Below are 57,671 nucleotides of genomic sequence, written 5' to 3'. Positions count from 1 at the left end.
TTGAAATTGCCACAGGTCGTCCAAAACGCATGTCACCAAGTTTTACCCATGCCTACCAACCCATTCCAGCTGATTTGAATCCGATGGATTTTTCAATTTCCTATGCTGCTATGGAATGAATGAAGGTGTTGCGTGAACCATGAAGCCTTTAAATGAAACTCATTATTTTGGATACTTTGAAAAGCTGTTCTGTTATAATCGGCAACAATTTTGTTAAACCGCTTTGGCCTATTGCTTTTTTAAAGTATCAGGCGTTCTATTTTCTCAAGGTAACCCATGGCGCAAGCTAAAAAATCCGTAGATATCAAAAATATACGAAATTTCTCGATTATTGCTCACATTGACCACGGTAAGTCAACACTGGCTGACCGTTTCATTCAAATGTGTGGCGGCTTACAGGATCGTGAGATGCAGGCTCAGGTGCTAGACTCCATGGAGCTTGAGCGTGAACGTGGGATTACCATTAAGGCTGCGTCGGTCACGTTGTACTATACGCATCCGAATGGTCAGGAATATCAACTCAACTTTATTGATACGCCAGGGCACGTTGACTTTTCTTATGAAGTGTCACGTTCCTTGGCTGCATGTGAAGGTGCATTGCTAGTCGTGGATGCGGCACAGGGAGTTGAGGCTCAATCTGTTGCAAACTGTTATACCGCAATTGAGCAAGGCTTGGAAGTATTGCCCATCCTGAACAAGATTGATTTACCTCAGGCTGAACCTGAGCGTGTCATCCATGAGATTGAAGAAATTATCGGGATTGAGGCAACAGATGCGCCAACCTGTTCTGCAAAAACAGGTTTAGGGGTTGAGGGCGTTTTAGAGCGTCTGGTCGATGTGATTCCAGCACCAGAAGGTGACCGTGATGCGCCGTTGCAGGCGTTGATCATTGACTCATGGTTTGACAACTATTTGGGTGTTGTCTCGCTTGTCCGCATTAAACAGGGTCGTATCCGTAAGGGCGACAAGATGCTGGTGAAATCAACTGGACAAACGCATCCTGTGACATCGGTAGGTGTGTTTAATCCAAAACATACTGAAACTGATTTGCTTGAGGCAGGTGAGGTTGGTTTTGTCATTGCGGGTATCAAGGATATTTTTGGTGCACCAGTCGGTGATACCATCACGCTTTCATCTACTCCCGATGTTGCAATACTTCCAGGCTTTAAGAAAGTGAAGCCACAGGTGTATGCTGGGCTTTTCCCAATTGATGCCAGTGATTTCGAGCCATTCCGTGAGGCTCTGCAAAAACTCCAGATTAATGATTCAGCTTTATTCTTTGAACCAGAAAGCTCTGATGCTTTAGGTTTTGGTTTCCGTTGCGGCTTCTTGGGGATGCTGCATATGGAAATTGTGCAGGAACGTTTGGAACGTGAATATGATCTTGACCTGATTAGTTCTGCGCCAACTGTAATTTATGAAGCATTGACCAAGAAAGGCGACATTATTTATATCGATAGCCCATCGAAAATGCCAGATGGTTCAACAGTTGAAGACTTACGTGAGCCGATTGCAGAATGTCATATTCTTGTGCCACAGGAATATCTGGGCAATGTCATGACCTTGTGTATTGAGCGTCGTGGTGTGCAAAAAGATATGAAATTCCTGGGTAATCAGGTATCCATCACCTTTGAAATTCCAATGGCTGAGGTGGTTATGGATTTCTTTGACAAGTTGAAATCATGTTCTCGTGGCTTTGCTTCACTGGATTATAACTTTGTCCGTTTTGAGAGTTCATCTCTGGTTAAGGTTGACGTGTTAATTAATAGCGAAAAGGTGGATGCCTTGGCGATGATTTGTCACCGTCAGGATGCCCGCCATCGTGGTATCGCACTGGTTGAGAAGATGAAAGACCTGATTCCCCGCCAAATGTATGATGTGGCGATTCAGGCAGCTATTGGTGCGCAAATCATTGCACGTTCTACCGTTAAAGCCATGCGTAAGAACGTTTTGGCAAAATGTTATGGTGGTGACGTGTCTCGTAAGAAGAAACTGCTTTCGAAACAAAAAGAAGGTAAGAAACGCATGAAACAGGTGGGAAGTGTCGAAATTCCACAGGAAGCGTTCTTGGCTGTATTAAAAGTTGATCGATAGAAAAAGACTTAGGAATCGCTCATGGATTTTGATTTTAATTTGATTCTCGTTCCAGTCACACTGATATTTTTTATCGTGTGGTTGCTTGACAAGTTTGTACTGAAACAACGTGCAAATAAGGGACGTGATCAGGAAAACTTTGTGATCACATGGGCGTATGATTTCTGGCCAGTATTGGCTGTGGTGTTGGTGCTACGTTCTTTCCTCTATGAGCCATTTAATATCCCATCTGACTCTATGGTGCCTACCTTGGAAACAGGTGACTTTATTTTGGTGAATAAGTTTGATTACGGTGTACGTTTGCCGATTATAAATACCAAAATAATTAATATTGGTGAACCAAAGCGCGGTGAAGTCATCGTGTTCCGTTATCCACCACAGCCTACTATTAGTTATATCAAGCGTGTAGTGGGTTTGCCTGGTGACCATATTCAGTTTAAAGATGGGCAGCTAATCATTAATGGTCAGCAAATTGCAAAAGTTGCTACTGAGGTTAAACGTGAAAAGGATCAACTTGAAACGCCAACCGTATATTATTTTAAAGAGACTTTAGGTGAGCATCAGCATCTGATCCGTTATCTGGATGGGCGTAATCCTTTGGCTGAACAGTTCCAGTTTGCTCAGTTAAAGGGCGCTGAAGCATTAGTGCCATTTGTGGCAAAAGCCAATGATGTGTTTATTAAAAGTAATGGACGGGATTGGGAAGTGACTGTACCACAAGGCCAGTATTTTGCGATGGGGGATAACCGTGACCAAAGCGCTGATAGCCGTTTTTGGGGTTTTGTCCCAGAAGCCAATTTAACAGGGCGTGCTTTTTATGTATGGATGCATAAAGAACCTGGTTTCAATCTTCCAAGTTTCAGCCGAAATGGTAAGATTGACTAATAAATAAAACGTATAGGACATACTACAGATGCGTAAATCTCAACAAGGCGCTTCGTATATTGCAATTTTATTTGGGGTGGTTCTATTTGCGATTGCTGTAAAGGCATCAATCGCAATCTGGCCAGCATATTGGGATGATCGAATTATAGATTCTCAAATTGAAGGTCTATTAAAGGATAGTCCTGAGAATATTACACCAACTAAGTTCGCAGCTCAGATGGATCAGCGTCTGGATATGAATGGGGTTCGGGATCTTCGTTTCAAGGATGTTGCACAGGTTACTTATAAAGATGATTTAATTGTTAAGAAAAAGTATGAAGTGCGTAAGCCTTTCATGCTGAATATTAGTTTAGTGATGACCTTTGAGAAGACTTTTGACCAAAAATCTGCCAAACAAGCTCAATGATGCACGTCTGCAAGGGCGAATTGGTCACCAGTTTAAACACCTTGATTTGTTAAAACTGGCATTGACCCATCGTTCTGTGAGTCAAAAGCACAATTATGAACGCCTGGAATTTCTAGGCGATTCATTATTAGGGATGATTGTTGCCAATTATCTTTACCATACCTACCCACTTGAAAATGAAGGTCGCTTAACGCGGATGCGTGCGACTTTGGTTCGACAGGAAGCATTGGGGAAAATTGCAAATGACTTACAATTGAGTCGGTCATTAATTTTAAGCACAGGCGAGTTAAAATCGGGTGGACATCACCGAGAGTCAATTCTGGCTGATACAGTTGAAGCAATTATTGGTGCCATTTATTTGGACAGCAATGATCTCAACCTGTTGGAACGCATTGTGCTAAAATGGTATGAGCCTTATCTGGATTATATTGAACCGACAGATCAACTGAAAGACCCGAAATCACGTTTGCAAGAGTATTTACAAGCACGTAAAAAACCTCTCCCAGTTTACGAGGTTGTAGATATTCAGGGTGATGCCCCTAATCAACATTTCAAAGTGGAATGTGATGTAGCGGGACTGCCAAAAATTATAGGCGAGGGCTCAAGTCGTCGTTTTGCCGAACAAACGGCAGCGGCAGAGATTTTAAAATTATTGGAGCAATAACCTGATGTCTCATTCAGAAGAAAATAAGCCAGAAGCAACTGAACAGCAAGATGGCAATAATGTAGTTGATCAATTTTTTAGTTCTCAGGGAACGACTATTCCCTCAGATTTCAAAAGCGGTTTTGTGGCTATTGTTGGTCGTCCAAATGTAGGAAAATCGACTTTGATGAACCACATCTTGGGTCAAAAACTATCTATTACTTCACGTAAGCCACAAACCACACGCCACAAGATTGTGGGTATTGACTCGCGTGAGAAGTCACAGGCGGTATTTGTAGATACTCCTGGGATGCATAAAAAAGAAGTACGTGCCATCAATAAGATGATGAATCGTGCGGCACACTCTGCTTTGCGTGATGTGAATCTGGTTTTATTTGTGGTGGATGCACAAAAGTGGACGCAAAACGATGAATTGGTTTTGGAAAAACTTAAAAATGCCGATATGCCAGTGATTCTAGTGATCAATAAACTTGATACATTTGAAAATAAAAATGAGGCTTTACCACTGATTCGAGAGCGTGCCAAGCTCATGAATTTTGCTGAAATTGTTCCGGTTTCAGCATTGCGTGGTGCAAATCTCGATCATTTGCGAGATACCATCGAGAAGTATCTGCCATATCAACCACCATTGTATTCATTAGATCAAATTACTGATCGTTCTGAGCGTTTCCTTGCGAGTGAGATCATTCGTGAGAAAATTATGCGTCAGTTAGGTGAAGAGCTGCCATATGATTTAACGGTTCAAATTGAATCATTTAAAACTGAAGAAGCAGCCGTAAATGAAAAAACAGGTCGTTTAAAGCCGCCATGTACGTATATTGATGCGACCATTTTTGTGGAACGCCAAGGCCAAAAAGCGATTGTGATTGGTGATAAAGGTGCGAAGCTGAAAAGCATTGGCATGGATGCACGTACAGATATGGAAAAAATGTTTGAGCAAAAAATTATGCTAACGCTTTGGGTGAAAGTCAAAGGTGGTTGGTCTGATGATGAGCGTGCGTTAAAAAGCTTGGGTTATAGCGATATTTAACAGGTTTTAAGACAATGGAAACAGGTATGAAAATAACAATCCGTGTACTCGCAATCGTAACATGCATCTTCATGTTGCAAGGCTGTGTTCATAAGCTTGTGACCGTACCTGTTAAAGTTGATTATAAGACCACCAAAGGTGTTGTTAAGGGGACTGCTGCTGTGGCTGGTGCAGTTATTCCTGATGGCGATGATGAAGAAAAGGATGAGAAAAAGAAGGACTAGTCTCGCTTTATGATGCGTAATGAAGTCCTGCATGGCTATTTGATTCATCATCGTAAATATCGTGAAAAAAGCCATATTGTGCATTTATTTACACAAGAATATGGGCGGGTGGATGGGATTCTAAGACAGACCCCACCGCCGCAATATCAGCCAATTCGTCTGCAAGCCACTGGCAAATCTGAACTCAAAAACTTTACAAAACTGGAAATTCTGAATCAACCTGTGTTTTTTCATGGTGACGCATTTTTTGCTGGTTTCTATTTAAATGAGATCGTGTTGCGTTTATGTCCGCTTGAAGAGGCGATGCCACAGACATTTGAACAATACCAACTGACCTTATTGCAATTACAGCAATTGGCATCGCATAAACAAGCCTCTTTATTCCTGCGACAGATTTTACGCCAGTTTGAACATGTATTATTGCAGGAGTTGGGCTATGCGATTGATTTTTCAGTAGATGCAAACCAGCAGGAAATTTCGCCATTCCAACAGTATCAATTTCAGCTCAATGATGGCTTTCTGCCAGTTTCACGAGCCTCACGTTCAACACTTGAGGGTGCATTGATTACATCCATGCAAAGTTATGAAGATGGTCAGGATTTTTCTCACGAACAGTTGCAATTATTGGGTAAACTATACCGTCAAATGATTAGCTCCTTGTTGGGTGATCGACCGCTGAAAAGCCGTCAACTTTGGATTCAAAGTACACAAACTTGATATTCCTGATGTATTGAAAATAATGATTCAGGGCTAAACCGATAGGATATTTTTATGGCTGCAATCTTAGGTGTAAACATTGATCATGTTGCGACATTAAGACAAGCACGTGGTACAACTTACCCTGATCCTGTTCAGGCTGCTTTGGTTTGTGAGCAAGCGGGTGCAGAGGGGATTACCCTCCATTTGCGCGAAGATCGCCGCCATATACAGGATGATGATGTTCGCCGTATGCGTCCGTTATTAAAAACACGTATGAATCTTGAATTGGCAGTGACGGATGAAATGGTTGCGTTTGCCAAGGAAATCCAGCCTCAGCATGTCTGTTTTGTTCCTGAACGTCGTCAGGAAGTGACTACAGAGGGTGGCCTGGATGTTGTAGGTCATTTTGAAAAAGTGAAGGCGGCAACTGAAGCACTGAAAGCGATTGGCAGTGATGTATCTTTGTTTATCGATGCTGATCTTGCACAGATTGATGCGGCGGTTGCCTGTGGCGCACCAACCATTGAAATCCATACGGGTGCTTATGCTGATGCCGAGACAGATGAGCAGCAACAAGCTGAATTAACTCGTATTATCAAAGGTGCTGAATATGCAGCGGCAAAAGGTTTGGTTGTGAATGCTGGGCATGGTTTAAACTTAAATAATGTTGCTGCTATTGCTGCAATTCCACAAATTAATGAGCTTAATATTGGTCATTCGATTATTGCCGATAGTATATTCGTTGGTCTGGCTCAAGCCGTAAAAGAGATGAAAGCAGCGATTCAGGCTGCTGCGAGATAAATCGATGAGTAGTGTAAATTATGATGAGTTAATGCAACCTGTCATTGCATTCTTAGGTTGTTCCACTCCTCAGGCATGGTTGGATGAGGCCATTAATAATCTGGACATCTTAATGCAAGATCATGCCAATTGTGAAAAGAAAGCGGCAAGTACAGCCATGAACCTGATGTTTCGCTATAGCTTTTTTACCGACTTACAAGTGAAATTGGCGCAATTGGTACGTGAAGAAATGCTGCATTATGAGCAGGTTTTGGAGTTCATGAACAAACGTGGTCAAGAGTGGAAGGGATTGAGTGCAGGGCGCTATGCAGGTGGATTACGTAAAGAAATCCGTACTTATGAACCTGAAGCATTGATTGATGTCATGATTATTGGCGCATTTGTGGAAGCACGCTCGTGTGAACGTTTTTATGCGCTGGCACCTGTTGTAGACGATGAGCTGGGGCGTTACTATCGTTACTTGCTTAAATCGGAATCTCGTCATTTTGAGGATTATCTGGCACTGGCCTTGGATGTTGCAAAAACTGCCAAACTGAAAGATCCAGAAGAAAATATTCAGCAGCGGATTGAACATATCCGTGAAGTGGAAAAGAATCTAATTTTAACGCCAGATGATACGTTCCGTTTCCATAGCGGTGTGCCTAGTCGCTAAACACACCATTTTTGCATAAATCAATTAAACACGAGGTGTTGTAGACTACTTAGGGTTCTGATCAGCATTTAAAAATTTATAAATATTTTCAAATGGAATGTGGTCGCTAGCATCAGAACCGTAATATGTTTCAATAATATAACCTTGCTCATCAATTAAAAAATCTGCTGGCATAATATCACTTGGATTTTGTAGATTCTTTTTTAAACCCTCAGCCCCAATTATTTTGATGCCTAAAACCCATGAGACGAAATGTCGAAAAACGCTATAAGTAGAGCGTGCCATTGATCGTTCAATACCATAAGCTTGATAGGCGATATTTTCAGGATCGGCGACGATCGTAAAAGGGCGAGGGCGTTTTCTTACAAATTCATTGACTTCTTCACGTGTTGATGAAAAAATGCAATGATTTCTAAGCCTTGATCCGAAAGTTTTTTATAATGTTGTGTTAATTGGAAAATTCTAAAATTACAAAAAGGACAGTTTGTATCACGAAAAAATGCAAGTAAAGTGCGTTTACCTGAGTCTAGTCGAACTACTCTGCCATGGCTATCTATAAGTTGAAATTTTGGTGCAGTTTCTGGCGATATAAGACGCATTATGATAAGACCATATATTTTAAAAGGTATGCATTGTGCTTAATATAAAAAAGCCCTGATTATTGATCAGGGCTTTTTAGAATTTTGGCTCTCCCACCTGGGCTCGAACCAGGGACCTGCGGATTAACAGTCCGTCGCTCTACCGACTGAGCTATGGGAGAATCTGGAGTGAATTTTAGGGGGCAAGACGTTTATAGTCAAGTAAAATCAGTGTAAATAATAAACTGTTAAGTGCTTAAAATCGCTATATTAACGTACAACCTGATTGCATTGGGCTAATTGGGACGAATGCGCTGTCCAGCTTGCTCCCACTGAATTTTTATAATAGCTAATCTTGCCAATACGCAAAACCAGATTTTGACAGGAGTCCAGAGACAGGTCATTGCCCCAGGGCCCAGACATGCTACAAACTTTACCATTACACTTCCAGACCACATTTGGCCCATTTTCAATAGGGACAGTCACAGTACCCTTATAAGTCGAGCCTGCATACCATGTTGTTTGTGCAGCCATGACTGGACTGCATAAGAATAATAAACTGAGAAGTAGTTTCTTCATTATGGTTTTCCTTAATATGACCATCGTTTTTTATTATAGGGTTGAAAAGGACGCAAGGCTAAAACATATACGAGATGCAACATAAAAAATAAATAGAGTTACAACAGGGATGACAATAAATTAAAGCATTGACAATAAAAAAACCCTGATCAAATCAGGGCTTTTTAGAATTTTGGCTCTCCCACCTGGGCTCGAACCAGGGACCTGCGGATTAACAGTCCGTCGCTCTACCGACTGAGCTATGGGAGAATCTGATGCGCATTTTAGGCATGAAAAACGTATGCGTCAATAAGAATATTAAATAAAATGAATTGTTTGCTTGATAAATATGCTTTTTAGGTTTTACGCATAAAAAAACTGCCCGAAGTGGGTAGTTTTTATTCAAGAAATAAAAATTATTTCTCAACACCTGCTGGTTGACCAGCAAGTTTTGCATTTGCATAGTCCCAGTTCACTAGGCTTTCTAGGAAAGTTGCGATGTATTTTGGACGTAAGTTACGGAAGTCGATGTAGTAAGCATGTTCCCAAACGTCAATGGTTAATACCGCAATTTGACCGTGAGCAAGCGGGGTGTCTGCATTTGAAGTTTTGGTAATTGATAATTTACCATTGATTTCATCGGCAACCAACCAAGCCCAACCTGAACCGAATTGAGTCGTTGCAGCAGCAGTGAATTCTTCTGCAAATTTTTCATAGCTACCGAAAGCTTCTTCGATTTTAGCTGCGATTGCGCCAGTTGGTTTACCACCACCGTTTGGCTTCATGCTGTTCCAGTAGAATGTGTGGTTCCATACTTGTGCAGCATTGTTAAAGATACCTGCTTTAGAAGCGTCACCAGCAGATGCTTTGATGATTTCTTCTAAAGTTTTACCTTCAAGGTCAGTGCCTTTGATTAGGTTGTTTAAGTTAACAACATAAGTATTGTGATGTTTATCGTGATGGTATTCTAAAGTTTCGCGAGTAATGTGCGGAGCTAAGTCATCATAGCCATATGGAAGTGCAGGTAAAGTAATGGTTGTCATGTTCCAATCCTTGCATTTGCTGGGTTTTACATTAAGTGGCTCTATTGTAAATGATTCTACAGAGAATAGTGCAGTCTTTTAAAGAACTATACACAATAACGACTTAATTTAAATGTATAACCTGAGCTTCAAGTAAAGCAAAGCTTGATTTGAAACCACAGACAATGTTATGGAAAAATATGTTGAACAGAATCGAATTATGCCATTGGGTTAAATCGGGTTGTTTAATTCAAAATATTCAGCTTCTATGGAAAACTGCTTGGTAATGGCCTGAGCCAAACGCTGTACACCATAACGTTCTGTTGCATGATGCCCACATGCAAAATAATGAACACCTAATTCTTTAGCCTGATAAAACGTACGCTCACTCACTTCACCTGAAATATAGGCATCACAGTTCTCCTGAGCTGCCTTATCAATAAAGTCCTGTGCTCCGCCTGTACAAAAGCCAACTTTCTGAATCAGGGCTTTATCACATGCCAGATGTAATACACTAAAATCAAAGACCGCCTGTAGTCTTTCCTTAAATTGTTCAGGGCTCAGGGCTTGATCCAGATAGCCAATATTGCCAATCGGATGTTTTTCGGTTGGGTCCAGCGCTTCCAAATCTTGTAAGCCGATTAACTCCGCAATGGCTGCATTATTTCCCAGCACAGGATGGGCATCCAAGGGCAGGTGATAGGCGATCAGTGAAATGTTGTTTTGAATGAGTTTTTTAATGCGATTGCCACGCATCCCTGTGATTGGGTAGGGTTCACCTTTCCAGAAATAGCCATGATGAACCAGCAAGGCATCCGCCTGTTGAGCAATTGCCGCATCAATGGCATCTTCAGAGGCTGTGACGGCACAAACAATTTTATTGACTTTGGACTTGCCCTCAATTTGTAGCCCATTCGGTGCATAGTCCTTAAACTCATTTGCTTTTAATGTCTGATTACACCACTGCACAATGTCATGCAAATTTGCCATGCGATTCCTCAAATGTTTTACATCAATACAAGTATCCATAAAACCATATTTTTGAATGTAACTAAAGCTAGACAAAACTTTTGTAACTTTTGCATTGATTTTAGGCAATTTACTTTACAATAGTGGAAAATTCCTGTTCTTCAATATATTAACTCCATTGTTCGCCTAGAGGATAATAAACGTGCGCCGTGCATTTATATGGTTACCTTGGGTATTACTCATTCTTGTTATCATTAGTTTCCTAAGCTGGCAAAAATTGCATCAGCCGAAGCCAACAGTCGCTGCCGATGGCGTTAAAATGCCTGCCGAAAAAGTGGAGCCACTGATTGATACAACCCGAACGGGTGGCGTGGTTTCCTATAGTGCTGCGGTAAAGGTTGCAACGCCAGCCGTGGTAAATATTTTTACCACGCAGAAAGTGAAGCAGATGAATCATCCATTGTTGAATGATCCTGTGTTCCGTGAGTTTTTTGGCAACCAGATTCCTCAGCAGCCTCAAAATGAAAATAGTCTGGGTTCGGGCGTTATTGTTCGTGCAGATGGCTATATTTTAACCAATAACCATGTGATTGCTCAGGCTGAACATATTGTAGTGGCGTTGCATGATGGTCGCCGTGCTGAAGCTAAGGTGATCGGAACTGACCCTGATACTGATTTGGCTGTCATTAAGATTGAACTGGACAAACTGCCTGTTCTGCCATTTAAACTGAGTGGTAATGAGGTTGGGGATGTCGTGCTGGCGATTGGTAATCCATTTGGAGTGGGTCAGACTGTCACGCAGGGGATTATTTCCGCCACAGGTCGTTCAGATCTTGGTATTAATACTTACGAAGACTTTATTCAAACAGATGCTGCAATTAATCCAGGTAACTCAGGCGGTGCATTAATTGATGTCGCTGGTAACTTGATCGGTGTAAATACCGCTATTTTCTCGCAATCAGGTGGATCACTTGGAATTGGTTTTGCGATTCCCGCAAATGTATGCCAACAAGTTCTAAATTCAATTTTGAAAGATGGACGTGTTGTGCGTGGTTGGTTAGGTATTAGCTTAATTCCGAACACTGTTGAGCAAGATGTATTAGCAGCCAAATCTGTAGGTGTTGTTGTTGCCGATGTTTTACGTGGTGGACCTGCGGATGAAGCAGGGGTGAAGCGTAATGATAAAATTATTCAAGTGAATAATGAGCAGATTACATCTGCATCTCACTTAATTAATTATGTAGCATTACAAGCACCTGAAAGCATCATTAATGTGATCGTTGAGCGTGATGGAAAACAACAAACGCTGCAAGTGAAAGTTGGTGAGCGAAAAGTTCAACAAAATGCTCAGTCACAGTACATACCATTACCAAAACGTTAATCAAAGAAAAAAGCTTGCTGACGGTCAATCAGCAAGCTTTTTAGTTTTTTAAGCTTTTTTATTTTTCATTTAACCAGTCAATTTTTATATTTTGATGACAGTTTTTTGATGCTTTGATGACATTTCATCGCAACTTAACCTTTTCAATTTCTGCACCTTGGTTAATAAAGTGAATCAAATGAAATGATTAAGTGCATTCAATTCCACTGGATTAAAGTGGATGGTTGTTGATCAATATTTATAATCGACCTGTAACCATAATTTTTGTGTATCAACACCAAAATCATTTGCTTGATAGTCTGAATATTTTGCTAGAGCAGATAAACCTTTGATTGGTAGGGTATGGCTATAAGAAATTGAATATTCTTGACCGTAATCAATATTCTTTTCCTCGCTTCGATATTGATGCAATTCCGTACCCAGTTTCCCTTTGCTGAAAATATTAAAGTTAGATGTGATGTATAAGTCTTTCAAACCATTGGCAGGCGTCGTTAAGAACATATCCGTCCAACCATTAAATTTATGTTTGGTTGCTAATGGTGTTTGGAATGCAATTTTTCCATCATCACTACCAAGAACTTCATAACCAATCGAAATGTCCCCAATAGTTGTTGATTGACTCGATATATTGTAACCCAGCTCAAGAGCATAGTAGTCAGCATCATAATCGGTTGGTTGGTCTGCATATTCTGTTTGATTTGCATATTCTGCTGAATATTTGAAGTCATTTTTCTTACCTGTCACTCTCAAACCATAGGTTTGATTTGACCATGCAGCAAGATCTTCAAAGTCCATCAAATAACCATAAACCACAGCATTTAAAAGAGGGTTGTAATTCATTTTGGCTTGAATCAAATGAATTTTACTTTCTTGTTTACTCGCTTGGGCTTGAATGAACTTAGGCTCAGGTTCTTCACTACCAAAAATTGTATTGACTTGATCAATATATGAATAAAATAATCCAAATTCTTTGCAAGGTTTATAGTTCAAACTTACAGCGTCAAAGGTTTGATCATTCTGTCTCCAAGCAACTGCACCTACAAAACGTTGATTATCTAAATTAATTGTTTGACGACCTACGGTTAAATCAAAATTAGGGTTGTAAACATATTTTAAATACGCTTGATTGAGTTGCAAGTTTTCAGCATCAGGAACAGTGCTGTATTGAGTTTGACTATTTCGAGTGCTATTAAATTCATCATTAATCTCGACTGTACCTTCACCTTGAACGAATGCACTTAGACCGTACCATGAACCCGTTTGGATTGCAGGACGAATACGTAATGTCCATGCATCTGCATTTTTGAGCGTATTATCTTGATCAACAAGCTCGTAACGTAAGCGAGTATCTAAGCTAAGTTTTGTTTGAGAGAAAAAATCATCTGATGCTGAAGTAAGGGTAGATAAACATGCAAGCGTGATTAATGAATACGAAAATTTATTCATCGCAGTATCCTTAATAAAGTATTTGAATTTGGAGAGAGGGAGGATGAGAAAGCCTCATCCTCTAAAAGTACGCATTTAGGTTGTTAAATTACGCTCAAGCAAAGCTTGTTCATATAATTCTTTTTCTTTGTCTTTGTGTTCAACTGAGAAGCGAATGAGAACGACAGTGAATGCAGCTACAGTCACAAGGCATCCCAAAATCATCAAACAAGTTTGAACATCAAGTAAGCCTTTTAATAAGAAACCTGCTGCGACTGCACCCACATTTCCGCCTGCACCAATAATACCTGCTACGCCACCAAGTGCATTACGATCAATAAATGGTACTAAGGCATATGTCGCACCGCATGACATGTGTGTAAATAATGCAAACACAGTCATCGTGATGATCGCCAAACCAATTGTATTCATTTGAGAGAATAAAATGAGGAATAAGCCTTCAAGTAAAATCAGGATGAATAAAACTTTTGTACGACCATCTAATCCTTTAGTAAGTGCCACTTTATCCGATACGATACCACCAAGTGCGCGAGCGAATAGTGCGAGAAGACCAAAGATACCCGCAGTTAAACCTGCTTCTTTTAAACCCATGTTGAAGTGGTCAACGTAGTACATTGCTGCAATGTTATGAATGAAGATTTCGATACCGAAACATGCTGCATAAGAGACAAATAGGATCCAAACGCGGTAGTTACGTGCTGCCTGCATTAAAATCGCCATTCCACCTTTTTTACCGCTACCAACTTCGACACCGTTCGCACGTAATTCTTTGAAATCACCTTGTGGACAGTCTTGAGTGAGTTTCCAATAAAGTACACCGACAATCACCATCATAATGCCAGGTACAAGCAGTGCAATTCTCCAGCCCATTGCTTGTTCTACACCAAACATCACAATTGCACCGAGAATTAACGGCATGATTGCTTGTGTTGCACCACCACCTGCATTTCCCCAACCCGCAGATGCTGCATTTGCTGTACCGACAACGTTAGGCGCAAACATAACGCTGGTATGGTATTGAGTGATAACGAAGCTCGCACCAATTGCACCAATTAAAAGGCGGAAGAAGAGGAACGACTCATAGGTATTTGCTGCTGCAACACCGAATACTGGGATACTCCCCAAGATTAATAATGCAGTGTATGTTTTACGAGGTCCGTACTTATCGCAAAGTGGACCAACGATTAGGCGAATCAGAATAGTGATGGCAACAGCCGCAATATTGATATTTGCAATCTGATCTTTGGTTAAATTAAATTCCCCTTTAATAACTGGCATTAATGGCGCACATGCAAACCATGCGAAGAAACACACGAAAAATGCAAGCCATGTCATATGGAAGGCGCGCATCGCAGGAGTGGAAAAGCTGAATAATTTTATTTCAGTCGCTTTTTTTGCATCTAAATTCATATTTGAAGACATAGCCTTCTCCTGAACTGAACGTTATTAATTTTTTGCTTCGCAATATTTGCGAGAGCACATCGAACAGAACGGACATCGTTGGCCGTCAACAAAAAATTTTGTGAATCTACGTTGATTCATCATGAAGGATATATAGCAAGTGTCATGCCAGAAATTATTTTCAACTAAATGAATAATTTAAAGTTCTAATTAATAAAATTTTTATAATTAAAATCTATTGTGTTTTTTGTTTAAGTAAAAAATAGCGCAATCTTATGTATGAGTTATGTTTAATTCTATTATCAGAAATTGCACTGTAATGGCTTTTTTTGTGTGCGCAATTATTCTTCATAATGTTTTAAAACATGGCGAAAATAAAAAAGCAGCCGAAGCTGCTCTTATACGTAACTCATCTTAGAATCGATAACCGACTCCGACATAAGTGATAAGTGGGTCAATATCAATTTTGGTATTAGCTCGAATAAGCTCTTTACCTGTATTTTTATCAGTTACGTAAATTTTGGCTTCATTATTCATTTTTGAATATGAAACAGAACCAACAGCAAACCAATTTGGATTAAAGTCATACGTTGCTCCTAAAGTTACGATGGGGGCGAAAGTATCTGTTGCTTCGAGTTTAACAATAGGATCGGCTGAGGATGTTTTTCCATCCAATGCTGCACCCGCTTGTCCATCGTGAATATTTTGGATCATGTGACCTGCTTTGATGAGATCAGACTCAATACCAGAATTCATTTTTAAGTCATTAAAATATGCATACATCACGCCTGCACCGACATAAGGGCGAAATTTATTTACTCCAGATTTTCCAAACTGATAGTGCAGTTCAACGGCAGGTAACCACGCGCGCGCTGTTGCTGCTTTATCACCTTGTGTCAGATCACTGATATGAATATCTTGCTTTAAGTCGATTGACCCAAGTGATGTATTGGCTGAACCAGATAATGGAGCATAAATATTTCCTTTGCCTTGTATATTAACTTTGGGCGGAATTCCTGCTTTAATTTCCAGTGATAAATTATCAGTGAAATGGTAATTGGCCATAATACCTAAGGTATCGACATCATCAGCTTCTAGTCCAGTACCTTGAGCCTGCCAATTAGATAAACCATTAATCGTTGCAGTTCCTGTTAGTAATGAGGGAAGAGTATCGGTAGGTAAAATTTTGATGGCGTCGTATAAAAGTGGGTTTGAACTACGATCTGCGGCATCCAATACAGATTGTTTAGATACAGAACCTACCTTAGATGACGTTCCTTCAGCTACGCTGGTATTGATATTGACTGGATTGGCACTTCCTTGAGGCATAGCATGTAACCAACCTGCTGAAATGAAAATCGTTTAAAACCATCACCATCTTTTAAACTAAAATAAGATGATTCAGCAAAACCAACAGTCGGTAATAGGCTAGCAACTCCTAAACTTAGGGAAAGGTAAAGTTTGTGTTTTTTCATCAGAAGGACTCCATGTCCGATTTATTGAAACTTTTTATTCTCAAAAGACAGCGTTTTTTACTAAATAGTTTGTTTAGTTAAAATTTATAATTGTTATTCTTATGAATGTTTTTTGTTTAATTCAATTAACTAATAAATTTTTCTAAGCATAAAAAAAGCTACCGAAGTAGCTTAAATGAAACAAAGAAATCGCTTACATGAAGCGAGATAAATCTTCTTCTGGACGAGCGGTAAGGACTTCAATACCAGTTTGAGTTACTAAAATAGTATGTTCATATTGTGCGGACAACTTATGATCTTTTGTGACAACAGTCCATTTATCACCTAATAATTTTGTTTGCCAAACGCCAGCGTTCACCATTGGTTCAATAGTAAAGGTCATGCCAGCTTCTAAACGCATTCCTGTACCTTTTTGGCCGTAGTGTAGAACTTGTGGTTCATCATGGAATACATTTCCAATACCATGACCACAATATTCTCGAACTACGCTAAAACGCTCAGACTCAACATATTGTTGAATAGCATGTCCGATATCACCTAAATAAGAACCATCACGTACAGTCGCCATACCACGATACATGGCTTCTTGTGCAACCTGACACAAACGGTTTGCCAAAATAGAGGTCTCACCACCTACGATATACATCATATTGGTATCGCCGTGATAACCGTCTTTGATTACTGTGACATCGATATTTAGAATATCGCCGTTTTTTAAAATTTTATTTTCAGATGGAATACCATGACAAACGACATGGTTAACAGATGTGCAAATTGAATGTTGAAATGCAGGTCGACCTGGAGCTGCACCATAACCTACACAAGCAGGAATAGCATCTTGTACATTTTCAATATGATTGCGACAGATTGTATCGAGTTCTAAAGTACTCACTCCCGCTTTAATGTGCGGTTTAATCATGTCTAGAACTTCAGCCGCCAATTTGCCTGCAACACGCATCTTTTCAATTTCTTCAGGTGTTTTGATTAATCGACGAGGGGCTGTATAAGTTGTATTCATGATCTCTAAAAACTTTTGGAAATTTGTTTGTGGCTATGGTATAAATAGCCGCCCATTTTATCAAATGCTTTTTCGTGAATAAATTTCACGGGCTTTGTGCGATGGGGCAATAAAATCCGCACATATATCGACACATTACTCTGGGTGCCCGTTAGGGTGGAGGATGCGGATATATGGAGGCCTAACCCAAACTTTAAGGTAAAGAAAATGGCAGATTACAACGTAAGCATGCGCGACCTTCTTCAAGCAGGCGCGCACTTCGGTCACCAAACTCGTTTCTGGAACCCAAAAATGCGTCAATACATTTTTGGTGCGCGTAACAAAATTCACATCATCAACCTTGAGCACACTGTTCCTGCGTTAAATGATGCTTTGAACTTTGTTAACAACCTTGCTAGCAAAAAGAATAAAGTATTGTTTGTTGGTACGAAACGTGCTGCTTCTAACATCATCCGTGAACAAGCACAACGTGCTGGTCAACCATATGTTGATCACCGTTGGTTAGGTGGTATGTTGACGAACTGGAAAACACTTCGCCAATCTATCAACCGTTTAAAAGATCTTCAAACTCAATCTCAAGATGGTACTTTTGCCAAGCTTACTAAACGTGAAGCTTTAGAGCGTACTCGTGAGATGGAAAAACTTGAACGTGCTTTAGGCGGCGTTAAAAACATGGGTGGTTTACCTGACGCATTATTTGTAATCGACGTTGATCACGAAGCGATTGCAATCAAAGAAGCGAAAAACCTGGGTATTCCTGTAATCGGTATCGTTGATACAAACTCTAACCCAGACAACGTAGACTACGTTATTCCTGGTAACGACGATGCGATCCGTGCAGTAACTTTATATGCTTCTGCTATGGCTGATGCGATTCTTGCTGGTAAAGAATATGCTCAATCACAAGCAAATGCACAAGCGAAAGGCGACGACGCTGCTAAAGACGCTTCTGAGGCTTAATGCGTTTTGACGCAAGCTTGTCATTTTTGCGACATGTAATGGTGGCAGATTAAAGCGTCGAGATTGCAAACGGCCCAGAGATTCTTTGGGCCGTTTTTGTTGAACAGATTTATTTTCTACCGATTTTAGGAGAACAACATGACTGCAGTTACTGCGAGCATGGTAAAAGAATTACGTGACCGTACTGGTCTTGCAATGATGGAATGCAAAAAAGCATTAACAGAAGCAGGCGGTGACATCGAACTTGCAATTGATAACCTTCGTAAATCAGGTCAGGCAAAAGCTGCTAAAAAAGCAGGTAACATTGCTGCCGATGGTGCGATTACAATTATTCAAGACGCTAACAAAGCGATTCTTGTTGAAGTTAACTGTCAAACTGACTTCGTTGCAAAAGACGAAAACTTCAAAAACTTCTCTGATAAAGTTGCTGCTGCTGCACTTGCTGCAAATGAAACTGATGCTGCAAAAATTGCTGAACTTAAGCTTGAAGACGGTGCGACTGTGGAAGAAGCTCGTGTTGCGCTTGTTCAAAAAATCGGTGAAAACATCCAGGTTCGTCGTGCTCAAATCGTTGAAGGCGAAAACTTGGCTGTTTACAAGCACGGTTTAAAAATCGGTGTGGTTGTATCTTACACAGGTGATGCTGACACTGGTAAAGGTATTGCAATGCACGTTGCTGCGTTCAACCCAGTTGCTGTAAATGCAGAAGCTGTTCCAGCTGACTTAATCGCGAAAGAGAAAGAAATTGCTGAAGCGAAAGCGTTGGAATCTGGTAAGCCAGCCAACATCGTTGAGAAAATGGTAAGTGGTTCAGTTGACAAATACTTGAACGAAGTTGCACTTGACCGCCAAATGTATGTAATCGACAACGACAAGAAAGTTGCTGATGTATTGAAAGCAACGGGTACCAATGTCGCTCAATTCGTTCGTTTCGAAGTGGGTGAAGGTATTGAGAAGAAAGCTGAAATGAGCTTTGCAGAAGAAGTTGCTGCTGCTCAGGCAGAAGCTGCGAAGTAATTCGTATCTTTTCAAAAAACCCAGTCTTGTGACTGGGTTTTTTTATTGGTTCTTTTTACATGCTCAAACTATGGCTCATCGTGTTGCTGTTTGAACTGTGCCAGTGCCTCAATTCGGTATTTAATCAGCATTTCACCAATTTCAGGCCCTGTAATGTGTTCGGGTAAATCCTGTGCCCGAATATTCCGTACAATTTGCATTGCATCCAGAATATATTGGGCCTGTGGATAAGGGCGATCTTCCAGACCTAGGCGGCCTTTTGCGTCACATTCACATGCCTGTACAAATGCCTCAACCTTTTCTGGTTTCCGTAGAACATCCAAACGTTGTAATAAACGCCATAAAGTACCTGGTTTTAAACTCTTGGCCTGATGGCACTTTAAATGTTCTTTACAGACGGTCAGGGCTAGACTCTTGAGCTGAGAGGGAACCTTTAAGCGGTCACACACCTCGGTTACGGGTTGCAAACCACGTTCCTCATGCATGATATGCCGTGGTAATTCCTCAGTTGGGGTCAGCGCTTTCCCTAAATCATGCACCAAGACAGCAAAACGTACATCTAGTCCATAGTTGGACTGACAAGCTTGTTTTAGGGCCATGAGGGTGTGAACCCCACAATCCACTTCTGGATGGTATTCAGGGCGCTGTGGTACACCAAATAAGGCATCGATTTCTGGGAACAGAACTTTTAGCGCATCACAATTTCTTAATGTTTGAAAATAGATATATGCATGATCCTCCATCAATGCACGAGAAGTTTCTTTCCAGACACGTTCAGGAGTCAATGCATCAAGCTCACCTGATTTCGCAATTTCACTCATTAGTTGCAGCGTTTCATCTGCGATTTTAAAACCGTAGTTGGCATAGCGTGCAGCAAATCGGGCAACCCGAAGCACACGCAAAGGGTCTTCGGTAAATGCATCTGAAACATGGCGTAGGATTTTCTGGTCAAGATCTTTTTGACCACCATAGGGATCATAAACTTGTCCAGTTTCATCCATTGCCATTGCATTAATCGTTAAATCACGACGAATTAAATCTTCTTCTAATTTAACAGTGCTATCAGTAAAAAATTGGAATCCGTGATAGCCAATGCCTGATTTTCTTTCAGTACGTGCTAGTGCATATTCTTCTTTTGTTTTTGGATGAAGAAATACAGGGAAGTCCTTTCCAACGCGTTGGTAACCTTCAGATAATAATTGTTCAGGTGTTGCTCCAACCACAACATAATCTTTTTCGTGATAGGGGTGACCGAGTAAGTGATCTCGAACTGCACCGCCTACTAAATAAACTTGCATAAAAAACCTCTATTCTTCACACAATCATGCTACAGAATAGAGGTTTTCTCAAGCACTAAGCATAGCTTTTAATGTTAAAAGCTATGCTTAAACTATATCAGTTTTGGCTTTGCTGAATTTCAGCAACAGTTAAAGCTGTCATATTCACTAGACGGCGGGTAGTTGCTGTCGGTGTTAAAATATGAACTGGCTTTGCTGCGCCTAATAAGATTGGACCAATCGTTACATTATTACCAGATGTTGCTTTTAACAAATTGAATGAAATATTTGCAGAATCTAAATTCGGCATAATCAACAAGTTTGCTGAACCTTTAAAGCGTGAATTTGGGAATGCAAAATGACGAATAGTATCATCTAATGCAGCATCACCATGCATTTCACCTTCAACTTCAAGTTCTGGAGCTTGTTCAGAAAGTAAACGATAAACTTCACGCATTTTCTGAGCACTTGGATCAACTTGATCGCTTCCAAAACTTGAGTGAGAAAGTAAAGCGACACGAGGAGTCATACCAAAACGACGCACTTCTTCGGCTGCTAAAATAGTCATCTCTGCAAGTTGTTCAGCAGTTGGATTGGTATTTACATAAGTATCGGCAATAAACAAGTTACGATCTTCAAGCATTAATGCGTTGAGTGTAAACAAAGTACTACGACCTTCTTTTAAACCGATCACGTTTTTAACGAAATCTAAATGGATATCGTAGCTCGCATAAGTGCCACATAGCATGCCATCAGCTTTGCCAAACTTAACTAGCAATGCGGCGATTAAGGTTGAACGACGACGTGCTTCACGTTGCGCATATTCCACAGTTACGCCTTTACGTTGCATCGTATTGTAGTAGTCTTTCCAGAAATCATCATATAAAGGATTGTTTTCTTGATCGACGATTTCAATATTGACATCGCGCTGTAAGCGTAAACCGAGTTTTCTGATATTGTCTTCAATAACAGCCGTACGACCAACAAGGATTGGTTTAGCTAGACCTTCATCTACAACAATTTGAACCGCACGCAATACACGTTGATCTTCACCCTCGGCATATGCAATACGCTTAGGATCAGTTTTCGCTTGTGAGAAAATCGGTTTCATTAAAAATGCTGAGTTATATACAAACTCAGAAAGTCTTTGACGATATACAGAAAAATCTTCAATTGGACGTGTCGCAACACCTGAATCCATCGCAGCTTTAGCTACTGCTGGCGCAATCTCAAGAATCAAGCGTTGGTCCAGAGGGCGAGGAATCAAGTAATCACGACCGAATGATGCAGATTTTTCACCGTAAGTCGCAGCATCTGCTTCAATATGTGCCATACGTGCAATCGCATGTACACAAGCAATTTTCATATCTTCATTAATGGTAGTTGCACCGACATCGAGCGCACCACGGAAAATATATGGGAAACAAAGTGCATTGTTTACTTGGTTTGGATAGTCTGAACGACCAGTTGCCATAATTACATCAGGACGAACTTCGTGCGCATGTTCAGGCAAGATTTCTGGGTCTGGGTTTGCAAGTGCAAAAATAATTGGGTTTTCAGCCATTTCCTTAACCATTTCTTTGGTTAAGATTCCTGCCGCCGAAAGACCCAAGAACATATCTGCGCCAGCCATTACTTCATGTAATTGAGTGGCAGAAATATCTTGAACATAACGTTTTTTCGATTCATCAAGTCCTTCACGTGAAGTTGTTAGAAGACCACGAGAATCAGCCACAATAATATTCGATTTATTTACGCCTAATGCACAAAGTAAATCTAAACATGACAATGCGGCAGCACCAGCACCTGATGCAACGATTTTAATTTCATCAATTTTCTTGTTCACGATCTGCAAGGCATTCAACAATGCTGAGCCTACAATAATACTGGTACCATGTTGATCATCATGGAACACAGGAATCTTCATGCGTTCACGAAGTTTCTTCTCAATATAGAAACATTCAGGTGCCTTGATGTCTTCCAGGTTGATACCACCAAAGGTTGGTTCTAGTGCGGCAACGATATCCACGATCTTGTCTGGATCGTTTTCAGCAATTTCAATATCAAATACATCAACCCCAGCGAACTTCTTGAACAGTACGCCTTTACCTTCCATTACAGGTTTGGAGGCAAGGGGACCAATGTTCCCTAAACCAAGTACGGCTGTACCATTACTCACGACGGCGACCAGATTGCCACGGGCTGTATATTTAGCGGCGGCAGAAGGGTCACGTTCAATTTCCAGACATGGAGCTGCGACACCAGGAGAATATGCAAGCGCTAAATCTCGTTGGTTAACGAGCTGCTTGCTAGGTGTCACACTGATTTTTCCAGGTGTAGGAAATTCATGGTAATACAAAGCGGCTTGTTTTAAAGATTGATCGTCCATCTGAGTCTCGATTGTTTCGATAGTTGTTTCAATACAACAACCAGTCATAGCTAGGACTGATTATGATATTAATATAAGTGCACAAGAATATAGCACTAGTTCATGGTTTAGCCCAGTCAAAAAAGCTTATTTTCACTGAACGATGAGGCTTATTGACAATTGATAATGATGGCAAAATCAACATGCAAAAAGTCTAAAATCATTTTAAATGGAATATCTTGCGGTTGACAGTTGGGTATGCTGTTGCAGATATTCAGTTGCATGTACGGCAGTTAATGGTTTGGCAAACAGGTAACCCTGCAATATGTCACAGTTTTGGCGTTTTAGGTAATCACGCTGTTGTTCGGTCTCAACCCCTTCCGCCACAACTTTTAAACCAATGGTTTTGCCCATGGCTATCATGGCATTAACAATCGCATCGTGTTTGGCATCACCAATTTTTGAAATAAATGCCCGATCAATTTTTAAGATGTCAATTGGATATTCGGTAAGGTAGGCCAGAGATGAATAGCCAGTACCGAAATCATCCAATGCAATAGAAATGTCGCGTTCTTTAATGGCTTTTAACACCATTTTCACAGTATCAGTATTTTCCAAAAATGCCGATTCGGTAATTTCTAATACAAGATTACGGCCAATAATGGCGTAGGTTTCGAGTATTTCATCGAGATCGCTCAGCAATTGACCACGTTGAATTTGCTGCGCCACAATATTTACCGCAATATTAATATGATTGAAACCAAGTTTTTGCCATGCTTGTAATTGTTTTGCCGCTTCATACAACACAAAACGCCCAATATCTGAAATCAAACTGGTGCTTTCTGCCAAAGGAATAAAAATATTCGGCATGATTAAGCCTTTACTTGGGTGATTCCAGCGAATTAAGGCTTCAAAACCAACAACTTTACCATCAAGCGCATTCATTTTAGGTTGATAATAGACAACCAGTTCATTGTTCTGAATCGCTTTTCTTAGATCGAGTTCCAGGTCAGTGTGTCTTGCCACAAAGTTGGTGCGTTCACTCGAATAATAACGAATGGTGTTGCCACCCAAACGTTTGGCTTCTGTTAGTGCCTGTTCGGCATGGGTATTGAGGTTGTCAACCTGACGGCCGTGCTCTGGGTAAATGGCGACACCGATGGAGATGCTGACCACATATTCCTGTTCCGCAATATAGAATGGCTTGCTAAATGCTTCGACAATATTGTTGCACAGTTGGTGTATCTGTGGATGGAGTGGTGACATCTCGTAAATAATGGCGAAATCATCCGCGCTTAAATGGGCCACCAAAAGTGCGTCAATATTACTAATCCTTAAACGTTGTGCAGCCTGTTTAAGCAGCTCATTTCCTGCTTGATTGCTTAGTAGTTCATTCAAGGCACGGAATCTGTCGATATTCAATCGAATTACCGCAAGATGCTGAATGGATGCCTCATTGACCAGATATTGATGTAATTGCTGATGGTAATAGAAACGATTTGGTAAATCCGTCAGGGTGTCGTAGTTGGTGAGGTAGGAAAGACGCTGTTCCTGATGTTTACGCTCAGTCTGGTCAGACACAATACCAATATAGTTAATGACCCGATCAGTCTCATCTTTCACCGCATTGATATGTATCCATAAAAAACACGATTTTTCAGAAAGATAGGTTTCCTGAAATTCCCCTTCATATTCCTGTTCTTCATAGAGCGTGTCTAGAATCGAAAGGTGGAAATTATGGTGATGCTGTTTATCTTGTTTGGTAATTTCAAAAAGTTCTTTGTTTATAATAATTTGCTTATCAAGTCCAGTCAGTTGTTCGTATTTTGGGTTGACCTCGATATAGCAGAAATTTTCATCCAGAATAAAAATGCCTTCAGAAGCGTGTTCAAAAACGCTGGCAGCCAGTTTTAAACGTTCCTGATGCTTTTTCTCCTGATTAATGTCACGGTGTATGCCCACCATGCGCAACGGCGTTCCATCTTTTGGATTTCTTAGAATGACTTGGCCAACATCATGAATCCAAACCCATTCACCACTCGGTCGTTTAATGCGGAAAGTTTCTTCGTAACGTTTAGTTTGGCCATATAGATGTTTATAAAGTGTGTTTTTAACACGTTCAAGATCATCAGGATGTACGATTTTATGGAGCAACGAATAGTGATTCTCAGAACCACGCGTAACTTCTTTACGATGAGAATTGGTAATCCCAACAGTGTTATTTTCTAAATTCCATTCCCAGGGACGAATACCCGCAGTTTCATGGGCAAAAGCCAAGTTCTGGCGGTGTTCTTCCAGACTTTCATTCATCTGGGTAAGATCGAAAGTACGCTCACGGACCTTTTGTTCGAGTAAATGATTATTGAACTGCAGTTGTGCTTCTATGTCCCTGGATTTGTTGACTACACACTGCAATTGTTGGCAGAGTTCCTCTGTCCATTGGTTGTGTTGTTCCGCTACATCAATCAGTTGCTTGTTCTTGTCCAGAACCTGTGACAGGCGCTGGTGAATTTTAAAGGTAGCCTGTGCACATAGTAGGGTTGCAAAAAAAGACAGGTAATAGGCAATGTAAAACAGGGTATGTTCTTGATCTCTATGTATAATCTGGGAAATCACCAAGGGGCTGATGCTTGGAATGAAGAACAGGAAGAAGTAACGGATATGCTGGGTTAAAAAAGTCAGCGCAATAATATGTGAAGAGGTGAGCAGCAGGGCTGTCAAGCTTAGGATGTGTGATGTGGAAAGATTCGGGACATCCTTAATCAATAGGTCATTGATCACAAGGGTGCTGATCCCCAGCAATAAACCCGTGAAAAAGCAGATCACCTGAAAGGTAATGTTGGTTTTTCCAGCAAAGCGACTTGATGAGTAATATCTTAATGAAAAGTGGCAGATTGCGTAAAAAGTGAGTAATAGCGTAAGGGTAAGGGTCATCCATGTGGTAAAGATATTCGCACTAAAAGAATAGAAAGAAGCAAATAACAGATAGTCCAGAAGTGCAATAATAAATACACTTAAAACGAATAGGCGTACGTGGTTAGGATAGTTGATCTGATCCGTATAAATAAACTGCGGAATTTTTTTTTCTTGAACCCCTGACATATAAAGAATAATCCTTTTCATTTTTATCTGTGTTGGGCCTACATACGTTGCTGTATATCAACATCATCGTATTTTATTTTAAATTACCGCTAAAGCCATTGGAAAGCAATCCAAAACCATTATTTGGCTGAAAAGTGATAATTTAAAATGGATAAGGCGACAACTGGAGCGGTTTCAGTCCTTAAAACACGGTCTCCAATGCACCAGCTTTGAAAATGGTTCTGGTTTGCAGTTTCAATTTCTGCTTCACTCAAACCGCCTTCTGGACCAATCAGTAGCGCTAAATCAGGTTCACTATTCAGCAGTACATTGTTCTGGTCTTTATTTGGCGCCAAAACTAAACGGGCCTGTGGCAGTTCCGAGCTGACCCACTCTGTTAAGGCAATGGGAGCAAGGATTTCTGGAACAATGTTCATGCCACATTGTTCACATGCTGCAATCGCCACAGACTGCCAATGATCAATCTTCTTTTGGTCACGGTCATATTTCAGGCGCATTTCGCAACGCTCGCTGGTCAACAGTTGAATAGTGGTCACACCAAGTTCAGTGGCTTTCTGAATCGCATAATCCATACGATCCCCCTTGCTCATCACCTGGCCTAAAACCACTTTAAAGGGTGGTGTCCGATCAGCTGGCTCAAAATGATCAACTGACACAAACGCATTTTTCTTGTTGATTTCAGTGAGCGTCACGCGATATTCACCACCTTTTCCATTGAAGAAGATGGCCTGTTCCTGTTCTTTTGCACGGAGCACACGCACCCAATGATGAAACACCGATTCCGTCAATTCAATAGTATTGCCAGTGTTTAATTCGGCTTCGATGTAAAAACGGTTCATGTCTGGGGAATGCTCATGCAAATTAGTTTAAGCCAAGGTCAACAACGAGTTGTCGAGTTGGTTCGGTTTGGTTCATTGAATAGAAATGCAGTGTTGGCGCACCACCCGCAATTAAACGTTCACAAAGCTTCACAATCACTTCATGGCCGAATGCTTTAATACTTTCGCTATCATCACCATAAGCAGCAAGTTGCTTGCGAATCCAACGTGGAATTTCTGCACCAGTTCCATCCGCAAAGCGAATTAAATTACTTGCATTGGTAATTGGCATGATGCCTGGCGCAACGGGAATATTGATACCTTCTTTTTCCAATCTTTCTATAAAATAGAAGTAAGCATCTGGATTAAAGAAAAATTGAGTAATCCCTGCATTCGCACCTGCATTCACTTTTTCTACAAAGCGCTTAATATCAGCATCAAAGCTATCAGCCTGCGGATGCATTTCTGGATAAGCAGCAACTTCAATATGGAAATGGTTGCCTGAATGTTCACGGATAAACCGAACAAGATCTTGAGCGTATGGTAATTCACCTAAGCCAACTTGACCTGAAGGTAAGTCACCACGCAATGCTACGATGCGGTCAATCCCTTGTGATTTATATAAATCTAAGAGCTCAGCAATACGAGCTTTATCATCACCAATACAAGAAAGGTGAGGGGCTACGGGCGTACCTTTGCCATTAAAATCATGAATAGTTGCTAAAGTACGTTCACGAGTAGAACCACCAGCACCATAAGTAATTGAGAAAAACTCTGGGTTTAATCGCTGTAGTTCTTGGTGAACGATATGTAACTTTTCAGCGCCAGCATCAGTTTTTGGCGGGAAAAATTCAAAAGAAATAGGAATACGTTTCGTCATTTCAAATCCTTTTTTTAATCGCTTAGACATTATTTTAGAAAAAAGGGCAGCCCGTAAACGTCTGCCCTGATTTTCTTAGTATTTATAAGCGTCAGATTTGAATGGACCTTCTACAGGAACACCGAGGTAATCTGCTTGTACTTGAGTCAATTGGGTTAATACACCACCAAAACCAAGCACCATTGCAGCAGCAACTTCTTCATCTAATTTCTTGGGAATCAGTTCTACTCGGATTTTCTCAGCTTTTTGATCTTCAGGAAGATCGGCAAATTTTTCAGCGAACAAGTGCATTTGACCCAATACCTGATTAGCAAAAGAACCATCCATAATACGTGATGGGTGACCTGTTGCGTTACCAAGATTCACTAAACGCCCTTCAGAAAGAAGGATTAAGTAATCATTTTCATTTTCTGAACGATACACTTGGTGAACTTGAGGTTTGACTTCAACCCATTTGTAACCACGGAGGTAAGCTGTGTCAATTTCAGTATCAAAGTGACCGATGTTACACACTACCGCACCTGCTTTTAATGAATCAAGCATTGCTGAATCACAAACGTGGTAGTTACCCGTTGTCGTTACGATAAGGTCAGTGTTTTGAAGAAGGTCAAGATTGATGTCTTCTTTCTTACCTGTTTGAACGCCATTTTTGTATGGAGATACAACTTCGTAACCATCCATACATGCTTGCATTGCACAGATCGGATCTACTTCAGTTACACGTACAATCATACCTTCTTGACGAAGTGATTGTGCAGAACCTTTACCTACGTCACCGTAACCGATTACAAGTGCACGACGACCAGATAACAACATATCTGTACCGCGTTTGATCGCATCATTTAGAGAATGGCGGCAACCATATTTGTTGTCGTTTTTAGATTTCGTTACCGAATCATTTACGTTGATTGCAGGAACTTTTAAAGTACCATCACGTAACATTTCATACAGACGTTGAACACCTGTTGTTGTTTCTTCAGTTACACCGTGGATTTTTGCAATCACTTCAGGGTATTTTTCGTGAACAAGTAGTGTTAAATCACCGCCATCATCAAGAATCATGTTGGCATCCCAAGGTGTGCCATTTACATTGATTTGTTGTTCAAGACACCACATGTATTCTTCTTCAGTTTCGCCTTTCCAAGCAAACACAGGAATACCCGCAGCGGCGATAGCAGCAGCAGCATGATCTTGAGTAGAAAAGATGTTACATGATGTCCAACGAACTTCAGCACCTAACTCAACTAGGGTTTCAATGAGAACCGCAGTCTGGATGGTCATGTGGATACAACCGAGAATTTTTGCACCAGCAAGTGGTTTTGACGCTGAATAACGCTTACGTAAACCAATCAAAGCTGGCATTTCTGCTTCAGCAAGTTTGATTTCTTTACGGCCGTAGTCAGCAAGGGAAATATCAGCGACTTTATAATCTGTAAATGAAGCAGTAACCGCGTTCATCAGGATCTCCTAGAAAAATAGTATGGATCATTCTGTTCGCGGATGCCGTTGTTGGTTAAAACGAGTGTTCAACCGATCGTCGAGCCTGGCAAATTGATCTTTAGCGCCAATCAATTGTCGCAGCATCCCTCGACTAGGACATTATGATACTTGGAAATTATAATTGTTCCAACGTTATTTTGATGACAGTTGGTTAGAAAGCGAGAAATCAGCAATAAGATGAAAACTAAAAAACAGGTCAGTTTTTCATATCATAGGATTTCATGTCCATATGAAATCCTTGTTTATGTAAAGATAAGATCATGATTATGCTTTTAAGTGGTCTTCGAATTCTTCGCCCAGTTGCATTGCTAAAGCATTACCCGATAGGTCACCTGTGACCAAGCCATATTCTTTTTTAAAGCTAAAGGTAAATCCACGATTATCTGCCAGATTCTTAACGGAATATCCCAGTTTTTCCAGCCAAATACGAAAGGCCAATAAATTTTTTGCTTTAACAACTCTATTTTTCATACCAGAACTCCTTGTGAACGTGAGTTTATTAATAAGGGTCGCCGAAAATTTTTTAAAGGGGGAGTACAAACATTTATTTTTCTGCATATAAATTATGTAAAATTAGCGTAATTTTTATGAGGAAAATTTTATCTGTCTTTTTTTAATTGATTGTATTTGTTATTAAAAGTATTTTTTACGTGCTTCGATAAGATAATTTTCTGTAAAAATCCATTTAATTCTAAATGTAAAAAATGATTTCATTTTTCACTTTTTAAAGACTAAATTTTAGCCTTTAAAAAGTAGAACTTTAAAATTAGAACTGATCTTTAAGCGCTCTGATCCGTGCGAAATCTTCGGCACTTTCTGTGCGCAAGAAAGGATTGGTTTCAAGCTCTAATTCAATTGTACTTGGTAGAGTAATTTGTTCTGCATCTCTCAATGCTTTTACTTCTTTTATGCGTTCTTGTAGTGCAACATTATGAGGTTCAATTGTTAATGCAAACTCTGCATTTGCAAGCGTATATTCATGGGTGCAGTAAACCTTGGTTTGGATTGGCAGGGCAGCAAGCCGATTCAGTGAATGATACATCTGCTCAGCTGTACCCTCAAACAGGCGACCGCAACCCATTGCAAACAGGGTGTCACCACAGAACAGGGTATCAATTTCTTCAATAAAATAAACAATATGACCGAGGGTATGACCAGGTGTGGCAATAATCTCAACTTTTAAATCATTAAAGTGAAAATGGTCATTATGTTGCAGTGGATTCGATATAAACGAAATTTTACTGAGTTCATCACGTGGACCGAAAACTGGTAAATTTTGCTCAGCCAATAGAGCTTGTACGCCATCAGTATGATCGCGATGCCAATGTGTTAACCAGATTTGCTTCAACTCAAGTTGGTGTTGTTCGCAAAATGCAGTCACCAAATCTGCGTCAGTGGGGTCAATCACAACAACTTCTTGTGTCGTGGTATCTTCCAATAACCAAATATAGTTTTTTAAGGCATTTTTTACGTCAATTGCATGAATCTTATAATGCATAGCCGAGTCCTAAATATTTGTTTCATGCTGGGTTGATGATAAAGACCATCACCTGTGTCTAGTGTAAGTGGAAATATTAAAGAGTGCAAAAATAGTGTGTTATGTAACTGACGGTTTAGGCTAAATTCTGACACCTTTAAGACCAGAAAATCTTTAGAGTTGACAAGTGTAGTATTTTAAATAAATATGGTATAAAAGTTTTATAAGTTAATGATTTATATTCATCTTTAAATATATGGAATAAATGTGAAAATAATTTAAAAAGATTACTTAACAACATAAGGAAAGGGTAATTTCTCAGGATGAAATACAAATAAATCATAACAATAAGAGAGGAAGTTATGTCTGATTTGGTTGATCACGAAGTGGTGGTGATTTTTAAAAAATATTTGCAGCCCTTGTCTGCCAAACTCACTGAAATGCTGAATGAGCACTTTAGTCATCAAACTGAACGCCGTGGTTGTGGTTATACTCAGGCAACACGTTTGATTGCTGAGTTTGTCTCACAACCCCGTGATGCGCTTGGTTTTCAGGATTTGCGAATCTTTGATGATTATGAGACCAAGGGGTTGAGAAATATTTTAAACCAGAGCTCTTGCTATGGCTTGGAACTTGCCACTTGGCGTAATCTGGATATTCATGCCGATGTGCAGCAGTGTCTGCAACGCCTAAATCCAGAAGAGACATTTGCCCAGAATTTAAGGCAGGAAGTGGATTTTCAGGCCAAATTAAGAAATATCCATCAATATGCTGAACTTGAGGAAAGTATTCTGATTTGCCAGTTGCTTGCTGATATTATTTTGCCGCAGGATGCACGGACGATTGAGATGATTGAATGCCATGCGCTGGAAGAAAAACCCAAAGTGGGGTCCTGCCCAATGGCAGAGAAATTCTTTCTACGGATCGCACATCATCGTTTATTGAGACAGGGTGAAATTAATATTTTTGTAGATGAAAACCACCAGCCAATTATGATGGAAAAGCTGAATATGGGGGACAATCATTCCTGTATTAGTTTGCTACCATTGATGATGAATGGGGTGCGTTTACCCGCAGGTAGCCTGTTTTCTGCAAACTATGACATTGAACAACTGGAAAAACATAAAAATAAACAATATAAAGGCTATGTGATTCCCATCTCTGAAATGAATGGTTTCTGGTTTTTGCGTCTAACCACTTTGGCAGTGTCACCTAAAAACCGTGCCCGTGCATTTAACTCTCACTTTAAACAACAGGTGGATAATGGATTATTTCGACCTGATACGACTGAATTGAGCCAACTTATTGAAATTGCTAAAGATCAAATTTACGTAGGACATCCATGCTAAAAGCCTGTTACTCTCCGCGCTATTATGCCCGAACGCATACCAATAGCATGGAAAAGCTCACCGCGGTGGCGGATGTGTTGTGTAAGCATAAAATGGTTGAACTGATTGATCCAGGTTTGATTGATGTTGAAATCCTAAAGAAACTCCATAATCCGCAATATGTTGAGGCCTTTCTGGCAGGCGAGTCTGCATTTGCAACCATACAGGGCTTTAAACCATGGAATGAACAATTGCGGGATGCAATTTTATCAGTACAGGCAGGGCAGTTGGTTGGTGCTGATATTGCGTTTAAAGAGGGTATTGCCGCGAATATCGCACAGGGCTTTCATCATGCCAGTTATGAGTCTGGTGCGGCGTATTGTACCTTTAATGGTTTGGCTTTGGTTGCAAAGCAATATCCTGAAAAACGAATCTTTGTACTGGACTGTGATCAGCATGGTGGAGATGGCACTGCGATATTTACTAATAGACTCACCAATCTGGTCAATTTTGGAATTTTTGGGATTCGTTTTGGTTGTAAGGCAGGTGAGCGCAGCCTGACCCGTTATATTCACCCCAAGCAGGGCAATTTTGATTTATATCGGGAGTCCATTTTTGAGGCGTTTCAATATGCTTCACGTTGGGAGGCCGATATGATTATTTATCAGGCGGGGATGGATTGTCATCAACATGATAAATATGGCTCGAAGTGGTTGACCACAGAGCTGTTGTTTGAACGTGACCGTTTGGTGTTTGATATGGCAAGGAAAATGAAAATTCCCATACTATTTGTGTTGGCGGGTGGCTATCAGGTACTTGAAGATCTGGTGCCTTTGCATGTAAATACGTTTAAGGCGGCAAATGAGGTTTATTTTCCTTAAGAAAACCGTTTCATTCTACATAAAAAAACAGCCCTTGTTTTTAAGAGCTATTTTTTAACAGTATTCATCAATTAGCGTAATTTTGCCAACCAATCTCCCAGCATTTGAACCAACTGCACAAGCAGCAGAAGTACGATGACGGTGAGGATAACCACACTGGTATCAAAACGCTGATAACCATAAGAAATAGCTAAATCACCGATACCACCTGCGCCAACAGCGCCCGCCATTGCTGTGGCACCAATTAGGGTAATCGTTCCTGTGGTTAGGTTCAGGATCAGTGAGCTGCGCGCTTCAGGGATAATAAACTTAAAGATGATTTGCCAAGGGGTTGCACCCATTGCCTGAGCTGATTCAATAATTCCTTCATTCACTTCAAGCAGAGAAGTTTCAATTAGACGGCCTAGGTATGGACCCACATAGATGGTTAAAGGCACAATTGCAGCCCATGTCCCAATGGATGTTCCCACCAGTAGTTTGGTTAGTGGAATCACCGCGATCAATAAAATGATAAATGGGAGTGAACGCAGGGCATTGACAATAGGATTCAGGAAATAGTAAATCGCCCGATTTTGTAGAATGCCACCTGTACGGGTAACCACCAGCGTAATGCCCTGAATCAATCCCCAGATACAGCCAAACAGTAATGAGAAGAAAACCATTTGGAATGTTTCTTGCAAAGCTGTAACAAACTGGTCGATTGTTAAAGCACTTTTCCAAAAAGGAGCTGTGACTTCAGTGAGCCATTGTACAATAAAATCTCTCATTGGCTGACTCCAGACTGTTCAACTTTAACGCCATGCTGCTCCAGAAATTGGATTGCTTGCCGAATAAGACTTTCATCACCGAGCAGTTGAATAAACATTTGCCCAATCACGGTACCATTGATTTCAGTCATATTGGCAAAGAGAATATTTAAACTGATATCAAACTGTTTGATGACTGCCTGAATTACCGTTTCCTGTGCAGATGTACCCAGAAACTGCAAACTATAAATACTATTGTGATGTCTGTGTTCAAGGTTGTTTAAGATATTTACTGGCAACTGTTGCTGTAATACCGTTTGAATAAAAGTTTTTGTGGTGGGGTGTTGAGGCTGACTGAAAATATCTAAAGTTGTACCAGTTTCAATCACTTTGCCCGCTTCCATGACCGCAACATAATCGCAAACAGATTCAATTACATCCATTTCATGGGTGACCATCACAATGGTGATGTTTTGTTCCTGATTGATCTTCTTTAACAGTGCCAATACAGATTGGGTGGTTTGCGGATCAAGTGCGGAGGTTGCTTCGTCACACAGCAGAATTTTGGGGTGATTGGCAAGCGCACGCGCAATCCCTACACGCTGTTTTTGTCCACCTGAAAGTTCGTCAGGGTAGGCATCTTTTTTATGTTTGAGATCAATAAAATCTAGCAGTTCAGCTAAACGTTTCTCTCGTTCCGCCTTGCTGTGACCAAGTAGCCTAAGTGGCATTTCAATGTTTTCAGACACCGTTTTGGTTTGTAATAAATTGAAGTGCTGAAAAATCATGCCAATATTTGCACGTTCTTGACGAAGAGTGCGTGCATCCATTGCAGTAAAATCTTTTTGATTGATGATGACCTGCCCTTCGGATGGGCGTTCAAGCAAGTTAATCAGTCGGATTAAGGTACTTTTACCTGCACCACTATAGCCAATAATGCCAAAGATACTTCCCGCTGGAATCTCTAAATTGATTTGATCCAGCGCGTTGATCGTTTGACCTTTTAGCTGATAGCGTTTTGAAATATTTTTAAATTGGATCATGTTCGTCAATACTAGGCAAAAAAGAAAAACAGGCAAAATTATTTTGCCTGTTTTATTGAGACGATTATATTACGGATTTGCTTCTGTGAGATAGCTTGTTGGCTTATTTACGTCAACTTTAGTGCCCGCAAAGTGTTCCTGTACATATTGCTTGACTGCTTCGGTATGATAAAGCGCGCCGACTTTTTGCAATACTGGATCATCTTTACGAGATTCAGCCGTTGCTAAAACATTGACATTCAATTTAGTGCTTTGATCAATTGGTTCGTAATAGATTGCATCTTTAAGAACGTTCAAACCACCTTCCATCGCAAGGGTGTTACCTAACAAGATTGCATCAACCTCGTCTTTTACACGTACAGCAGTTGCCATCTGAATCGGCTTGATTACAATTTTCTTGCTGTTTTCAATGATGTCGGCAGGCGTACCTTTCACTGGGTCAAAGTCAGGTTTTAACTTGATCAAGCCAGCGCTTTGTAAAAGTAATAATGCACGGGATTCATTGGCACCATCATTTGGAATGGCAATGGTTGCACCCTGGGCAAACTCTTCAACTTTCTTCACCTTGTTTGAATAAATCCCCATAGGTTCTAAATAAGTGGTTGAAACAGGCGCGATCTTGTCTTTGTTGGCTGCGTTGAAAGCAACCAGATAAGCATAAGACTGGAATGCGTTGAGATCAACTTCCTTATTGGCAACCGCGGTGTTCATTGCCACATAATCCGTGAAGTTTTTCACTTCCAGTTTAATACCTGCAGCCTTGGTTTCTGGCAGGCTGGCAATATGGCGCCAAATATCAGCGTCTGAACCTGTAGATGCGATAACAACAGTCTGGAGGCCCGCAGCATCATTTTTTTGTTCACTCGATGCGGTATCTGGCTGTTTACTGCATGCTGCAAGTAGTAGCACAGATACACTTAAAAAAAGGCTAATCAGCTTTTTCATGTATAAATCCTAATCGGAACAATGCCGAGAACATTATGATTTCTCAAGCATCAATCATTGCAATGGGTTTGTATGTTGCAAATTGGCATCCTCATTCAACAATCATATGAATTGTTTTTAATTTCTAATCCAGAAGACTGTTTGCAACAACACAAGAAATAGATGAATATTCAAATTCCAGTTGGTCTATCCCGTGTCTGGAAAATCTCTATCCAATTATTCCTTAAATTAAATTGGGAGCTGAATACAATAGAATATTGATGTTTTATTTTATTAAATGATTGAAAATAATCATGAATAATCTAAAACAACAATTGAGCTGTATTCAAGATTTTAGCAATCATAGCAATAATTTACCAACTGATACAGGGGCGGTATTTGTGTTTGGATATATAAGCATATGATTATTTGAGGGAAATTTTGTTGAAAGTAAATATAAACTGATGATAGTTTTATAAATTTTTTTAAATGTGGGGTTGAGTGATTTACGGGAAAATAAATATATGTTTTTCTGAATTTTATATTTAAGTAATGAATATAGAAGTTTGATTTATTGCCTATTAAAGAATAAAAAAGCTTTCCAAGGAAAGCTTTTTTATCAATTAGATTGGCTTATTCTGCCTTTTCACGCGCAATGGCACGGTAACCAATATCGCTACGGTATTGCATACCCGTAAATGTCACTTGACCACACACTTCTAAAGCATTGATCTGGGCTTCAAGTACTGTATCACCTAACGCTGTTACACAAAGAACGCGACCTCCAGCCGTTATGATATGGCCATCTTCAGTGGTAGCTGTACCTGCATGGAAGATCTTAGTATCTTCAGGAGATTGTCCGATACCAGAAATCACATCGCCTTTACGGACTGTATCAGGGTATCCTTCAGCTGCAAGTACAATACCGATGGATTTACGTTCATCCCACTCAGCTTCTTTTGGAAGATTGCCCGCAATACCTGCTTCAACCAAATCTACTAAAGATGATTTTAAACGCATCATAATCGGTTGTGTTTCTGGATCACCGAAACGACAGTTGAATTCAATAACGCGTGGTTGACCTTGTTCATCAATCATTAAGCCAGCATATAAGAAACCTGTGTAAACATGACCATCAGCTGCCATACCATCAACGGTAGGGCGCATGACTTCATTCATTACACGTTCAAATACTTCTGGTGTAACAACTGGAGCAGGAGAGTAAGCACCCATACCACCAGTATTTGGCCCTTGGTCACCTTCAAAAATACGTTTATGGTCTTGTGAAGTTGCCATCGGTAAAATGTTGTTGCCATCAATCATGCAAATGAAGCTAGCTTCTTCACCATCAAGGAATTGTTCAATGACAACACGTGAACCAGCATCACCAAACTTGTTGCCTGCAAGCATATCGTCTATTGCAGCAAAAGCTTCTTCGTTGGTCATTGCAACGATTACACCTTTACCTGCCGCTAAGCCATCGGCCTTGATCACGATTGGTGCGCCATGCTGTTCGATATAAGCTTTTGCAGCGTTCACTTCGGTAAAGACGTCATAAAATGCGGTTGGGATGTCATGGCGCTTCAGGAAATGTTTAGCGAATGCTTTAGAACCTTCAAGCTGTGCAGCGTACTGAGTCGGTCCCCAGATTTTTAAACCTGCTTCACGTGCTGCATCAACCACGCCATTTACTAAAGGTGCTTCAGGACCAACAATCACCAATGCCACATCATTTGCCTTTGCAAATTCGATAATGGCAGGATTATTTAAAATATCGATATCAACGTTTTGACACTTATCTTCGGTTGCTGTGCCTGCATTACCCGGCGCAACAAAAACTTGTGTTACTTTTGCATCTTGTGCGATTTTCCATGCAAGTGCATGTTCACGGCCACCGCTGCCCAAAACTAAAATATTCATTTTAAAGTTATTCCCTTTTTCAGTATTTAAGAATATACCTGTTAAAAATAAAAAAGTCCCTCTTTGAGCAAGAGGGACTTCAGGGATATATTAATGACGGAAGTGACGCATACCCGTAAACACCATTGCAATACCTGCCTCGTCAGCAGCGGCGATAGTTTCTTCGTCACGCATTGAACCACCTGGCTGGATAATACATTTAATGCCAGCTTTAGCCGCATTATCAATACCATCACGGAATGGGAAGAATGCATCAGATGCCATGACCGCACCTTCAACCACTAAGCCAGCATGTTCAGCTTTGATCGCAGCAATACGAGCAGAGTTCACGCGGCTCATCTGACCTGCACCTACACCAATGGTTTGACGGTTTTTGGCATAAACAATTGCGTTTGATTTCACATATTTTGCAACTTTCCATGCAAAGATGAGATCATCAATTTCCTGTTCAGTTGGCGCGCGTTTAGTCACAACCTTAAGGTCATCTTTGGTGATCATGCCCAAGTCTTGATCTTGCACCAGTAAACCGCCGTTCACGCGTTTATAGTCAAGTTGAGCGGTACGTGCATCAATGGCTGGAAGTTCACCACACACCATGACACGAACATTCTTTTTCGCACCAGTAACTTCAAGTACACCGTCAGCAATGCTTGGTGCAATAATCACTTCAACGAATTGGCGATCTACAATTGCCTGAGCCGTTGCAACATCAAGCTCACGGTTGAATGCAATGATGCCACCAAACGCAGATTCAGGATCAGTTGCATAAGCAAGATCATAAGCCGCATGGATACCATCTAATGAAACTGCAACGCCACATGGGTTTGCATGTTTAACGATGACACAAGCAGGTTTTGCAAATGATTTAACACACTCAAGTGCCGCATCTGTATCTGCAATATTGTTATAAGACAATTCTTTGCCTTGTAATTGTTTGGCAGTTGAAACTGATGCTTCTTTAGCATTTGCTTCAACATAGAATGCTGCATTTTGATGAGGGTTCTCACCATAACGCAAATCTTGAGCTTTATTGAGTTGGGTGTTGAACGTGCGAGGGAATAAATCTGCTTCACCTTCAGCCTTGCCAACACGTGCTCCTAAATAAGATGCAATCATGCCATCATATTGTGCTGTGTGCTCAAACGCTTTTACCGCTAAGTCGAAACGAGTCGCGTAAGAAAGTGCACCATTATCTTTTAATTCAGCAACGACTAAATCATAGTCAGAAGCATTTACAATAATACCCACAGAAGCATGGTTCTTCGCTGCTGCACGCACCATTGTTGGACCGCCGATATCGATATTTTCAATCGCATCTGCAAGAGAGCAGTTTGGTTTAGCAACTGTAGCTGCAAATGGATAAAGGTTTACTACGACAAGATCAATTGCATCGATATTGTGTTCTTGCATCACAGCTTCGTCTAGACCGCGACGCGCCAAGATACCACCATGAATTTTTGGATGTAGTGTCTTAACACGACCATCCATCATTTCAGGAAAACCTGTATGTTCAGAAACTTCTACTACAGCGATATTGTTGTCTTTAAGCAACTTATAAGTACCGCCCGTAGATAAGATTTCTACCCCTAATCCAGCAAGGTTTTGAGCAAATTCAACGATTCCAGTTTTGTCGGAAACAGAGATTAAAGCACGTTTGATAGTCATGATTTTAGTCAACAGTTTGAAGTCTACAGATTAAAACAAAGGCAAAAAAAATGCCCACGAGAACGTGAGCATTTTATCAATTATTCACTCATTAAACCGTGAGCTTTTAACTTTTTACGTAAAGTTCCGCGGTTAAGGCCTAAAATCTCAGCAGCGCGCGTTTGATTGCCACGAGTGTATTCTAAGACCACAGATAAAAGAGGTTTCTCCATTTCTGCTAAAACCATGTCATAAACTTGAGATGGTTGCTCACCTTGCAATTGTGCAAAATAATGACGAACTGCGCGATCTACGTGGATGCGAAGAGCGACATCAGATTGAGCCGTAAAAATAGGAGATTTGCTATTCATGCGTGTTAATCCGAAAAATCAAAATATCACTTGGATAAAGTGATAGGTAAATGTGGTCTAAATTACTGAGTCCTGTTTTAGATCCTAAAACAATCACTCTAAAACAAAGGGACTATTAGCTTGCCACAAATCCTCGATTTGTGTAAAAAATAAGCGCAACAATGGTTAAATATTTGTTACAGCCTATTTTTAAAAACAAAAAAACCAACAGTGCGCTTAGCAGATAAAAGCACAGTTTGTTTAACGATTTTATTGTCTATAAATAACGAGGAGTATGTAGGTCAAAGCATTCGTGGCGCGTATCATACCACTGTCAGCGAAAAAGTGAGCAAATTAACTGCACTTTTTTTTATTTTTTTGTCATTTTTTTATGCGTTTAGGGCTGTACAATTTCTAAACTATAGTCATCGAAGCTATTTTTACTTTTTGGAATGCTAAATTCAAACTTAAAAGGGCTATTTGATGGGATGCGTTGAATGGTTTTTAAACTGTCAACCAGATAATCCTGTGGCTTGAGTGTAATGTCTGTTGTCACTTCTCCCTGGTCTTTCAGAACCACCTTGATGGAAGGGAGCAATATACTGTTCTCGTTGCGGTTGATCAGCACCCCTGAGAACTGGGTTTCATTCTTGCTGGTTTGTTTAAGTTTAACCTTTTCAAAACTGAGATATTTATATTGGTCATTTGGGGTTTTGCAGGTCAGCATGCCGCAGGCATAGTTAAACATTTTGTTTAAGGCAGGGCTATCGTGCATCAATTTTGGGTTGAACCATAAAATCTGGAACGCAAACACCACAATCAGCGCGATATTGCCAATTCCCCAGAGTGTGTAATAAAGCCACCCATGTTGTTTGGTACTATGATCATCATGATTATTAAGTAAAATATCTTCAGACAAATTCAAATTAGGCAAGGCGCTCACTGGCTCTGTATTGAAATAATTTAGGTTATTAAGATAGGTGAGCAGATCAATATTGGAGTTTTCAATTTTCTGGTCAAAAATACTTAAAATCTGCATTTGCTTTTCTGCAAATGAACTGTCTGGCTGAATCGACGAAAATAGTGAGCGGTTACTGGGTATTGGTACCACTTCGCTTGTCTCGGATTCCAGTAAATTCGTCAGTGCGTTAAAGTTAATCACGCATTTTGGACAACAAACCATACCCTGTGCAACACTGAGTTGTGAAAGGGTCACTTTGTACGCGGTTGAACACTTAGGGCAGCGGGTTTGTTTTTCACTCATGAGTAACAATATTCTCAAATTGTTGTTTTACGTTTTCCAGAAATGCGGCACCAGTTTTCTTCACGCTTTTCGATCTCTAATATATCAAAAAACTCAGAGTAAACACTAGAAACATCAGCAACTTGCTCTTCGATTACACCAGCAAGTGCGAACTCACCCTCATTTTTAAGCAAAGTTGCGAATTCAGGCGCCAGTGCCATGAGCGGTGCAGCCAGAATATTCGCAACCAGGACGTCTGCCTGTTGTGGTTTGAATTCCTGATCAAACTCTTCTGGTAGACCTACATAAAGTCGATCAAGTACACCATTCAGTTCAGCGTTTTGTTTGGTGGCTAACACCGCCTGAGGATCAATATCGGTTGCATAAACCTTTTTTGCACCCAGTAGCAATGCAGCAACCCCTAAAATGCCTGAGCCACAGCCATAGTCGATTACAACTTTATCTTTTACATCGGTTTTGCCCAACCACTGTAAGCATAAAAAGGTACTGGCGTGGTTGCCTGTACCAAACGCTAAACCTGGGTCCAGCTTAATGTTAGTGGCATCCGCTTCAGGTGGTTCCAGCCATTCAGGCACAATCCAGTATTTCTCACCAATCTGAATTGGTTCGTAGTAATCCATCCAGGCACGTTCCCAGACCTGATTTTCTAGATATTCATGGCGCATTGGCACATCTGGAAGTTGGGCCCTGAGAAAAGCCTCCAAGGTATCCACATCAATTGGATCATCTTCTTCCTGTTGATAAATACCCGTTACAATAACTTTATTCCAGAGAGGAGTTTCTCCTGGTAAAGGCTCAAGCAATGACTGATCTTCTGCATCATCCAGCGTTACGCTGACCGCTCCCAGAGAGAGTAACAGGGTTTCGGTAAGTTCAACTTGATGTTGATCAACAGTAATATGAATTTGTAGCCAGTTCACAGGAAAACCTAAATTAATGAATTTGCAGTTATTGTAATGGATTCAAAACCGTTAAAGGGATTATAAAATAAACAGATTACAATTTTAAGATCAAATATGTTGTGGCCAATTCTATTTGTTTTATTGTGTTTTTTATATTTTTAGCTCATTAAAGGATACCTGAAATGGGTATCCTTTAATCTAGTGCTTTAAATTAAGGGGCAGTCTGTTCAACATCTGAGTCTGAAACAGGTGGCGCTGGTTGCATTGGAGGAATATCCACAGGCATAGGGGCACTGACAGGACGTGGCTCAGACTGGGTTTGCGACATGCGGCTCTGGGTTTCAGGCATTGTGCCTGCTGGCGGAGCAGGTGGCTGGAAAGCTAGTTTGCCCGCATCATTATTTTCACAAACACCGTTGAAAATAACACCTTTATAGGCAAATGAAACGGCATCACCCTGTTTTTTACCTTTACATACCTGTTGATACTTCTGTGTTTGTGGGTCCTGAGTGGTTTTGGCATTTGCCTGGGCTGCAACGGTAAAACACAGACCACAAATCAGTGATGAAAGTATAAGCTTCGTGTTCATATCATTGTCCTGAGTATTTGTTATGCATGTTTTAGAATAAGAAATTCATCAAATAAAACAGTGGTGATCAAGTTAGTAATTATGGGGCGATGTGTTAAAAGTGGGATGAAAATGCAACATAACGTTTCTTTTTGTGTATTCAACAGCGATATCTAATTCTTGCAAGCGGCAAGAATATCGACAGTTTTTGTCAACTTAATATGAAAAATCCTGTATAATACTCTGTCATTTTTTGAATACACATTTACCACTATGCACTATCCTAAAGTTTACGACGTTATCGTGATTGGTGGCGGTCACGCTGGTACGGAAGCGGCACTGGCTGCGGCGCGTATGGGACGACAAACCTTATTGTTGACGCATAATATTGAAACTTTGGGGCAGATGAGCTGTAATCCAGCGATTGGTGGTATTGGTAAATCACATCTTGTTCGTGAGATTGATGCGCTTGGGGGCGCAATGGCGCTTGCGGCGGATAAAGGTGGTATTCAGTTCCGTATTCTTAACTCGCGCAAGGGTGCGGCTGTACGTGCAACACGTGCACAGGCTGACCGTGTCCGTTATAAGGCTGCAATTCGTCATACGCTGGAAAATCAGGCAAACCTTGATATTTTCCAGCAAGCGGCGGATGACCTGATTGTTGAGGGAGATAGCGTAAAAGGTGTCGTGACACAGATGGGTATCCGTTTTGATACCAAAACGGTAGTGCTTACAACAGGAACTTTCCTTGGTGGCGTGATCCATATTGGTTTGCAAAACTCAAGTGGTGGCCGTGCGGGCGATCCTCCATCGATTGCTTTGGCACATCGCCTACGTGAACTTAAACTTCCAGTGGGTCGCCTAAAAACAGGGACACCGCCCCGTATTGATGCTCGTAGCGTTGATTTTTCGGTCATGACACCTCAACCAGGTGATTTCCCATCGCCAGTGATGTCATTTATGGGTGATGTGTCGATGCACCCTGAACAGGTGAATTGCTATATCACGCATACCAGTGAAAAAACTCATGATATTATTCGTGGTGGTCTAGACCGTTCACCGATGTATACAGGTGTGATTGAGGGTGTTGGCCCGCGTTATTGTCCATCAATTGAAGATAAAATTCACCGTTTTGCTGATAAAGACTCACATCAGGTATTTCTGGAACCTGAAGGTTTGGATACCCATGAGCTTTATCCAAATGGTATTTCGACTTCATTGCCGTTTGATGTTCAGTTCAACTTGGTTCGTTCAATTCGTGGTATGGAAAATGCGCACATTTTGCGTCCTGGCTATGCGATTGAATATGACTACTTCAATCCACAGGCATTGAAGTTCACGCTTGAAACTAAAGCCATTCAAAACCTGTATTTTGCTGGTCAGATTAATGGTACAACAGGATATGAGGAAGCAGGCGCACAAGGTCTGCTTGCTGGTCTGAATGCTGCACGCCGTGCGTGGGAACAGGAAGAGTGGACACCGAAACGTGACCAAGCCTATATGGGCGTGTTGGTGGATGACCTGATTACGTTGGGAACTAAAGAACCGTACCGTATGTTTACCTCTCGTGCTGAATATCGTTTGATGTTGCGTGAGGATAATGCCGATCAACGTTTAACGTCTATTGGCCGTGAGCTTGGTTTGGTAGATGATGAACGTTGGGCTGCCTATAGCGAGAAAATGGAAGCGGTTGAGCGTGAAACTTCCCGTTTGCAGCATCTATGGGCTGCACCAAATAATCCAATGGGTAAAAAATTCGTTGAAATGACGGGTGCTGACCTGAGCAAGGAATGTAGTGCGATTGATTTGTTGAAACGTCCAAATATCAATTTCAGTCAAATTGCAGAGTTAACGGGTTCGGAAGTGTCTGAGCAGGTGGGTGAACAGATCGAGATTGCGGTGAAGTATGAGGGTTATATTAACCGTCAGCATGATGATGTTGCACAGATGAAGCGCCTTGAGGAAACCCGAATTCCTGCTGACTTTGACTATGACGTTGTTTCAGGTCTGTCACGTGAAATCACACAGAAGTTGAAAACCGTACGTCCAGAGACTTTGGCACAGGCCAGTCGTATTCCTGGCGTAACACCTGCCGCGGTTCAGTTGGTGATGATTACAATCCGTAAAAACAATATGGCGAAAAAGTCAGCCTAACTTTTGGGATATAATATTGATATTGAAAACACCCTTTAATCAAAAGGGTGTTTTTTTATTGGCTTATTTAAAGCTTTAGTAGGCGGCTTGGATATATTTAGATGAAAAACTGGATATTTTTATGTGTTGCAATTATAGCGGAAGTCATTGCAACCTCAGCTTTAAAAAGTAGTGAGGGTTTTAGCAAACCGATTGCCTCCGTCGTTGTGGTACTGGGCTATATCATTGCATTTTATTGCCTGTCACTTACACTCAAAACTATTCCTGTTGGGATTGCCTATGCCATTTGGTCAGGGGTAGGTATTGTTCTGGTGACGACAATAGCGTGGATTGTATTTGGCCAGAAACTGGATGTGTGGGGAATTATTGGCATTGCATTGATTATGAGCGGCGTTCTTGTCCTGAATTTGTTGTCGAAAACTAGCTCCCATTAACATTGACATGCATATAAAAGTGAAAAACTGAACTGCTTGTAATGGGGCAGGAGAATTAAAGGCACTTAGCAAGATGTAAGTGCCTGAATTAGTTATTCAGTCACTTCAACAGTAACGCTGTAGGTATAGCTTTGGGCAACAGGTGGCTTGGTATTGTCATTACCAGCTTCTGGATAAGTTGCCGTGATTAAGTAAATACCTGCTTCATTGAATTTAACCTCAACTTCACCTTTTGCATTGGTTTTTACATGCGGCTGCTCGCGTTTGGCATTTGGCTGATAGCTGTCCGCACCTTTAAATACATCAACCTCAAGGTTTGGAACTGGTTTGCCATCAAGCAAAACCTGTGCTTTCAATGATTCGCCAGCATATAGCTCATTTGGATGGGTTAGAAACTTGAACTCAAAACCTTTATTGGTCACTGCTGGAACAGGACTAGGCTTGCCCTTGGTCACAAAACTTTCAGCAATATAGGTATTGATGGTTTGTGCCGTTTTCGCATTGGCTGGAATCTGGTCTTCAGCAATGAAGCGTGGTGGCTGATTTGCTGGCGCCTGCTGAGGTGCCTTTTGTTCTGGATTGTCCCGCTTCTCTGGGTTGGCAGCCTGTGGTGGCATTGCATTCATATTTGCAGGACGGGGTGCGCGAACACGTAACCAACGGCCATCAATCAGGGCATATTTGCTTGGCATCCCTGCCGCATCCTGAGTACGAATACGGTAAGTCCCTTCAGTCGACAGGTTAAATTCACCAATGTTGAATTTTTTTAACTCTGCTGCTGGGTTAATGGTTTCCGTTTTGCCATCTGGTGCTGTGACTTGGTAAGTAGTTTTAAAGTTACGGCTTGCCACGAAAAATTTTTCTACAGTAATTCCGCTTTGGAAACTTACATTGTCAGATTTGCTGTCAAATACTTCTGGTAATAAAAAAGGGCTGGCGGTATGGGCAAAGCCAAGGGTCGGCAGGGCAGTAAGTAAGGCAAGACTAAGCAAATGGCGCATAGAAAGAATTCCTAAATAATTAAACAAGATGCAAAAGAATTGCTACAATTTACTTGATAACGAGTATCAGTTGCAATATTATTTCGATAAATTTTTAGTCATTGCGCCGCCTGCTCAGGCATTCTGACTTAAAAATATTTCGCCTGTTTATGATTATTTAAAACTGTGAGGAAATTATTGATTTTACTTAAAAATCAGCATTATTTCTTTGCATGGCCTTAAATAGTGAACCTGAACAGGAATTCAGATAAAGTTAGTCATTTGCCATAAATCTTTCCAGTACGTTGATTTAGGCAAATCCTAGAGAATGGAACCCTGCGTATGTCATCAACTCAACTTTTTCGCCCAGTTCAGATAATCTTCCGTTTATCACCGTTGATGGCAGCCTTGGCTGTATTTATCTCGCCAATCACGGCAGTTCAAGCAGACGAAACAACCACAACTATAAATAAGCTGGAAGCACCTGTTCAGTTACCAAGCTATCGTTTTCATCAGGACCATGTTTTAGGAACCTCTTTAGATGTTGTGGTCACCACAGCAAACCAGAAAGATGCGGAAAAGGCCTTAGAGGCAATCCAGACTGAAATTGCCCGACTTGACCAGATTTTATCGGTTTGGCGTGATGACAGTGAAATTAGCCAACTGAACCGTGAACAAAAGATTTCGGCTTCATCAGAGCTGTATGATGTGATTGCAGCCTGTGAGCAATGGCGCAGTGCAACCTGTGGTGGCTTTGACGCACGTTTAGGTCAACTGATCAGCCTGTGGGAAAACAGCAATCAGGTGCAAAAGCTAGATGACCAGACGCAGGAAGCACTACTACAACAGCTAAAAACACAAAGTATTGAGCTAAATCCACAGACCAAACAAATTACGCTGGCTCCAGCCATTAAGGTGGCTCCAGATGCCTATGCAAAAGGCTATGTGATTGACCGTGCCTTGGTTGCGGCGCAGCAGGCTGTTCCACATTTGCAGGGTATCCTGATTGATATTGGTGGTGATATGCGTGTTTGGGGACAATCTCCACAACAGGCAGGCTGGAAAATTGGTATCCAGAATCCAAATGAACGTTTTGATAATGCCGCACCAGCACAGGTTCTCAATGTTAAGGATCAGGCTGTGGCATTTAGTGGTCAGGGTTATCGTGATCTTGCGGGACAATCTCATCTACTTAACCCGCAGACAGGTCAGCCTGTGCAAACAGTGGAACAGTGTGTGGTTGTGGGGCAATGCGCCGCTGATGCCGATGCCTTGGCAACCGCTTTAACTGCAATGCCTGCACATGAGGGAATTCAGTTGATTGAACAACTGGTGGGATATGAGGCGCAACTGGTCAGCACGGATGGTATACAGTATCAAAGTTCGGGCTGGTCAACACTGTTAGATGCCAATCAGCCAGCCATCATGCGCCATGTTGCGGCAGGTGGAGCGGCAACCGCATGGCCAAAAGGCTATCAGGCACAGATTGAAGTCAATATTCCAAAAATTGCGGTAGACAACTATCGTGCGCCGTATGTATCGGTATGGGTGACAGATGCCAATAAAAAACTGGTCCGTACCATTGCGGTTTGGGGTAAGGATGAAAAATGGATCAACTCCAACTATGTTTGGTGGCGCCGTTATGGCCGTCAAATGCCGAACCTGGATGCAGTGGCGAAGCCCTCACGTCAACCTGGTCAATATAAATTGGCCTGGGATGGCAAGGATGAACAGGGCAAGGCTGTGAATGCGGGTAAATATCTGATTCATATCGAAACCTCACGTGAGCATGGTGACCACTCTTATCAAACCATTGAGTTGGATGTTGCACCAAAAACCGCCACCCAAACGCTTCCTGCGCAGGCAGAAATTGGTATTGTTAAATTAAAGTTCCAACGTGGTGCTTAATTTAATTCCTTCCTGAATCCATGAGAGGCTTGTCTCTTGTATCAACGCCGTGATTTTTACCGCCATGCACGTTATGTGCATGGCTGGCTTTCTGCCTTTGCCTTTATTGTCCTGCTTTTCTTCTCCGCCACAGGGTTGTTACTGAACCATCCTGAATGGTTTAGCACCTCTAATCAGGAACAGACAGTCAAGCTTGACTTGCCTGAAAGTTTTGTTGAGACCGTTCAACAGCAGGAAAACCCCAGTCAAACTATCCTTGACTATGTACGTGAAAAACATTCGCTGGTTGGTCGCTATAAGAGTAGTGAGATACTGGATGGTGAGGTAATGATTCGTCTGGAAAGTCCAGCAGGCTCAACCGATGTGTGGGCGTTGCTCGATACAGGTGAGGTTGAGATCACGCAAAAACCTGCAACCACAGTATCCCTACTCAATGATCTGCACCGTGGCAAAAATGTAGGTACAGCCTGGAGCTGGTTGATTGATGTCAGTGCCATCATCATCATCCTGTTATCGTTGGCAGGTTATATCCTTTTCCTGACCATTAAAACGCGTTTGGTCACACATTTACTGTTAACCGCATGCAGTTTATTCGCAATCATTCTGCTTATTTGGTCTGCCATCTAAGGTGAAACAATGACTCAAGCTGTCATGACAATTATTGTGATACTCGCAATATTATTGAGTCTGCATATTTTTATCATCGTATGGCTGTTATGGCAGCAACGTAATGGCAATAAGTCAGAGGTTCAGGATGATCATGCCTATTTAGTGGTTTATGCCAGCCAGTCAGGTCATGCTGAATCCTGGGCAAAGCATACCACTGAGCAATTACAGCTTATTCATCAGCAGGTCACGCTCAAGAACATTCAAAAACTGACAGCCACTGACTTGATCCAGTATCAACGGATTTTGTGGGTGGTTAGTACCTATGGTGAGGGTGATGCACCTGATGATGCCCAGCATTTTGTGCATAAAATATTGTCACAGCCTTTAGATTTATCACATTTGTCTTTCGCAATCCTTGCGTTAGGTGATAAACGCTATACAAACTTCTGCCAGTTTGGGCAAAGCATTGAACAATGGCTTTTACAGCAAAAAGCCCAGCCTTTATTTTCCACAGTTCTGGTAGATCAGCTCAATAGCCGTGATCTGGAACAATGGCTAACAGCTCTGGAACAGTTGACGGCAATGAGGCTGACAGCACTGGACAATGAACGGGAAACTATTGAACTCAAGTTTGCCCATCGTCAGTGTCTAAATGTGGGTAGTGCTGGCGAACCAATTTATAAGATTCAGTTGGTTGCTGAGCAGGAACTGGTTTGGTCATCAGGCGATATTCTGGAAATTCAGTGTGAAAATAGTGCCACTGAGATTCAACAGTTTCTGGTTGCGCATCAGCAGGATGATTTTAATGATATAGATGCATTAAAAACACTGAATTTAAGACAATTGCCAAATCGTGAACATCATTCATTTGCCGCATGGCTAGAACATTTTGATCGATTACCCAAGCGTGAGTATTCAATTGCCAGCTTACCTGAAAATGGCTTGATTGAGCTGGTGGTGAGACAACAACAGACGGAAACAGGTCTTGGACTGGGTTCTGGCTGGTTGACGGCAGGTTTGCAGCACAACCAGCCTATTCAGGCTTATATACGCGATAACCCAAGCTTTCGTCTACAACATCATCCACAACCTTTAATCCTGATTGGCAATGGGACAGGGATTGCAGGTCTGGTTGCGCATTTAAAGCAACGGGAACAATGGGGCTATGGGCAAAACTGGCTGATCTTTGGGGAAAGACAGCGGCAGTTTGACCATTTATATCATGCGGAAATTCAGTATTGGCAACAGCATGGCTTTTTACAGCATGTTGACTATGCGTTCTCACGTGATCAGGCTGAAAAAATCTATGTGCAGGATATTCTAAAACAGCAGTCTACGCGTTTAAAACAATGGATCAAACAAGGTGCGGCAGTTTATGTTTGCGGTAGCTTGAATGGTATGGCTGGTGGCGTGGATCAAGTCCTAAAAGAAATTCTAGGTGATGAGCTGGTGGAACAGTTGAAGCATGAGCTGCGTTATCAACGGGATGTTTATTAAATAGAAAAAATGATCGAGAAAAAAAGCCAGTAAGTGAACTTACTGGCTTTTTGTATAAGGGGCAGATTAAAATTTCTTTTCAACTGTAAACTGTAAACTTGGAATGGCTTCGTTGTTACGGGCCTGATAAAGGCTGCCATCAGACTGGTTGGTTAAACGCTCTTTATAGTCAGTGCTTAAAATGTTGTTCAGGTTTAGGCTGGCTGACCAGTTTTTGGCAAAGCGTTTGGTTGCCGCAATGTCCACATTGAAACGCTGGTTGGTGGTACGGTTATAAGGCTGGCCAACCAGGGCACGGGTAAATTCAGGCGTGTAATTAACATTGATGCTGGTGGAAAGCTGCCAAGGCTTGTAGCTGTATGAAATGCCTGAACTCGCGGTATAAGGTGCAACATCACTCACCAGACGGTCATTGTGCTGGGCATCTTCAATGGTTGCACGTACGGTTGAGACTTGCCCATTGAGCATAAAGGCATGTCCAGCTTCAGTCTGTTTCAGTGCATAACGGCCAGAGAACTCCACACCGTAGGTGGTGGCTTCATTCTGGTTTTGTGGGCGTTCAACATAACGGCTACCCTCAAGGGCAATTACCCGTTCAATATAGTCCTTGATTTCACGGTGATAGGCGGTTAAGTTCACGCCACCACTGGCAGAATCAAATGCCAGGGTTGACTCAAATGCCTTGATCTTTTCAGGTTTTAGGTTTGGATTACCCCCACGGTCAGGATTATTGAGTGAACCCGCATCGCTGTCTGTTGAAACCGTTACGTTTGGAATCAGTCGATCAGTATTTGGACTGCGGAACGCCTGACTTAAATTGGTTTGAATCGACCATTGGTTGGTGAGGTCAAAACGATAGGCAAGTACAGGACTTAAATGATGGTCCTGATAATCCACCAGACCTGAACGGTCCAGCCATTCCTGACGCGCACCCAAGGTGACAGTCTGGCGGTCAGTAAAGCGCCAGCTTCCCTCACTGTAGAGGGCATAGCGTTGTTCATCCAGACTTTGGCTGACATTGCTGCCCAACTGACTGTTGTTGGCACTGACCCCAAACTTAATCTGGCGGGTTTGGTCAAACTTACGCACACCATCATAGGCCAAACCATATTCGTCCACGGTTTCATCAGTATAAATGCTGTTGAGTGGAGAGCGAGTCAATTGCGTTTCAGTCTGATGTTCAACTGTTAAGCGAACCTTGTCACTGAGGTCTTTATCCTTGCGCTCATAACGTGTATTCAGGCGAATACTGTCATTTTTATCATCCTGAATCTGGTCGCCACGTACCCCTGTGCTTTTATTATTGCGATAAAACAGTTCAGCAATCAGTTTTTGCTGGTCATCCAGTTCATATTGCAGACGAGGGGAGAACATTTGGCTGGTACGGTTGGTGGTGCGTAGCTGTTCACGTGTGCCTGCGGCTGTTTCCATCTTGGTAATGGAGGTGGTGTCATTCCACATCTGGTTGGCAGACAGGCTGTAGATCCACTGATTGTCACGACCATCGGCTTGTACGCTGACCTGTTTGCGTTCGGCTTCCTGCTTGCCACTATCGCGTAAACCATAGCCGAGCTTTACTGAACCATTTAAACGGGTATCCAGCGGTTCCTTTAAAATAATGTTGATGACTGCGGAAGAGGCTACAGATGCCTGTGCAACACTTGGCTGCTTGACCACCTCAATTCGTTCAATCATGTCGGGGGTAATGGTGTCAACAATGGACATGCCACCACGTGGACCACCTTGCACAGCTTCACCATTGATCAGGAATGTCGGTGCGCCACCACCACGGAAACGCATGCCAGAAGCACCATTTCCGCCACGTGGGCCTGGGCCACCTGGTAACTGGAAACCAGCAGCACGACGCAAGGCATCCATAACCGTCTGGTCGCCATACTGGAGCATTTCATCACGGGTGATGATGGTTTTAGGTACTGCACTGATATCATCATCTTTTGGTTTTTGTGGTTCCGCCGATGCCTTGAATGACAGTGTAGGGAGCACCTGTGCTGTCTGTTCGGCAGGAGATGGGGCTGGCGCTGTGGTGGATTCAACATCATTTGCTAAAACTGAAGAAGTTAGGCTGAGTAAAGCCGAGCTGAGTACGGTCAGCTTTCCATAGCGGAATGGATGCTTCATTAAAATTACCCCAAACATTGATGATCAAATTATTTTGAATATAGACTAATGTAAAATTGTGTAGAAAAATCGAATATCTGTGCTGTAATAGCTTGAATTTGAGATTATTTTTTTATTCATTTAACGAGGAAGCACAATAGAGTGAGCCATCTGACACATAGAGGGCTTTAACTCTGTAGATGTTGTAACAGGGCATAAAAGAATAAAGGGTGCTTCTAGCCGTTTTAAACCACCTCGGCAACAGACAATATTGGCGTTCTGAGTCCATGCCTCGGACACCACGTAGTTTCCTGGTTCGATTAAACTATCAATTCTAAAAAAACTGTAGGTTCTGCCAATAAAAGTTCAGCATCTTCGCCTGTACAAAGATGCTTTTTTGTATCAATTAAAGCCCTGATAAAGTGTTTAAAAATAAAAATTTTGGTAAATTTTTAAAAATATTTTATATCTATCCTTATTGAATAATATAAAAAGTCATTGATTTAAAAAATGGAATATTCTAGTATCTAAGTGGGTGGAAAATGTACAAAATTAATATTTAAATGATCATATAATTGTGACTTGTTTTTATTTTGTCATTATTAAATGTTAAAAATTTATCATTTTGTTCCTTTTTATTGGTATTAAACAAAACCATACAATAGAGATAATAACAATGAAGATATTACTTGCACTGGTTATGGTCTGTTCAGTCCTTATTTTAGGATATGCTTCCTATGTAGATTCCAAAAACAAGAAACGCCAGGAAATTACTAAAATTGTGAATGATGCTGAACATAGCTTGAATACAATCCAGCATAACACTAATTATGTAAATTCCACCCATATTTCCTCCTCAAAAAACCCTAACTAAGGATAGAGTTCTATGATGATGCGGCAGGTGAGGTGCCTGATGTTTTTTGAACTCAGGAATCCATGTGCTTTTTTATCTGGCCATGCGCCAGTTTTTTATGGAATCTGCTAAAATATTTACCATTAAATAAAAAGCTGCATCTTGTTATGCGGCTTTTTACGTTCTGATAGCGGAATCGAATTTTATATAGATTGTTTTAGTAACAGGTATGAAACTGGCATATAGATTGCTATATCGCATGATATGCCGTTTTGTGTCCATTGAAAAAATGTTTCAACACAAGCGTATAGATTTCAATTCTACGATCTTGGATTTTACAGGTGCCATGTTATGACAACGCCTCATGCTTCGGCTGGTTTGTTGGAACGCTTATTTAAACTGAGCGAAAATAAAACCAGCTTTAGAACCGAAGTTCTAGCAGGTGTAACCACATTTTTGACCATGTGTTACATCATTATTGTAAACCCACTTATCTTGTCTGAAACGGGTATGGATCATGGTGCCGTGTTTGTTGCGACCTGTCTGGCTGCCGCAATCGGCTGTTTGGTTATGGGGCTTGTTGCGAATTATCCAATTGCACTTGCACCTGGGATGGGCCTGAATGCCTATTTTACCTATTCTGTCTGCTTGGGAATGGGAGTGCCGTGGCAAACCGCACTTGCGGCGGTCTTTGTTTCGGGAATTGTGTTTTTAGCGATTAGCTTCTTTAAAATCCGTGAAGCGATTGTCAATGCCATTCCAATGTCACTAAAGTTTGCCATCGGGGGCGGTATCGGTTTATTCCTTGCCTTGATTGCGCTTAAAAATGCAGGAATTATTGTGGATAACCCTGCGACTCTGGTTGGCTTGGGTGACATCAAGCAGCCAGCGGTATTGCTTGCGCTGTTTGGCTTCCTGATGATTGTGGTTTTGCATCAGTTTAAGGTGCGTGGTGCCATCATCATCAGTATTCTGGTGATTACTGGAATTGCGACAGCCTTGGGCCTAAACGAGTTCAAGGGTGTTGTTGGACAGGTTCCATCCATTGCACCGACATTTATGCAAATGGATTTTGAGGGCCTGTTCACCGCAAGTATGGTAGGCGTGATTTTTGTATTCTTTATTGTCGACCTGTTTGACAGTACGGGAACATTGGTTGGCGTGTCACATCGTGCTGGTTTGTTGCAGGATGGAAAATTACCGCGTTTGAAAAAGGCCTTGTTCGCAGACTCAACCGCAATTGTTGCGGGTGCGGCCTTGGGTACATCATCCACCACACCTTATATTGAATCTGCTTCTGGAGTTGCGGCAGGTGGGCGTACAGGTTTAACAGCAGTTGTGGTTGCCCTATTGTTCATTGGCTGTTTATTTTTGGCACCCTTGGCGCAGTCAGTACCTGGCTTTGCGACGGCACCTGCATTGCTGTTCATTGGCGTGTTGATGATTCAGGGCATCACCCATATTGACTGGGAAGATATTACCGAAGCGGTTCCTGCCTTTTTAACCATCGTATTTATGCCATTTACCTACTCAATTGCAGATGGTATCGCAATGGGCTTTATCAGCTACGCGCTGGTTAAATTATTCACGGGCAAGGCAAAGACCGTTCCCTATATGGTTTGGATTATTGCAGCACTTTGGGTATTTAAGTTTATTGCCTTTGGCGGTTAACATATCAATCAATAAAAGGATGTCGTTATGGCTGGCGACATCCTTTTTTCTTTGGAGAAAAATGATGAATGCAATTGAACTGATACAGGCTTTACCAAAAGCTGAATTGCATGTGCATATTGAAGGGACATTTGAACCAGAGTTGATGTTTGCCATTGCACAACGCAACCAGATTCAGATTCCATATCAATCTGTTGAAGAAGTGAAGCAGGCCTATAACTTCCATAATCTTCAGTCTTTCTTGGATATCTACTACGCAGGTGCCAATGTACTGGTACATGAGCAAGATTTTTATGACCTTGCGTGGGCGTACTTTGAGAAATGTGCTGAAGATAAAGTGGTACATACTGAAATGTTCTTCGATCCTCAAACACATACTGAGCGTGGGGTGGAATTTGCCACGGTGATTGCGGGCTTAAAACGTGCCTGTCAGGATGCACAGCAAAAGCTGGGGATTAGTTCTCAACTGATCATGTGTTTCCTGCGTCATTTAAGCGAAGAAAAAGCGTTTGAAACTCTTGAGCAGGCATTGCCATTCAAAGATGAAATTATTGCGGTTGGTCTGGACTCAAGTGAGGTGGGTCATCCACCTGCGAAGTTTGAACGTGTCTTTGCCAAGGCCCGTGAAGCAGGGTTCCTGATTGTGGCGCATGCAGGGGAAGAAGGGCCACCTGAATATGTCTGGGAAGCGCTGGATTTATTGAAAGTGAACCGTATTGATCATGGTGTGCGCTCAGAGGAAGATAAGCAACTCATGGCCCGCCTGATTGCAGAGAAAATGCCGTTAACGGTTTGTCCACTCAGCAACTTAAAGCTGTGTGTGGTGAATGACATGAAAGAGCATAATATTCGCCGTTTGTTGCAGCAGGGTGTACATGTCACAGTCAATTCAGATGATCCATCTTATCCGAATAGCCGTAAAACCTCGGGGTTTAGCCCGAGGATATAAGGCTGCAATCCGCTAGTCCCCCTTGTGGGGATTAGCTAGGATTGCTAAAAACATTTGAATCTAGTAATCCATGTGCTATGATAATTACGTTGTATATTTTTAGTCAGCAGACTGATACAACACGAAAAAAACAGTTTTCCCCATTGTAATCCGTGCACTCTTTGCAATCCGAAAGGTAGGACTACATTGGAATAAGAAGCAGAGAACTATAGTATCTGTTTCGTGGCAGGACATTGCCATCTAGCAGTAGGAATCCCCGTCCTTTAGGTCGGGGAGGATGTCAATTTGGTGGTTATATGAATGATAATTTTATTGCCATCCAGCAAGCTTTGGATTTAAGCAATGAAGAGTTAAAGCAGCTTGCAACCAACTCTTTTGAGGCTTCATTTATTTCTGATCAGGAAAAGCAGAAATGGATTGCAGAGATTAAAAAGATTTAAGTTTAAAAAACCGCGTGAAGCGGTTTTTTTATGGTTGTTATTTTATTTCGGCTGTCTCAACATACTCAGCAAAACATTATCCTTATCAGTCACATGATGTTTAATGGCTGCCAGAATGTGTTCAGCAATTGCAACACTTGTGCTGTGCGGGTATAACACTGTGCTGAGTTTGACATTGCAACATCCTGGCTGTTTGAAATGAACTGATTTTAAATAGGGCTTTTTCTGTCTCATACAGCATCGTTGTAATGGAGCGTTTTATGTGTGCAACAGTCTTAATCAAACCCGAATCTGTCATTGTTATATGATGTAAAGATGGCGATGTGTTATTTCATAAAATAAGCCATTTAGGCACAATACGCCTGACAAAATTAAGATACAGGTAAGAATCGTGAAAAAGTTATTATTGATTGCTGCTCCCCTTGTTTTAGCGCTATCTGGATGTGTTGCCCCAAATGGAGCCAGTCCAGTAACCACAACTTCACAGCAGTTGGGTATGGCCGCGCTTAAAATCGCCGTAAATGCGAAATGCCTGAATGAGATCAATACATTGCCTGCATGGAAAACCGCAACACGTTATATGACTGCGGACCAGCGTGACAATATCCAAACCAATGTCTGTGGCTGTGTCAGTGACAAGGCACCGAATAGTGTAACTGCTGTTGAGCTTGCAACTGCTGCCATTGATCCATCCGCACGCGCAACAATTGTCAATCAGGTGGTTTCACAAACCGTGAACGCCTGTGTTGCTGAAACACTGAAACGAGTGCAATAAGAGACTAGGCTGAGAGATCAGCCTTTTGTGAGATAAAGATGAAAATAGCAGGTGTAGATGAAGCTGGAAGAGGCCCACTGGTTGGTTCTGTTGTGGCGGCCGCGGTCATTTTAGATCCAGACAATCCCATTGTGGGCCTGAATGATTCCAAGAAACTGACTGAAAAGAAGCGTGAAAAACTCTTTATCGAGATTCAGGAAAAAGCGCTGGCCTGGTCAATTGCTGAGGCAACACATGCTGAAATTGATGAGTTGAATATCTTACAGGCAACATTTCTTGCCATGCGCCGTGCGGTCGAAAGCTTGAACGTTCAGCCAGAAAAAGTCATTGTGGATGGTAATCAAATTCCAAAGGGCATTAGCATTGCATGTGAGGCTATTGTTGGGGGAGATGCTAGTCATGCTGAAATCAGTGCCGCCAGTATTTTAGCGAAAGTGACACGTGACCGACAAATGCAGGCTCTGGATTTAATCTACCCTGATTTTGGGTTTGCCAAACATAAAGGCTATCCAACCAAGGCTCATTTTGATGCAATTGCTGCACATGGCGTTATTTATGAGCATCGACGTAGTTATGCACCCGTAAAAAAAGCACTGGGTTTATAATAGGGTATAAAATATCTATCCTAAACATAATTAAAGCGACTAATATGAGTCGCTTTAATTATTGGAGAAGAATTCTGCGTATTAACGATTAAAGTTATTATGTCGAGCAAAATCGTTATTATCTTCTTCATAGGAAACTTGATAATCTTGATCAAGATGTTGTAAATGCTCATGCATGGCACGTTCATGTTGGATACGTTGGTAAATTTCCTCACGATGCACAGAAACTTCTTTAGGAGCATTTACACCAATACGCACCTGATTGCCTTTTACGCCAAGCACAGTGACACTGACTTGATCCCCAATCATTAATGTTTCTCCGACACGACGGGTCAGAATCAGCATGTTCATCTCCTTGCTAAACGCTTAAACTTGCAACAGGGAATTGTTTGAAAGCACAGCCTTA

General features: G+C 41.4%; 53 protein-coding genes, 2 tRNA genes and 3 pseudogenes (1 of these 58 cut by a window edge). 26 read left to right on the top strand and 32 right to left on the bottom strand.

What is annotated here, in order from left to right; genetic code table 11:
• The 10 genes from F988_RS09155 to miaE all read left to right on the top strand — a co-directional run.
• Positions 1–119: the 3' end of an acyl-CoA thioesterase gene (locus tag F988_RS09155; RefSeq protein ID WP_004682651.1), read on the top strand. 340 nt of this gene lie to the left of the window's left edge; the window shows 119 of its 459 coding nt (coding positions 341–459); its start codon lies off the left edge, out of view; it ends in the stop codon at positions 117–119.
• 157 nt (positions 120–276) lie between these two features.
• Positions 277–2,094, top strand: coding sequence for a translation elongation factor 4 (gene lepA / locus F988_RS09150; RefSeq protein ID WP_004682650.1), 1,818 nt, complete (start codon positions 277–279; stop codon positions 2,092–2,094).
• A gap of 21 nt (positions 2,095–2,115) precedes the next feature.
• Positions 2,116–2,979 (top strand): signal peptidase I, encoded by an 864-nt coding sequence (lepB, locus tag F988_RS09145; RefSeq protein WP_004682649.1) that lies wholly within the window; start codon positions 2,116–2,118, stop codon positions 2,977–2,979.
• Between the two features lie 28 nt (positions 2,980–3,007).
• Positions 3,008–3,385 carry a DUF4845 domain-containing protein gene (locus tag F988_RS09140; RefSeq protein WP_004682648.1) on the top strand — a complete coding sequence of 126 codons (378 nt, stop codon included), beginning with the start codon at positions 3,008–3,010 and terminating at the stop codon, positions 3,383–3,385.
• Positions 3,354–4,049 carry a ribonuclease III gene (gene rnc, locus F988_RS09135; RefSeq protein ID WP_004682647.1) on the top strand — a complete coding sequence of 232 codons (696 nt, stop codon included), beginning with the start codon at positions 3,354–3,356 and terminating at the stop codon, positions 4,047–4,049. The genes F988_RS09140 and rnc overlap by 32 nt, the downstream gene beginning before the upstream one ends.
• A 4-nt stretch (positions 4,050–4,053) precedes the next feature.
• Entirely contained in the window at positions 4,054–5,079 is a 1,026-nt protein-coding gene (gene era / locus F988_RS09130) for a GTPase Era (RefSeq protein WP_004682646.1), read from the top strand.
• 26 nt (positions 5,080–5,105) lie between these two features.
• Positions 5,106–5,303, top strand: a complete 198-nt coding sequence (locus tag F988_RS09125) for an NF038104 family lipoprotein (RefSeq protein WP_026040021.1) — start codon at positions 5,106–5,108, stop codon at positions 5,301–5,303.
• A gap of 9 nt (positions 5,304–5,312) precedes the next feature.
• The gene (gene recO, locus F988_RS09120) at positions 5,313–6,020 is read left to right on the top strand and encodes a DNA repair protein RecO (RefSeq protein ID WP_004682644.1); all 708 of its coding nucleotides are present in this window, start codon (positions 5,313–5,315) and stop codon (positions 6,018–6,020) included.
• Between the two features lie 54 nt (positions 6,021–6,074).
• Positions 6,075–6,803: a pyridoxine 5'-phosphate synthase gene (gene pdxJ / locus F988_RS09115; RefSeq protein WP_004682643.1), complete on the top strand. Its 729-nt coding sequence runs from the start codon at positions 6,075–6,077 to the stop codon at positions 6,801–6,803.
• Positions 6,804–6,807: 4 nt separating this feature from the next.
• Positions 6,808–7,455, top strand: coding sequence for a MiaE family protein (miaE, locus tag F988_RS09110; protein WP_004682642.1), 648 nt, complete (start codon positions 6,808–6,810; stop codon positions 7,453–7,455).
• 45 nt (positions 7,456–7,500) lie between these two features.
• Here the strand turns inward: miaE and F988_RS15455 are convergent, their stop codons facing one another.
• The 7 genes from F988_RS15455 to F988_RS09080 all read right to left on the bottom strand — a co-directional run bounded on the left by F988_RS15455 (position 7,501) and on the right by F988_RS09080 (position 10,603).
• Positions 7,501–7,740 (bottom strand): hypothetical protein, encoded by a 240-nt coding sequence (locus F988_RS15455; protein WP_004682641.1) that lies wholly within the window; start codon positions 7,738–7,740, stop codon positions 7,501–7,503.
• Positions 7,741–7,817: 77 nt separating this feature from the next.
• Positions 7,818–8,054, bottom strand: a complete 237-nt coding sequence (locus F988_RS15450) for a peroxiredoxin family protein (protein WP_228127133.1) — start codon at positions 8,052–8,054, stop codon at positions 7,818–7,820.
• Positions 8,055–8,139: 85 nt separating this feature from the next.
• Positions 8,140–8,215: transfer RNA gene (locus tag F988_RS09100), tRNA-Asn, on the bottom strand.
• A gap of 88 nt (positions 8,216–8,303) precedes the next feature.
• A complete protein-coding gene (locus F988_RS09095; protein WP_004682640.1) occupies positions 8,304–8,612 on the bottom strand; it encodes a DUF8200 family protein in 309 nt (102 codons plus the stop codon).
• Positions 8,613–8,785: 173 nt separating this feature from the next.
• A tRNA-Asn gene (locus F988_RS09090) sits at positions 8,786–8,861 on the bottom strand.
• Between the two features lie 146 nt (positions 8,862–9,007).
• The gene (locus F988_RS09085) at positions 9,008–9,634 is read right to left on the bottom strand and encodes a superoxide dismutase (protein ID WP_004676923.1); all 627 of its coding nucleotides are present in this window, start codon (positions 9,632–9,634) and stop codon (positions 9,008–9,010) included.
• 210 nt (positions 9,635–9,844) lie between these two features.
• Complete coding sequence (locus F988_RS09080; protein WP_004682639.1) at positions 9,845–10,603, bottom strand: Nif3-like dinuclear metal center hexameric protein; 759 nt, start codon at positions 10,601–10,603, stop codon at positions 9,845–9,847.
• Positions 10,604–10,784: 181 nt separating this feature from the next.
• Between F988_RS09080 and F988_RS09075 the strand changes: the two genes are divergently transcribed.
• Positions 10,785–11,963: a trypsin-like peptidase domain-containing protein gene (locus F988_RS09075; RefSeq protein WP_004682638.1), complete on the top strand. Its 1,179-nt coding sequence runs from the start codon at positions 10,785–10,787 to the stop codon at positions 11,961–11,963.
• Positions 11,964–12,194: 231 nt separating this feature from the next.
• Here the strand turns inward: F988_RS09075 and F988_RS09070 are convergent, their stop codons facing one another.
• The 4 genes and pseudogenes from F988_RS09070 to map form a co-directional block, all read right to left on the bottom strand.
• Positions 12,195–13,409, bottom strand: a complete 1,215-nt coding sequence (locus F988_RS09070) for an alginate export family protein (RefSeq protein ID WP_004682637.1) — start codon at positions 13,407–13,409, stop codon at positions 12,195–12,197.
• Between the two features lie 75 nt (positions 13,410–13,484).
• Positions 13,485–14,831, bottom strand: coding sequence for an MFS transporter (locus F988_RS09065; protein ID WP_004682636.1), 1,347 nt, complete (start codon positions 14,829–14,831; stop codon positions 13,485–13,487).
• A gap of 393 nt (positions 14,832–15,224) precedes the next feature.
• Positions 15,225–16,285 (bottom strand): annotated as a pseudogene (locus tag F988_RS09060) (OmpW/AlkL family protein).
• A 193-nt stretch (positions 16,286–16,478) separates the two neighbouring features.
• Positions 16,479–17,303, bottom strand: coding sequence for a type I methionyl aminopeptidase (gene map / locus F988_RS09055; protein WP_004682632.1), 825 nt, complete (start codon positions 17,301–17,303; stop codon positions 16,479–16,481).
• A 207-nt stretch (positions 17,304–17,510) separates the two neighbouring features.
• Here map and rpsB point away from each other — a divergent pair, with 207 nt between their 5' ends.
• Both rpsB and tsf read left to right on the top strand, forming a co-directional pair.
• Positions 17,511–18,263, top strand: a complete 753-nt coding sequence (gene rpsB, locus F988_RS09050; RefSeq protein WP_004652723.1) for a 30S ribosomal protein S2 — start codon at positions 17,511–17,513, stop codon at positions 18,261–18,263.
• Between the two features lie 138 nt (positions 18,264–18,401).
• The gene (tsf, locus tag F988_RS09045) at positions 18,402–19,280 is read left to right on the top strand and encodes a translation elongation factor Ts (RefSeq protein ID WP_004676927.1); all 879 of its coding nucleotides are present in this window, start codon (positions 18,402–18,404) and stop codon (positions 19,278–19,280) included.
• 68 nt (positions 19,281–19,348) lie between these two features.
• Here tsf and F988_RS09040 read toward each other — a convergent pair whose 3' ends face one another.
• From F988_RS09040 to gloB, 8 genes are all read right to left on the bottom strand, one after another.
• Positions 19,349–20,578: a multifunctional CCA addition/repair protein gene (locus F988_RS09040; protein WP_004682631.1), complete on the bottom strand. Its 1,230-nt coding sequence runs from the start codon at positions 20,576–20,578 to the stop codon at positions 19,349–19,351.
• Positions 20,579–20,675: 97 nt separating this feature from the next.
• On the bottom strand, positions 20,676–22,946 hold the full coding sequence (locus F988_RS09035) for an NADP-dependent malic enzyme (protein ID WP_010589179.1): 2,271 nt from the start codon (positions 22,944–22,946) through the stop codon (positions 20,676–20,678).
• A gap of 204 nt (positions 22,947–23,150) precedes the next feature.
• Complete coding sequence (locus tag F988_RS09030) at positions 23,151–26,027, bottom strand: bifunctional diguanylate cyclase/phosphodiesterase (protein ID WP_004682628.1); 2,877 nt, start codon at positions 26,025–26,027, stop codon at positions 23,151–23,153.
• Positions 26,028–26,146: 119 nt separating this feature from the next.
• Entirely contained in the window at positions 26,147–26,866 is a 720-nt protein-coding gene (locus tag F988_RS09025) for a 16S rRNA (uracil(1498)-N(3))-methyltransferase (protein WP_004676933.1), read from the bottom strand.
• A 22-nt stretch (positions 26,867–26,888) separates the two neighbouring features.
• Positions 26,889–27,725, bottom strand: coding sequence for a methylenetetrahydrofolate reductase [NAD(P)H] (metF, locus tag F988_RS09020; RefSeq protein ID WP_004676935.1), 837 nt, complete (start codon positions 27,723–27,725; stop codon positions 26,889–26,891).
• Between the two features lie 75 nt (positions 27,726–27,800).
• Entirely contained in the window at positions 27,801–29,183 is a 1,383-nt protein-coding gene (ahcY, locus tag F988_RS09015; RefSeq protein WP_004682627.1) for an adenosylhomocysteinase, read from the bottom strand.
• A gap of 306 nt (positions 29,184–29,489) precedes the next feature.
• Positions 29,490–29,696: a hypothetical protein gene (locus tag F988_RS09010; protein WP_004676939.1), complete on the bottom strand. Its 207-nt coding sequence runs from the start codon at positions 29,694–29,696 to the stop codon at positions 29,490–29,492.
• 295 nt (positions 29,697–29,991) lie between these two features.
• Positions 29,992–30,723 (bottom strand): hydroxyacylglutathione hydrolase, encoded by a 732-nt coding sequence (gloB, locus tag F988_RS09005; RefSeq protein WP_004682626.1) that lies wholly within the window; start codon positions 30,721–30,723, stop codon positions 29,992–29,994.
• 341 nt (positions 30,724–31,064) lie between these two features.
• On the opposite strand from gloB, the gene F988_RS09000 reads away from it, so the two are divergent.
• Positions 31,065–32,051: a hypothetical protein gene (locus F988_RS09000; RefSeq protein ID WP_004682625.1), complete on the top strand. Its 987-nt coding sequence runs from the start codon at positions 31,065–31,067 to the stop codon at positions 32,049–32,051.
• On the top strand, positions 32,045–32,911 hold the full coding sequence (locus tag F988_RS08995) for an arginase family protein (protein WP_004682624.1): 867 nt from the start codon (positions 32,045–32,047) through the stop codon (positions 32,909–32,911). The genes F988_RS09000 and F988_RS08995 overlap by 7 nt, the downstream gene beginning before the upstream one ends.
• A gap of 71 nt (positions 32,912–32,982) precedes the next feature.
• Here the strand turns inward: F988_RS08995 and F988_RS08990 are convergent, their stop codons facing one another.
• The 9 genes from F988_RS08990 to F988_RS08950 all read right to left on the bottom strand — a co-directional run bounded on the left by F988_RS08990 (position 32,983) and on the right by F988_RS08950 (position 42,293).
• Complete coding sequence (locus tag F988_RS08990; RefSeq protein ID WP_004682622.1) at positions 32,983–33,678, bottom strand: methionine ABC transporter permease; 696 nt, start codon at positions 33,676–33,678, stop codon at positions 32,983–32,985.
• Positions 33,675–34,700: a methionine ABC transporter ATP-binding protein gene (locus F988_RS08985; protein ID WP_004682621.1), complete on the bottom strand. Its 1,026-nt coding sequence runs from the start codon at positions 34,698–34,700 to the stop codon at positions 33,675–33,677. The genes F988_RS08990 and F988_RS08985 overlap by 4 nt, the downstream gene beginning before the upstream one ends.
• Before the next feature lie 69 nt (positions 34,701–34,769).
• A complete protein-coding gene (locus F988_RS08980) occupies positions 34,770–35,645 on the bottom strand; it encodes a MetQ/NlpA family ABC transporter substrate-binding protein (RefSeq protein ID WP_004682620.1) in 876 nt (291 codons plus the stop codon).
• A gap of 612 nt (positions 35,646–36,257) precedes the next feature.
• The gene (gene purD, locus F988_RS08975; RefSeq protein ID WP_004682619.1) at positions 36,258–37,544 is read right to left on the bottom strand and encodes a phosphoribosylamine--glycine ligase; all 1,287 of its coding nucleotides are present in this window, start codon (positions 37,542–37,544) and stop codon (positions 36,258–36,260) included.
• Positions 37,545–37,634: 90 nt separating this feature from the next.
• A complete protein-coding gene (gene purH, locus F988_RS08970; RefSeq protein WP_004682618.1) occupies positions 37,635–39,209 on the bottom strand; it encodes a bifunctional phosphoribosylaminoimidazolecarboxamide formyltransferase/IMP cyclohydrolase in 1,575 nt (524 codons plus the stop codon).
• 80 nt (positions 39,210–39,289) lie between these two features.
• Positions 39,290–39,559 carry a DNA-binding transcriptional regulator Fis gene (gene fis, locus F988_RS08965; protein ID WP_001086304.1) on the bottom strand — a complete coding sequence of 90 codons (270 nt, stop codon included), beginning with the start codon at positions 39,557–39,559 and terminating at the stop codon, positions 39,290–39,292.
• Between the two features lie 376 nt (positions 39,560–39,935).
• On the bottom strand, positions 39,936–40,802 hold the full coding sequence (locus tag F988_RS08960) for a DUF3426 domain-containing protein (protein WP_004682617.1): 867 nt from the start codon (positions 40,800–40,802) through the stop codon (positions 39,936–39,938).
• A 14-nt stretch (positions 40,803–40,816) separates the two neighbouring features.
• Positions 40,817–41,722: a 50S ribosomal protein L11 methyltransferase gene (gene prmA, locus F988_RS08955; RefSeq protein WP_004682616.1), complete on the bottom strand. Its 906-nt coding sequence runs from the start codon at positions 41,720–41,722 to the stop codon at positions 40,817–40,819.
• A gap of 193 nt (positions 41,723–41,915) precedes the next feature.
• The gene (locus tag F988_RS08950; protein ID WP_004682615.1) at positions 41,916–42,293 is read right to left on the bottom strand and encodes a hypothetical protein; all 378 of its coding nucleotides are present in this window, start codon (positions 42,291–42,293) and stop codon (positions 41,916–41,918) included.
• 252 nt (positions 42,294–42,545) lie between these two features.
• On the opposite strand from F988_RS08950, the gene mnmG reads away from it, so the two are divergent.
• A complete protein-coding gene (mnmG, locus tag F988_RS08945) occupies positions 42,546–44,426 on the top strand; it encodes a tRNA uridine-5-carboxymethylaminomethyl(34) synthesis enzyme MnmG (protein WP_004682614.1) in 1,881 nt (626 codons plus the stop codon).
• A 101-nt stretch (positions 44,427–44,527) separates the two neighbouring features.
• Positions 44,528–44,860 carry a DMT family transporter gene (locus F988_RS08940; RefSeq protein WP_004682613.1) on the top strand — a complete coding sequence of 111 codons (333 nt, stop codon included), beginning with the start codon at positions 44,528–44,530 and terminating at the stop codon, positions 44,858–44,860.
• Between the two features lie 92 nt (positions 44,861–44,952).
• On the opposite strand, the gene F988_RS08935 is transcribed toward F988_RS08940, so the two are convergent.
• A complete protein-coding gene (locus tag F988_RS08935; RefSeq protein WP_004682612.1) occupies positions 44,953–45,861 on the bottom strand; it encodes a DUF4198 domain-containing protein in 909 nt (302 codons plus the stop codon).
• A gap of 321 nt (positions 45,862–46,182) precedes the next feature.
• On the opposite strand from F988_RS08935, the gene F988_RS08930 reads away from it, so the two are divergent.
• The 3 genes from F988_RS08930 to F988_RS08920 are packed head-to-tail and all read left to right on the top strand — an operon-like array spanning position 46,183 to position 49,854.
• Positions 46,183–47,748 carry a DUF2271 domain-containing protein gene (locus F988_RS08930; RefSeq protein WP_004682610.1) on the top strand — a complete coding sequence of 522 codons (1,566 nt, stop codon included), beginning with the start codon at positions 46,183–46,185 and terminating at the stop codon, positions 47,746–47,748.
• Between the two features lie 36 nt (positions 47,749–47,784).
• Positions 47,785–48,375 (top strand): PepSY-associated TM helix domain-containing protein, encoded by a 591-nt coding sequence (locus tag F988_RS08925; protein WP_004682609.1) that lies wholly within the window; start codon positions 47,785–47,787, stop codon positions 48,373–48,375.
• Positions 48,376–48,384: 9 nt separating this feature from the next.
• Positions 48,385–49,854: a sulfite reductase subunit alpha gene (locus F988_RS08920; RefSeq protein WP_004682608.1), complete on the top strand. Its 1,470-nt coding sequence runs from the start codon at positions 48,385–48,387 to the stop codon at positions 49,852–49,854.
• 66 nt (positions 49,855–49,920) lie between these two features.
• Here the strand turns inward: F988_RS08920 and F988_RS08915 are convergent, their stop codons facing one another.
• Complete coding sequence (locus F988_RS08915) at positions 49,921–51,993, bottom strand: TonB-dependent receptor plug domain-containing protein (protein ID WP_167539034.1); 2,073 nt, start codon at positions 51,991–51,993, stop codon at positions 49,921–49,923.
• A 655-nt stretch (positions 51,994–52,648) separates the two neighbouring features.
• Between F988_RS08915 and F988_RS15445 the strand changes: the two genes are divergently transcribed.
• The 4 genes and pseudogenes from F988_RS15445 to F988_RS08900 all read left to right on the top strand — a co-directional run bounded on the left by F988_RS15445 (position 52,649) and on the right by F988_RS08900 (position 55,885).
• Positions 52,649–52,846, top strand: a complete 198-nt coding sequence (locus F988_RS15445) for a hypothetical protein (RefSeq protein ID WP_004676958.1) — start codon at positions 52,649–52,651, stop codon at positions 52,844–52,846.
• Positions 52,847–53,176: 330 nt separating this feature from the next.
• Positions 53,177–54,496, top strand: coding sequence for an NCS2 family permease (locus F988_RS08910; protein WP_004682606.1), 1,320 nt, complete (start codon positions 53,177–53,179; stop codon positions 54,494–54,496).
• Positions 54,497–54,560: 64 nt separating this feature from the next.
• Positions 54,561–55,403 (top strand): annotated as a pseudogene (locus F988_RS08905) (adenosine deaminase); the annotation flags it as partial.
• 338 nt (positions 55,404–55,741) lie between these two features.
• Complete coding sequence (locus tag F988_RS08900) at positions 55,742–55,885, top strand: adenosine deaminase (protein ID WP_004682604.1); 144 nt, start codon at positions 55,742–55,744, stop codon at positions 55,883–55,885.
• 42 nt (positions 55,886–55,927) lie between these two features.
• Here F988_RS08900 and F988_RS15105 read toward each other — a convergent pair.
• Positions 55,928–56,014: pseudogene (locus tag F988_RS15105) on the bottom strand (cytochrome b); the annotation flags it as partial.
• A 262-nt stretch (positions 56,015–56,276) separates the two neighbouring features.
• On the opposite strand from F988_RS15105, the gene F988_RS08895 reads away from it, so the two are divergent.
• Both F988_RS08895 and rnhB read left to right on the top strand, forming a co-directional pair.
• A complete protein-coding gene (locus F988_RS08895) occupies positions 56,277–56,660 on the top strand; it encodes a hypothetical protein (protein ID WP_004682603.1) in 384 nt (127 codons plus the stop codon).
• Positions 56,661–56,698: 38 nt separating this feature from the next.
• Positions 56,699–57,265, top strand: coding sequence for a ribonuclease HII (gene rnhB / locus F988_RS08890; RefSeq protein WP_004682602.1), 567 nt, complete (start codon positions 56,699–56,701; stop codon positions 57,263–57,265).
• An 81-nt stretch (positions 57,266–57,346) separates the two neighbouring features.
• Here the strand turns inward: rnhB and csrA are convergent, their stop codons facing one another.
• Positions 57,347–57,610, bottom strand: coding sequence for a carbon storage regulator CsrA (csrA, locus tag F988_RS08885; protein WP_004676965.1), 264 nt, complete (start codon positions 57,608–57,610; stop codon positions 57,347–57,349).
• Between the last annotated feature and the right edge of the window lie 61 nt (positions 57,611–57,671).

Source organism: Acinetobacter parvus DSM 16617 = CIP 108168, from assembly GCF_000368025.1.
Lineage (GTDB): Bacteria > Pseudomonadota > Gammaproteobacteria > Pseudomonadales > Moraxellaceae > Acinetobacter > Acinetobacter parvus.
Note: the sequence above shows the minus strand (reverse complement) of the source record. Positions and strands in the feature narration are given on the sequence as shown.

Coding starts and splice junctions, on each gene's coding strand:
- F988_RS08990 (WP_004682622.1), bottom strand. CDS start 33,678: ATGAGAGATTTTATTGTACAATGGCTCACTGAAGTCACAGCTCCTTTT.
- F988_RS15455 (WP_004682641.1), bottom strand. CDS start 7,740: ATGGCACGCTCTACTTATAGCGTTTTTCGACATTTCGTCTCATGGGTT.
- F988_RS09010 (WP_004676939.1), bottom strand. CDS start 29,696: ATGAAAAATAGAGTTGTTAAAGCAAAAAATTTATTGGCCTTTCGTATT.
- miaE (WP_004682642.1), top strand. CDS start 6,808: ATGAGTAGTGTAAATTATGATGAGTTAATGCAACCTGTCATTGCATTC.
- F988_RS09080 (WP_004682639.1), bottom strand. CDS start 10,603: ATGGCAAATTTGCATGACATTGTGCAGTGGTGTAATCAGACATTAAAA.
- F988_RS08995 (WP_004682624.1), top strand. CDS start 32,045: ATGCTAAAAGCCTGTTACTCTCCGCGCTATTATGCCCGAACGCATACC.
- F988_RS09040 (WP_004682631.1), bottom strand. CDS start 20,578: ATGCAAGTTTATTTAGTAGGCGGTGCAGTTCGAGATCACTTACTCGGT.
- F988_RS08980 (WP_004682620.1), bottom strand. CDS start 35,645: ATGAAAAAGCTGATTAGCCTTTTTTTAAGTGTATCTGTGCTACTACTT.
- purH (WP_004682618.1), bottom strand. CDS start 39,209: ATGACTATCAAACGTGCTTTAATCTCTGTTTCCGACAAAACTGGAATC.
- F988_RS09140 (WP_004682648.1), top strand. CDS start 3,008: ATGCGTAAATCTCAACAAGGCGCTTCGTATATTGCAATTTTATTTGGG.
- csrA (WP_004676965.1), bottom strand. CDS start 57,610: ATGCTGATTCTGACCCGTCGTGTCGGAGAAACATTAATGATTGGGGAT.
- mnmG (WP_004682614.1), top strand. CDS start 42,546: ATGCACTATCCTAAAGTTTACGACGTTATCGTGATTGGTGGCGGTCAC.
- F988_RS09125 (WP_026040021.1), top strand. CDS start 5,106: ATGAAAATAACAATCCGTGTACTCGCAATCGTAACATGCATCTTCATG.
- F988_RS09095 (WP_004682640.1), bottom strand. CDS start 8,612: ATGAAGAAACTACTTCTCAGTTTATTATTCTTATGCAGTCCAGTCATG.
- metF (WP_004676935.1), bottom strand. CDS start 27,725: ATGACGAAACGTATTCCTATTTCTTTTGAATTTTTCCCGCCAAAAACT.
- map (WP_004682632.1), bottom strand. CDS start 17,303: ATGAATACAACTTATACAGCCCCTCGTCGATTAATCAAAACACCTGAA.
- F988_RS08920 (WP_004682608.1), top strand. CDS start 48,385: ATGACTCAAGCTGTCATGACAATTATTGTGATACTCGCAATATTATTG.
- F988_RS08915 (WP_167539034.1), bottom strand. CDS start 51,993: ATGAAGCATCCATTCCGCTATGGAAAGCTGACCGTACTCAGCTCGGCT.
- rpsB (WP_004652723.1), top strand. CDS start 17,511: ATGGCAGATTACAACGTAAGCATGCGCGACCTTCTTCAAGCAGGCGCG.
- F988_RS09030 (WP_004682628.1), bottom strand. CDS start 26,027: ATGTCAGGGGTTCAAGAAAAAAAAATTCCGCAGTTTATTTATACGGAT.
- F988_RS15450 (WP_228127133.1), bottom strand. CDS start 8,054: ATGCGTCTTATATCGCCAGAAACTGCACCAAAATTTCAACTTATAGAT.
- F988_RS09085 (WP_004676923.1), bottom strand. CDS start 9,634: ATGACAACCATTACTTTACCTGCACTTCCATATGGCTATGATGACTTA.
- fis (WP_001086304.1), bottom strand. CDS start 39,559: ATGAATAGCAAATCTCCTATTTTTACGGCTCAATCTGATGTCGCTCTT.
- F988_RS08930 (WP_004682610.1), top strand. CDS start 46,183: ATGTCATCAACTCAACTTTTTCGCCCAGTTCAGATAATCTTCCGTTTA.
- F988_RS09065 (WP_004682636.1), bottom strand. CDS start 14,831: ATGTCTTCAAATATGAATTTAGATGCAAAAAAAGCGACTGAAATAAAA.
- F988_RS08935 (WP_004682612.1), bottom strand. CDS start 45,861: ATGCGCCATTTGCTTAGTCTTGCCTTACTTACTGCCCTGCCGACCCTT.
- era (WP_004682646.1), top strand. CDS start 4,054: ATGTCTCATTCAGAAGAAAATAAGCCAGAAGCAACTGAACAGCAAGAT.
- F988_RS08900 (WP_004682604.1), top strand. CDS start 55,742: ATGAATGATAATTTTATTGCCATCCAGCAAGCTTTGGATTTAAGCAAT.
- F988_RS08950 (WP_004682615.1), bottom strand. CDS start 42,293: ATGAACACGAAGCTTATACTTTCATCACTGATTTGTGGTCTGTGTTTT.
- rnhB (WP_004682602.1), top strand. CDS start 56,699: ATGAAAATAGCAGGTGTAGATGAAGCTGGAAGAGGCCCACTGGTTGGT.
- lepA (WP_004682650.1), top strand. CDS start 277: ATGGCGCAAGCTAAAAAATCCGTAGATATCAAAAATATACGAAATTTC.
- F988_RS08940 (WP_004682613.1), top strand. CDS start 44,528: ATGAAAAACTGGATATTTTTATGTGTTGCAATTATAGCGGAAGTCATT.
- F988_RS09000 (WP_004682625.1), top strand. CDS start 31,065: ATGTCTGATTTGGTTGATCACGAAGTGGTGGTGATTTTTAAAAAATAT.
- F988_RS09025 (WP_004676933.1), bottom strand. CDS start 26,866: ATGAACCGTTTTTACATCGAAGCCGAATTAAACACTGGCAATACTATT.
- F988_RS08910 (WP_004682606.1), top strand. CDS start 53,177: ATGACAACGCCTCATGCTTCGGCTGGTTTGTTGGAACGCTTATTTAAA.
- recO (WP_004682644.1), top strand. CDS start 5,313: ATGATGCGTAATGAAGTCCTGCATGGCTATTTGATTCATCATCGTAAA.
- tsf (WP_004676927.1), top strand. CDS start 18,402: ATGACTGCAGTTACTGCGAGCATGGTAAAAGAATTACGTGACCGTACT.
- lepB (WP_004682649.1), top strand. CDS start 2,116: ATGGATTTTGATTTTAATTTGATTCTCGTTCCAGTCACACTGATATTT.
- F988_RS08960 (WP_004682617.1), bottom strand. CDS start 40,802: ATGAGTGAAAAACAAACCCGCTGCCCTAAGTGTTCAACCGCGTACAAA.
- ahcY (WP_004682627.1), bottom strand. CDS start 29,183: ATGAACGCGGTTACTGCTTCATTTACAGATTATAAAGTCGCTGATATT.
- purD (WP_004682619.1), bottom strand. CDS start 37,544: ATGAATATTTTAGTTTTGGGCAGCGGTGGCCGTGAACATGCACTTGCA.
- pdxJ (WP_004682643.1), top strand. CDS start 6,075: ATGGCTGCAATCTTAGGTGTAAACATTGATCATGTTGCGACATTAAGA.
- F988_RS15445 (WP_004676958.1), top strand. CDS start 52,649: ATGAAGATATTACTTGCACTGGTTATGGTCTGTTCAGTCCTTATTTTA.
- F988_RS09035 (WP_010589179.1), bottom strand. CDS start 22,946: ATGGACGATCAATCTTTAAAACAAGCCGCTTTGTATTACCATGAATTT.
- F988_RS09070 (WP_004682637.1), bottom strand. CDS start 13,409: ATGAATAAATTTTCGTATTCATTAATCACGCTTGCATGTTTATCTACC.
- gloB (WP_004682626.1), bottom strand. CDS start 30,723: ATGCATTATAAGATTCATGCAATTGACGTAAAAAATGCCTTAAAAAAC.
- F988_RS08985 (WP_004682621.1), bottom strand. CDS start 34,700: ATGATCCAATTTAAAAATATTTCAAAACGCTATCAGCTAAAAGGTCAA.